The sequence below is a fragment of the Alteromonas aquimaris genome (assembly GCF_026183695.1).
Classification (GTDB): Bacteria; Pseudomonadota; Gammaproteobacteria; order Enterobacterales; family Alteromonadaceae; genus Alteromonas; species Alteromonas aquimaris.
In genome coordinates this window covers 438,074-495,744 of sequence record NZ_JAPFRD010000002.1, presented here as the reverse complement: position 1 = coordinate 495,744, position 57,671 = coordinate 438,074, and the positions used below count along the sequence as shown (strand labels likewise).

55 protein-coding genes and 5 tRNA genes (2 of these 60 running past the window's edge) are annotated in these 57,671 nt (G+C 45.0%); 19 read left to right on the top strand and 41 right to left on the bottom strand.

Annotated elements, in window-relative coordinates:
- The 3 genes from clpX to tig all read right to left on the bottom strand — a co-directional run.
- Positions 1-270, bottom strand: partial view of an ATP-dependent protease ATP-binding subunit ClpX gene (gene clpX / locus OPS25_RS02375; protein ID WP_265616042.1) — the start only. It extends 1,005 nt beyond the left edge of the window; only the first 270 of its 1,275 coding nucleotides appear in the window; the start codon lies at positions 268-270; its stop codon lies off the left edge, out of view.
- A 74-nt stretch (positions 271-344) separates the two neighbouring features.
- Positions 345-971, bottom strand: coding sequence for an ATP-dependent Clp endopeptidase proteolytic subunit ClpP (clpP, locus tag OPS25_RS02370; RefSeq protein ID WP_265616041.1), 627 nt, complete (start codon positions 969-971; stop codon positions 345-347).
- Positions 972-1,069: 98 nt separating this feature from the next.
- On the bottom strand, positions 1,070-2,374 hold the full coding sequence (gene tig, locus OPS25_RS02365) for a trigger factor (RefSeq protein WP_265616040.1): 1,305 nt from the start codon (positions 2,372-2,374) through the stop codon (positions 1,070-1,072).
- Between the two features lie 285 nt (positions 2,375-2,659).
- Between tig and OPS25_RS02360 the strand changes: the two genes are divergently transcribed.
- Positions 2,660-2,860, top strand: a complete 201-nt coding sequence (locus OPS25_RS02360; RefSeq protein WP_265616039.1) for a hypothetical protein — start codon at positions 2,660-2,662, stop codon at positions 2,858-2,860.
- Between the two features lie 256 nt (positions 2,861-3,116).
- Here the strand turns inward: OPS25_RS02360 and OPS25_RS02355 are convergent.
- The 5 genes from OPS25_RS02355 to OPS25_RS02335 form a co-directional block, all read right to left on the bottom strand.
- A tRNA-Pro gene (locus tag OPS25_RS02355) sits at positions 3,117-3,193 on the bottom strand.
- A 22-nt stretch (positions 3,194-3,215) separates the two neighbouring features.
- Positions 3,216-3,300 (bottom strand) — tRNA-Leu (locus OPS25_RS02350).
- Positions 3,301-3,306: 6 nt separating this feature from the next.
- Positions 3,307-3,382: transfer RNA gene (locus tag OPS25_RS02345), tRNA-His, on the bottom strand.
- A gap of 87 nt (positions 3,383-3,469) precedes the next feature.
- Positions 3,470-3,546: transfer RNA gene (locus OPS25_RS02340), tRNA-Arg, on the bottom strand.
- 29 nt (positions 3,547-3,575) lie between these two features.
- A tRNA-Pro gene (locus OPS25_RS02335) sits at positions 3,576-3,652 on the bottom strand.
- Positions 3,653-3,895: 243 nt separating this feature from the next.
- On the opposite strand from OPS25_RS02335, the gene folD reads away from it, so the two are divergent.
- Positions 3,896-4,750, top strand: a complete 855-nt coding sequence (gene folD / locus OPS25_RS02330) for a bifunctional methylenetetrahydrofolate dehydrogenase/methenyltetrahydrofolate cyclohydrolase FolD (protein ID WP_265616038.1) — start codon at positions 3,896-3,898, stop codon at positions 4,748-4,750.
- 11 nt (positions 4,751-4,761) lie between these two features.
- Positions 4,762-5,280, top strand: coding sequence for a DUF1415 domain-containing protein (locus OPS25_RS02325; protein WP_265616037.1), 519 nt, complete (start codon positions 4,762-4,764; stop codon positions 5,278-5,280).
- Positions 5,281-5,288: 8 nt separating this feature from the next.
- Here OPS25_RS02325 and OPS25_RS02320 read toward each other — a convergent pair whose 3' ends face one another.
- Genes OPS25_RS02320 through OPS25_RS02305 form a run of 4 tightly spaced genes read right to left on the bottom strand, consistent with a single transcriptional unit; the run spans position 5,289 to position 9,789 of the window.
- Entirely contained in the window at positions 5,289-6,290 is a 1,002-nt protein-coding gene (locus OPS25_RS02320) for a DUF4340 domain-containing protein (RefSeq protein ID WP_265616036.1), read from the bottom strand.
- Positions 6,287-8,131, bottom strand: a complete 1,845-nt coding sequence (locus tag OPS25_RS02315; RefSeq protein ID WP_265616035.1) for a GldG family protein — start codon at positions 8,129-8,131, stop codon at positions 6,287-6,289. The genes OPS25_RS02320 and OPS25_RS02315 overlap by 4 nt, the downstream gene beginning before the upstream one ends.
- A gap of 3 nt (positions 8,132-8,134) precedes the next feature.
- The gene (locus OPS25_RS02310; RefSeq protein ID WP_265616034.1) at positions 8,135-8,869 is read right to left on the bottom strand and encodes an ABC transporter permease subunit; all 735 of its coding nucleotides are present in this window, start codon (positions 8,867-8,869) and stop codon (positions 8,135-8,137) included.
- Positions 8,866-9,789 (bottom strand): ABC transporter ATP-binding protein, encoded by a 924-nt coding sequence (locus OPS25_RS02305; RefSeq protein ID WP_265616033.1) that lies wholly within the window; start codon positions 9,787-9,789, stop codon positions 8,866-8,868. The genes OPS25_RS02310 and OPS25_RS02305 overlap by 4 nt, the downstream gene beginning before the upstream one ends.
- Before the next feature lie 312 nt (positions 9,790-10,101).
- On the opposite strand from OPS25_RS02305, the gene tsaA reads away from it, so the two are divergent.
- The 5 genes from tsaA (at position 10,102) to OPS25_RS02280 (ending at position 14,981) form a co-directional block, all read left to right on the top strand.
- Positions 10,102-10,821 (top strand): tRNA (N6-threonylcarbamoyladenosine(37)-N6)-methyltransferase TrmO, encoded by a 720-nt coding sequence (tsaA, locus tag OPS25_RS02300; protein ID WP_265616032.1) that lies wholly within the window; start codon positions 10,102-10,104, stop codon positions 10,819-10,821.
- Positions 10,822-10,893: 72 nt separating this feature from the next.
- Positions 10,894-12,603 carry a proline--tRNA ligase gene (locus tag OPS25_RS02295; protein ID WP_265616031.1) on the top strand — a complete coding sequence of 570 codons (1,710 nt, stop codon included), beginning with the start codon at positions 10,894-10,896 and terminating at the stop codon, positions 12,601-12,603.
- Positions 12,604-12,650: 47 nt separating this feature from the next.
- Positions 12,651-13,490 (top strand): MBL fold metallo-hydrolase, encoded by an 840-nt coding sequence (locus OPS25_RS02290; protein ID WP_265616030.1) that lies wholly within the window; start codon positions 12,651-12,653, stop codon positions 13,488-13,490.
- 142 nt (positions 13,491-13,632) lie between these two features.
- Positions 13,633-14,535 (top strand): hypothetical protein, encoded by a 903-nt coding sequence (locus OPS25_RS02285; RefSeq protein WP_265616029.1) that lies wholly within the window; start codon positions 13,633-13,635, stop codon positions 14,533-14,535.
- 125 nt (positions 14,536-14,660) lie between these two features.
- Positions 14,661-14,981, top strand: coding sequence for a hypothetical protein (locus OPS25_RS02280; RefSeq protein ID WP_265616028.1), 321 nt, complete (start codon positions 14,661-14,663; stop codon positions 14,979-14,981).
- Positions 14,982-15,028: 47 nt separating this feature from the next.
- Here the strand turns inward: OPS25_RS02280 and guaA are convergent, their stop codons facing one another.
- Together guaA and guaB are read right to left on the bottom strand one after the other, a co-directional pair.
- Positions 15,029-16,606 (bottom strand): glutamine-hydrolyzing GMP synthase, encoded by a 1,578-nt coding sequence (gene guaA, locus OPS25_RS02275; protein WP_265616027.1) that lies wholly within the window; start codon positions 16,604-16,606, stop codon positions 15,029-15,031.
- A gap of 76 nt (positions 16,607-16,682) precedes the next feature.
- Positions 16,683-18,152, bottom strand: a complete 1,470-nt coding sequence (gene guaB / locus OPS25_RS02270; RefSeq protein WP_265616026.1) for an IMP dehydrogenase — start codon at positions 18,150-18,152, stop codon at positions 16,683-16,685.
- Positions 18,153-18,252: 100 nt separating this feature from the next.
- On the opposite strand from guaB, the gene xseA reads away from it, so the two are divergent.
- Entirely contained in the window at positions 18,253-19,620 is a 1,368-nt protein-coding gene (gene xseA / locus OPS25_RS02265; RefSeq protein WP_265616025.1) for an exodeoxyribonuclease VII large subunit, read from the top strand.
- A gap of 45 nt (positions 19,621-19,665) precedes the next feature.
- Positions 19,666-20,832 (top strand): hypothetical protein, encoded by a 1,167-nt coding sequence (locus tag OPS25_RS02260; protein ID WP_265616024.1) that lies wholly within the window; start codon positions 19,666-19,668, stop codon positions 20,830-20,832.
- A gap of 510 nt (positions 20,833-21,342) precedes the next feature.
- Here OPS25_RS02260 and der read toward each other — a convergent pair.
- From der to iscR, 18 genes are all read right to left on the bottom strand, one after another.
- Positions 21,343-22,788: a ribosome biogenesis GTPase Der gene (gene der, locus OPS25_RS02255; RefSeq protein ID WP_265616023.1), complete on the bottom strand. Its 1,446-nt coding sequence runs from the start codon at positions 22,786-22,788 to the stop codon at positions 21,343-21,345.
- A gap of 118 nt (positions 22,789-22,906) precedes the next feature.
- Positions 22,907-24,154 carry an outer membrane protein assembly factor BamB gene (gene bamB / locus OPS25_RS02250; RefSeq protein ID WP_265616022.1) on the bottom strand — a complete coding sequence of 416 codons (1,248 nt, stop codon included), beginning with the start codon at positions 24,152-24,154 and terminating at the stop codon, positions 22,907-22,909.
- A gap of 14 nt (positions 24,155-24,168) precedes the next feature.
- A complete protein-coding gene (locus OPS25_RS02245; protein ID WP_265616021.1) occupies positions 24,169-24,792 on the bottom strand; it encodes a YfgM family protein in 624 nt (207 codons plus the stop codon).
- Positions 24,793-24,868: 76 nt separating this feature from the next.
- The gene (hisS, locus tag OPS25_RS02240; RefSeq protein ID WP_265616020.1) at positions 24,869-26,152 is read right to left on the bottom strand and encodes a histidine--tRNA ligase; all 1,284 of its coding nucleotides are present in this window, start codon (positions 26,150-26,152) and stop codon (positions 24,869-24,871) included.
- 83 nt (positions 26,153-26,235) lie between these two features.
- Positions 26,236-27,354, bottom strand: a complete 1,119-nt coding sequence (gene ispG / locus OPS25_RS02235) for a flavodoxin-dependent (E)-4-hydroxy-3-methylbut-2-enyl-diphosphate synthase (RefSeq protein WP_265616019.1) — start codon at positions 27,352-27,354, stop codon at positions 26,236-26,238.
- An 8-nt stretch (positions 27,355-27,362) separates the two neighbouring features.
- The gene (locus OPS25_RS02230; RefSeq protein ID WP_265616018.1) at positions 27,363-28,346 is read right to left on the bottom strand and encodes a RodZ domain-containing protein; all 984 of its coding nucleotides are present in this window, start codon (positions 28,344-28,346) and stop codon (positions 27,363-27,365) included.
- A gap of 13 nt (positions 28,347-28,359) precedes the next feature.
- Entirely contained in the window at positions 28,360-29,529 is a 1,170-nt protein-coding gene (gene pilW, locus OPS25_RS02225; RefSeq protein ID WP_265616017.1) for a type IV pilus biogenesis/stability protein PilW, read from the bottom strand.
- Positions 29,530-29,551: 22 nt separating this feature from the next.
- On the bottom strand, positions 29,552-30,670 hold the full coding sequence (locus tag OPS25_RS02220; RefSeq protein ID WP_265616016.1) for a bifunctional tRNA (adenosine(37)-C2)-methyltransferase TrmG/ribosomal RNA large subunit methyltransferase RlmN: 1,119 nt from the start codon (positions 30,668-30,670) through the stop codon (positions 29,552-29,554).
- A gap of 150 nt (positions 30,671-30,820) precedes the next feature.
- Positions 30,821-31,252: a nucleoside-diphosphate kinase gene (gene ndk, locus OPS25_RS02215; RefSeq protein WP_265616015.1), complete on the bottom strand. Its 432-nt coding sequence runs from the start codon at positions 31,250-31,252 to the stop codon at positions 30,821-30,823.
- 82 nt (positions 31,253-31,334) lie between these two features.
- The gene (locus OPS25_RS02210; RefSeq protein ID WP_265616014.1) at positions 31,335-31,748 is read right to left on the bottom strand and encodes a SufE family protein; all 414 of its coding nucleotides are present in this window, start codon (positions 31,746-31,748) and stop codon (positions 31,335-31,337) included.
- Between the two features lie 18 nt (positions 31,749-31,766).
- Complete coding sequence (sufT, locus tag OPS25_RS02205; protein ID WP_265616013.1) at positions 31,767-32,297, bottom strand: putative Fe-S cluster assembly protein SufT; 531 nt, start codon at positions 32,295-32,297, stop codon at positions 31,767-31,769.
- Between the two features lie 8 nt (positions 32,298-32,305).
- The gene (locus OPS25_RS02200; protein ID WP_265616012.1) at positions 32,306-32,662 is read right to left on the bottom strand and encodes a HesB/IscA family protein; all 357 of its coding nucleotides are present in this window, start codon (positions 32,660-32,662) and stop codon (positions 32,306-32,308) included.
- Positions 32,663-32,672: 10 nt separating this feature from the next.
- Entirely contained in the window at positions 32,673-33,890 is a 1,218-nt protein-coding gene (locus OPS25_RS02195; protein WP_265616011.1) for an aminotransferase class V-fold PLP-dependent enzyme, read from the bottom strand.
- Entirely contained in the window at positions 33,887-35,146 is a 1,260-nt protein-coding gene (gene sufD / locus OPS25_RS02190) for a Fe-S cluster assembly protein SufD (RefSeq protein WP_265616010.1), read from the bottom strand. The genes OPS25_RS02195 and sufD overlap by 4 nt, the downstream gene beginning before the upstream one ends.
- On the bottom strand, positions 35,143-35,904 hold the full coding sequence (gene sufC / locus OPS25_RS02185; protein WP_265616009.1) for a Fe-S cluster assembly ATPase SufC: 762 nt from the start codon (positions 35,902-35,904) through the stop codon (positions 35,143-35,145). Before sufC ends, sufD begins: the two co-directional genes overlap by 4 nt.
- 3 nt (positions 35,905-35,907) lie before the next feature.
- Complete coding sequence (gene sufB / locus OPS25_RS02180) at positions 35,908-37,344, bottom strand: Fe-S cluster assembly protein SufB (RefSeq protein ID WP_265616008.1); 1,437 nt, start codon at positions 37,342-37,344, stop codon at positions 35,908-35,910.
- Between the two features lie 278 nt (positions 37,345-37,622).
- Complete coding sequence (locus OPS25_RS02175; protein ID WP_265616007.1) at positions 37,623-38,789, bottom strand: IscS subfamily cysteine desulfurase; 1,167 nt, start codon at positions 38,787-38,789, stop codon at positions 37,623-37,625.
- Entirely contained in the window at positions 38,790-39,272 is a 483-nt protein-coding gene (gene iscR, locus OPS25_RS02170) for a Fe-S cluster assembly transcriptional regulator IscR (protein ID WP_265616006.1), read from the bottom strand. It abuts the gene before it with no gap.
- 329 nt (positions 39,273-39,601) lie between these two features.
- Between iscR and cspE the strand changes: the two genes are divergently transcribed.
- Positions 39,602-39,814: a transcription antiterminator/RNA stability regulator CspE gene (cspE, locus tag OPS25_RS02165; protein ID WP_265616005.1), complete on the top strand. Its 213-nt coding sequence runs from the start codon at positions 39,602-39,604 to the stop codon at positions 39,812-39,814.
- A 632-nt stretch (positions 39,815-40,446) separates the two neighbouring features.
- Positions 40,447-41,070, top strand: coding sequence for a TVP38/TMEM64 family protein (locus OPS25_RS02160; RefSeq protein ID WP_265616004.1), 624 nt, complete (start codon positions 40,447-40,449; stop codon positions 41,068-41,070).
- Positions 41,071-41,157: 87 nt separating this feature from the next.
- Here the strand turns inward: OPS25_RS02160 and OPS25_RS02155 are convergent, their stop codons facing one another.
- Positions 41,158-43,374 (bottom strand): ATP-binding protein, encoded by a 2,217-nt coding sequence (locus OPS25_RS02155; RefSeq protein ID WP_265616003.1) that lies wholly within the window; start codon positions 43,372-43,374, stop codon positions 41,158-41,160.
- Positions 43,375-43,777: 403 nt separating this feature from the next.
- Here OPS25_RS02155 and OPS25_RS02150 point away from each other — a divergent pair, with 403 nt between their 5' ends.
- The 3 genes from OPS25_RS02150 (at position 43,778) to OPS25_RS02140 (ending at position 47,098) form a co-directional block, all read left to right on the top strand.
- Positions 43,778-45,709: an aminotransferase class V-fold PLP-dependent enzyme gene (locus OPS25_RS02150; protein ID WP_265616002.1), complete on the top strand. Its 1,932-nt coding sequence runs from the start codon at positions 43,778-43,780 to the stop codon at positions 45,707-45,709.
- A 408-nt stretch (positions 45,710-46,117) separates the two neighbouring features.
- On the top strand, positions 46,118-46,528 hold the full coding sequence (locus OPS25_RS02145; RefSeq protein ID WP_265616001.1) for a hypothetical protein: 411 nt from the start codon (positions 46,118-46,120) through the stop codon (positions 46,526-46,528).
- Between the two features lie 18 nt (positions 46,529-46,546).
- A complete protein-coding gene (locus tag OPS25_RS02140) occupies positions 46,547-47,098 on the top strand; it encodes a hypothetical protein (protein WP_265616000.1) in 552 nt (183 codons plus the stop codon).
- A 202-nt stretch (positions 47,099-47,300) separates the two neighbouring features.
- Here the strand turns inward: OPS25_RS02140 and cysE are convergent, their stop codons facing one another.
- Positions 47,301-48,128: a serine O-acetyltransferase gene (cysE, locus tag OPS25_RS02135; RefSeq protein WP_265615999.1), complete on the bottom strand. Its 828-nt coding sequence runs from the start codon at positions 48,126-48,128 to the stop codon at positions 47,301-47,303.
- A gap of 5 nt (positions 48,129-48,133) precedes the next feature.
- Positions 48,134-48,850: a tRNA (cytosine(32)/uridine(32)-2'-O)-methyltransferase TrmJ gene (gene trmJ / locus OPS25_RS02130; RefSeq protein ID WP_265615998.1), complete on the bottom strand. Its 717-nt coding sequence runs from the start codon at positions 48,848-48,850 to the stop codon at positions 48,134-48,136.
- Between the two features lie 395 nt (positions 48,851-49,245).
- Between trmJ and suhB the strand changes: the two genes are divergently transcribed.
- Positions 49,246-50,022, top strand: a complete 777-nt coding sequence (gene suhB, locus OPS25_RS02125) for an inositol-1-monophosphatase (RefSeq protein WP_265615997.1) — start codon at positions 49,246-49,248, stop codon at positions 50,020-50,022.
- 107 nt (positions 50,023-50,129) lie between these two features.
- On the opposite strand, the gene secF is transcribed toward suhB, so the two are convergent.
- The 6 genes from secF to OPS25_RS02095 all read right to left on the bottom strand — a co-directional run bounded on the left by secF (position 50,130) and on the right by OPS25_RS02095 (position 55,910).
- Positions 50,130-51,071: a protein translocase subunit SecF gene (gene secF / locus OPS25_RS02120; RefSeq protein WP_265615996.1), complete on the bottom strand. Its 942-nt coding sequence runs from the start codon at positions 51,069-51,071 to the stop codon at positions 50,130-50,132.
- 11 nt (positions 51,072-51,082) lie between these two features.
- On the bottom strand, positions 51,083-52,927 hold the full coding sequence (gene secD / locus OPS25_RS02115) for a protein translocase subunit SecD (RefSeq protein ID WP_265615995.1): 1,845 nt from the start codon (positions 52,925-52,927) through the stop codon (positions 51,083-51,085).
- A gap of 51 nt (positions 52,928-52,978) precedes the next feature.
- The gene (gene yajC, locus OPS25_RS02110; RefSeq protein ID WP_265608511.1) at positions 52,979-53,317 is read right to left on the bottom strand and encodes a preprotein translocase subunit YajC; all 339 of its coding nucleotides are present in this window, start codon (positions 53,315-53,317) and stop codon (positions 52,979-52,981) included.
- A 27-nt stretch (positions 53,318-53,344) separates the two neighbouring features.
- Positions 53,345-54,457 carry a tRNA guanosine(34) transglycosylase Tgt gene (gene tgt, locus OPS25_RS02105; protein WP_265615994.1) on the bottom strand — a complete coding sequence of 371 codons (1,113 nt, stop codon included), beginning with the start codon at positions 54,455-54,457 and terminating at the stop codon, positions 53,345-53,347.
- An 84-nt stretch (positions 54,458-54,541) separates the two neighbouring features.
- Positions 54,542-55,588 carry a tRNA preQ1(34) S-adenosylmethionine ribosyltransferase-isomerase QueA gene (gene queA, locus OPS25_RS02100; protein WP_265615993.1) on the bottom strand — a complete coding sequence of 349 codons (1,047 nt, stop codon included), beginning with the start codon at positions 55,586-55,588 and terminating at the stop codon, positions 54,542-54,544.
- Positions 55,589-55,637: 49 nt separating this feature from the next.
- Positions 55,638-55,910 (bottom strand): DUF6471 domain-containing protein, encoded by a 273-nt coding sequence (locus OPS25_RS02095; protein WP_265615992.1) that lies wholly within the window; start codon positions 55,908-55,910, stop codon positions 55,638-55,640.
- Between the two features lie 184 nt (positions 55,911-56,094).
- Here OPS25_RS02095 and OPS25_RS02090 point away from each other — a divergent pair, with 184 nt between their 5' ends.
- The 3 genes from OPS25_RS02090 to OPS25_RS02080 form a co-directional block, all read left to right on the top strand.
- Complete coding sequence (locus OPS25_RS02090) at positions 56,095-56,484, top strand: DUF2170 family protein (RefSeq protein ID WP_169209604.1); 390 nt, start codon at positions 56,095-56,097, stop codon at positions 56,482-56,484.
- 19 nt (positions 56,485-56,503) lie between these two features.
- A complete protein-coding gene (locus OPS25_RS02085; protein WP_265615991.1) occupies positions 56,504-57,184 on the top strand; it encodes a PspA/IM30 family protein in 681 nt (226 codons plus the stop codon).
- A 110-nt stretch (positions 57,185-57,294) separates the two neighbouring features.
- Positions 57,295-57,671 carry the 5' portion of a potassium channel protein gene (locus tag OPS25_RS02080; RefSeq protein WP_265615990.1) on the top strand. The gene runs 676 nt beyond the window's last position, so the window shows 377 of its 1,053 coding nt (coding positions 1-377); the start codon lies at positions 57,295-57,297; its stop codon lies off the right edge, out of view.

The window sequence follows — 57,671 nt, the reverse complement described above, 5'->3', positions numbered from 1 at the left end:
AGAAAGTACTTTTTTTGCATGTTCCTGACCAATAACGTAATCGTTCAAATGGTCATGAATTTCCTGCGGCTTTGGTAACGCATCTTGCTTTTGTTTCGGGGCGATTTCTTTGATTTCTTCGCGAATGATGTCGTTGCACAACTCAACACACTCATCGCAAATGAAAACCGAAGGGCCAGCGATTAGTTTCTTAACTTCGTGTTGGCTTTTGCCGCAAAACGAACAGTATAAGAGTTTACTATCACCGTCACCGTTCTTTTTGTCACTCATTACTCTCTGCCTCTAGCTTTCCCGAACGCTAAAACGAAAAAAGACTGCACGCGTTCGGAACTCATATAAATATACTACTTAGTTGTCGCGGCGTCAGTTCGATTTGTTAAAACCTGATCGATAATACCGTACTCTTTTGCTTCTGTTGCGCTCAAAAAGTTATCTCTGTCTGTGTCGCGCGCAATTGTCTCATATTCTTGGCCTGTATGTTGAGCCAATAAGCGGTTGAGCTTTTCTTTCGTCGACAATATTTCTTTCGCATGAATTTCAAAATCTGAAGCCTGACCCTGGAATCCGCCTAAAGGCTGATGAATCATCACACGCGCATTGGGTAAACAGTAACGTTTACCTTTCGCACCGCCTGAAAGCAAAAATGCCCCCATACTGGCTGCCTGACCCACACACACTGTGCTCACATCCGGCTTAATAAAGTTCATCGTATCATAAATGGCCATACCGGCAGTGACCGAACCACCAGGCGAGTTGATATAAAGAAAAATATCCTTTTCAGGATTCTCAGCTTCTAGAAACAACATTTGCGCGACGATCAGGTTCGCCATGTGATCCTCAACCTGCCCTACCATAAAGATGACATTTTCTTTAAGTAGACGGGAGTAAATATCGTAGGAGCGCTCGCCTTTTGAGGTCTGCTCTACCACCATTGGAACTAACGCGTTTTGTATATCGAAATTATTTGTCATAGCGACTCTGGATTCTTCTCGTTTAAAACAAAAATGCTCGGAAGTATCCGAGCATTTAAGCAGTTGCCGACAGGCAAAGTCAATGAGAGGTTACAAATTTACCCTTGTTTGTTCATAACCTCATCAAAATCTTTCTTAACTTCGGTGGTTTTGGCATGCTCCATTACCCACTCGATAGCCTGTTCTTCAAGAGCGACGTTACGCATCTGTTGCATAAGCTCCTGATTATTTTTGTAGTAATCGATAACTTCCTGCGGATCTTCATATGCTGAAGCAGAAGACTCAATTAACGATTCTACTTTACTGTCATCGACTTTAAGTTCATTTTTCTTAATGATCTCGCCTAACAGTAAACCAATCGTTACACGGCGTTTTGCGTTATCTTTGAAAAGATCTGACGGTAATTCAGGCATGTTCTGCCCGCCGCCCTGCTGGCTGAAACGCTGTTTTGCCTGATCCCGTAACACGTTAATTTCTTGATCGATTAACGCTTGAGGAAGATCTAACTCGTTTTTCTCTACCAGTTTGGCAATAACATCTTCTTTCACTTTCGCGCGAAGCGTATGATCCAGTTCGCGTTGCATGTTCTTACGTACTTCCGCTTTCAGTGCTTCCACACCGCCATCTTCAACACCGAACAATTTCGCGAATTCATCATCCACTTTAGGAAGTTTTTGACCTTCTACTTTTTTAACGGTAACCGCAAATACGGCATCTTTACCTTTCAGCGCTTCTGCATGGTAGTCTTCAGGGAAAGTCACTTCAACTTTCACCTCATCACCCGCTTTTGCACCGACTAACGGCTCTTCAAAACCTGGGATCATGCGACCTTTGCCAAGCTCAAGAGTAAAGTCTTCAGCTTTACCACCATCGAACTCTTCACCGTCGATAGTGCCCACGAAATCAATCACAACGCGGTCATCTTTCTTTGCTTTACGCTTAACTTCTTTCCACTCAGCATGTTGCTTTTGCAACGTTTCCATCATGTTGTCTAAATCAGCATCAGTGATGTCCACCACTGGCTTTTCAACTTCAATCTCGTCAACGCCTTTCACTTCCACTTCCGGATAAACTTCGAAAGCGGCGACAAATTCAAGATCTTCACCTTGCGTGTCTTTGGTCAACTCGAACTTTGGCATGCCAGCAGGATTGATTTTTTCCTGTACAATTGCCTGGTAGAAGTTTTGCTGCATTACGTCACCAGCCACTTCCTGACGAACAGCCTGACCATAACGCTTCTGAATAACACTTACTGGCACTTTGCCAGGACGGAAACCGTTTATACGCTGTGTTTTTGCTAATTGCTGTAGGCGTGCCTTAACTGCAGAATCCACTGTATCTGCCGGAACAGTAATAGTAAGACGACGTTCTAAACCCTGGGGCGTCTCGACTGTAACTTGCATTATTTTACCTCAACTGTACGCCTATGATGACGTTTACTTGCCACCCTCTTTCCCGTTTGCCAGCCTTAAACAACAGGCATTTGAGCCGGGTTGGAGGTCTCGATTAAGCGGCCATTGAATAACCACTCATACTCATTGGTTAAAAAAAGACGCGGTAGTATACAGCCAGGTGCTGTCAGAGTCGAGAGATAAAGCGTAATTAAACCAAATCGGATAAGGAATAAGGAGGCTCATTGGTAATTTAACGTCTAATGGCAACACCTATTGCCCTCTGCGGACATTACTGTGAAGGAAACGTATGCAGAAGAACGCAGTCTCCCTGAGCGCGAAACACCAAAAGGACATATCTCAAGAGAAGGCGATTGCAGGCAAGATAGCCAAGCGTTAAAGCCAGAGGGTGATGGCGTGAGAATGTTGGTTTTGCGCTTTAATTTTATCTTAAAGCATGCTGTCGATCTTGCACCTAAGCTAGGGACAAATAAGTGATCGTGGAAAACATCTTCACGTTGGCCTAAGGTAGATGCCCCAGTAGGCATGACTTATACCGTTTTAATAACGCGAAATAGTCAATGAGGCAGGGTTTTGGTTCCAGACATCCTATCCTTCGCCCCTCGCGTCATGCTTGCGTTGCGAGCATGACCCAGTGCATCGGGAACAAACCGGTGAACCTGTGACCCACGGCTTAGCCGACAAGGTATCTAGGCCAGGCTCTGACAACTGATTTTATTAAATCGAAGATAAATGGTCGGTGAGACAGGATTTGAACCTGCGACCCCTTGTACCCAAAACAAGTGCGCTACCAAGCTGCGCCACTCACCGACAGGAATATTCTGAAAAATAATGGTGCGGAAGGAGAGACTTGAACTCTCACGCCGTGAAGCACTGGAACCTAAATCCAGCGTGTCTACCAATTCCACCACTTCCGCATAAAGTGGGGTGGACGATGGGACTTGAACCCACGACAACCGGAATCACAATCCGGGGCTCTACCAACTGAGCTACGCCCACCATTGAGGTGTGTGAAGTATACATTAAAGCAATACTTTCACAATTACTATCTCGCTTTCACTTCCGGTACCTTTTTGCCATTAAAAATGGCGCGTCCGGCAGGATTCGAACCTGCGACCCACGGCTTAGAAGGCCGTTGCTCTATCCAGCTGAGCTACGGACGCCCGGCGAATCTTCGCGTGCGAAATAATAGTGGTCGGTGAGACAGGATTTGAACCTGCGACCCCTTGTACCCAAAACAAGTGCGCTACCAAGCTGCGCCACTCACCGACTGTAGCGGCATGAACTTCACTACCGTTACGGGGGGCGCATATTACCGGCTTGACCCACCTCCGTCAAACACTTTTTTACGCAAAAAATTCATCCGCTCATTTCGTCAACAAATTGCTGCTTTTTTGGTAAATTTCGATATTATAAATTTGATTAATCTAAAAGGAGTTTTGGCATACTTGAGCAAGATATGTGAAAATATACGCTGTACTTTCATATCACTCAAACTCATAAGCTTCTAATATGACTGCTCATTTAATTGACGGCAAGTTAATTGCCAAACAAGTTCGCCAACATGTTGCCTCTTATGTTGAGTCCCTAAAGAAAGCCAATAAGCGCCAGCCCGGCCTGGCAGTTGTGCTGGTAGGCAAAGATGCAGCCTCTCAGGTGTATGTTGCTAACAAGCGAAAAGCATGTGAAGAAGTGGGTTTCATTTCCCGATCGTTCGATTTACCCTCAGATACCACCCAACATGATTTGTTGAAGCTTATAGATGACTTAAATAATGATAAGGAAATCGATGGCATACTGGTTCAGCTTCCGCTACCGGCCGGTTTAAACGCAGAGCAAATATTAGAACGAATTCAACCTCACAAAGATGTGGATGGTTTTCATCCATATAATATTGGCCGCTTAGCGCAACGCATTCCCGCCCTGCGCCCGTGTACGCCTAAAGGCATTATGACGATGATTGAGGCTACCAAAAGGCCAATAAAAGGGCTCGATGCAGTCATTGTCGGGGCGTCTAATATTGTGGGCCGTCCAATGGGGTTGGAACTGCTCCTGGCGGGGTGCACCGTGACGACATGCCATAAATTTACTCAGGAATTACGTAGTCATGTTCTGCGTGCAGACTTGTTAGTCGTAGCAGTTGGCAAACCGAATTTTATTCCGGGTGACTGGATAAAGCCTGGGGCTATTGTGATAGACGTGGGTATTAACAGAATGTCTGACGGGTCTCTGGTAGGGGATGTGGAATTTGAAAAAGCCAAGGACAGAGCTGGCTGGATCACACCAGTCCCCGGCGGTGTGGGTCCTATGACGGTTGCCAGTTTGATTGAAAACACCTTAGAAGCGTACGTCAAATATCACTCATGATTCTGGATTCCGTGAAGCAGTGGCTTGACGAGATTGTGATAGGGCAAAACTTTTGCCCTTTCGCCCGATTCGTGCGAGACAATAAGCAAATACGTTTTGTGGAACATCAGCAACAGACAATTGAAAGCGCGATGTTAGTGTTACAGGAAGAAATTCAACGACTGGAAGCCGACAATGAAACAGCGACAACGCTCATTGTCTTTTCTAAAGGATTCGTCGACTTTAACGATTATTTAGACTTACTGGATATCGCCAATGAAATGCTTGAGCAATGGGGTTATTGGGGTAAGTATCAACTGGCCAGTTTTCATCCTGACTATCTTTTTGAAGGTGAAGCCGTCGGTTCAGCGAGTCACTATACTAATCGCGCCCCCTTCCCTATTCTACACTTGCTCAGGGAGCGGGATATTGAAACCGTGCTGACTAACTATCCCCATCCAGAAAAAATTTATGAGAATAACAAGATCCGCAGTCTAGAATTAGGTGTGAATTATTTCAAACAGAAGTTGGCTCAATATCGTCATAAATAGGTTCTAACTTATTGATTGTCCGAAGTTTTAACATTCACCACATCGTTTCTTCCTATCATATAGCTTTTAGCATTAAACTCAGATAAAACAAACACCCAGTCGCTGACCCAGCTAGGGTTATCTGGCATGCTGAACCATACTTTGTGATTGCCTTTTTCGTTGGGTTGCGTCATGTAGGCAAAAACCTGACTGTGATCTGTAAGCGTGAAAGTAATATCGCCAATCAAACGCTCAACTTCCCACTGATTTTCCACGTAGGGGATGGCATTGTCGTAATTCAGGGAAGTAAGGTCCTTGATAGTTTGTGCAATCACTCCCGGGTAAACAAGACTTTCGTTCTGCTTCAAATCCGCTAATTGCCACGCCTGCTCAGCCGGTTCTTGACGGCGTACGAATTGCACCGGCTGGTTGTCACGATACCTCACCACCACCTTAACGACATCTTCAGGGGTGAATGGTAATACCTGCTTCGATAACCAGTCGCTTGGTCCGGTTGGTAAATTAAACAATTGGTCCACCAGTAAACTGGTTGGCTTACCTGCAGTGCGAACGTAAGTACCTAACCCATTAGCGGCAGCGTTTCCAATAATTACTCGCCAGCTGTTGTTGTCGCCATTTAACAATACACGGGTTGACTGCGCATCCTGTTTGGTGATCTCTTCCACCCCTAGGCGATGATAATACTCGGGGTTGGAGGTTTTTGTTTCAATAATTTTTGCTTGGCTCAACGCACTTACCAACGAGGTCAGCTCACGCTTATCGGCTGGAAACCCAAGCCGGGTATCCAAATGCGTAGCGACCCATTTACCGTCTTCTTTTTGGGCTTTAAATACTGTGCCAGACGTATTAGCCACTTCAATCTGATGCACAGACATTCCTTGTGTGCCAAGTTCCTCTAACCAGAGAGATTGCTGAAGAGATTGCGACCTGTCTGTATGAAAAATGAGCCAATAGGCGGTTGCAGACGTGACCACAACCAGGCTTATTAAAATGATTAGTCGGATGTTCATTCTGTTTCCCCCATCCACTGCTTACCTGCACGTCGGCGCAACATCCTGGCAGCAAGATAAAGTAAGCACACCAGCACCACGGGGGCTGCGGCGACATTGATGAATTTTAAAAAGTTACCCAGGGCAGCAATATCACGTTCAAGTTCAAAGCGAACTTCTCTAAGTTTTTTGCGAATTTCCACACGCTGCTGGATAAACTCATCAATGGCGTTTTGCTGTTCAGCTGAAATAACCAATGAGCCTGACTGGTCTTGCTGGGCCTGAAGTTGTGCAAGCTTGTCTTCTGTTTGTTGCAGTTGTAATTGCAAGCGCTCTTCCTGTTCCCGAAACCGCTCTTCCGCCTTTAATTCTAAATCCACCACGGTTGTAAACGGCCTTACAAATGAGCCTCGGCTGCGAATACTGATTAGCGCATTGCTACCCGCCATATTGTCGACCAAATTGGTAATGAAATCGCCGTTATTTGCAAAAGGTGTATAAATGGGTTGACCAAAAAAGCTGCTTTGCTGCACCCAGTAGCGATCAGCCAGTATATCGGCATCGGCAACTACCACCAATTTCAGGCCATTCGTATTGCTGACATGTTTTTGCTCGCTGCCCTGTGGGGGGGTGGCAAAAGCAGAGTTAGCTTTACCGGTAATTTTTCCGCCAAGAATATATGACGCTGAAGCGTCTCCCATTTGCCTTTGGATAGCTTCAGGTGACGACTGTTGCAAATAAGTTGACGCTTCCATTTTTACTGCATTGGCCGAAGTTGTTAGCAGCGGCTGTAAGTTTAGTGCGGACGTTTCATCAAGAGTTAGTGCGCCAAATGAAGCTCCATTAATCACTTCCAGATTGGCAGTGGTAACGTCTTTACGATCGAGGTTCTTAGCGGTTAGCCCCAAAATGCCTGGGTGCCTCACCACTCCACCAGACTGCGAACGAACATCCAACCCTAACTTCGCATCTAAGATGATGCTGCTCGAAATATCGATTCCCCATTTATTAAGTAATTCAAAAGATGAATGATTTGGCTCTAAAGCGCCCATCATGGCCATTGGGTCTGACTCATAGTGCGGATCGACAAATGCGATAATTCTGCCATTGTTCATCGTGAACTGGTCAATGGCATAAGAAAGCGTGGCAGATAACGATTTTGTATGCGCTAACATAACTACATCGGTATTGTCAGGAAGTGCTGTTGCGCTTCCCGAAACCACTTCCACATCATACAATTGGGAAAGTTGTTCGAAAAACACCATAGGATCGGTATATTCACCGGTCATTGGATTTTGGCCACCGCTAACGGGGAGATCGGTGATGAGCGCAACTTTGACCGGATCAGGGTCGCTAAGCTGATAAATCAGCTTAGCAATATCGTATTCTAGAAATTGCTCCTTCTGAGGATCGAAAAAACCAATGGTAAACTGATCGTCATATGCATTGGTGCCTGCCAAACCAAAATAAACAGGATCACCAACCGCCCCTAAATTGGCAGCGGTGAGACCGAATCTACTTGCCTGGTCTTCCGCTTCCGAAAAAGGTTTCGGATCGATGACCTTAAGCACAACTTTACCTTCTGAGCTTTGCGAAAACTCTTTGAGCAAACTCTTCACTCTATCAGCATAATTGCGCAAGCCCGTCATGCCCTTACTGGTGGTATCAGAAAAGAAAAAGTACAGGGTCACGGGTTCGTTTATTTCTTTAAGAACAGCTTTACTTCCCGTTGAAAGGGAATACACCTTATTCTCGGTTAGATCGACTCTGAACTGGTCTAACAGTTGATTATTTACAATAACCAAACTAACAAAGAGAAAGGTCAACAGGGTCAAACTTGCAATCGCGGAAATTTTATTCATGGGTTAATCCGCCTTCTTCTGCTCAATAATAATAAGACAGCCGTACAACCACAGCGCGGTCAGAATAATAAAATAACCTACATCATTGAGGGCCAGAACACCTTTTGCCATGGCCTCGAAATGGGTCAACAAGCTAAATGATGCGATAGTATCAATCACAAGGTTTCCAGCCCAAGGCTGAAATGCATCAAGCACAATGCCAGAGCCGCTCACGACAAACAAAAAACAAACCACAATGGCGAGTATAAATGCCACCACCTGATTTTTAGTAATCGCTGACATACACATGCTAATGGCTAAGAAAGCTCCCGACATCAGCCAACTTCCAATATAAGCGGCAATAATGATGCCGTTATCTGGTGATCCTAAATAGTTCACCGATATCCATAATGGAAACGTGAGGGCGAGTGAAAGGGCTAACACTCCCCAGGCTGCGATAAACTTCCCAATCACCGCTTCTGTTACAGTAATCGGTAGCGTCATTAGCAATTCAATAGTGCCGGACCTGCGTTCTTCTGCCCAACTTCTCATGCCGATGGCAGGCACTAAGAATAAGTACAGCCACGGATGAAAATTAAAAAAGGGCAGTAAATCCGCCTGTCCTCGATCGTAGAAGTTGCCGACAAAAAAAGTAAATATACCGCTCAACATTAGAAAAATGGCAATAAATACATAGGCAACGGGGGACGCAAAAAAACTACTGAATTCGCGTTTCGCCACCAACCACGCGTTTCTCATGCTGCTTCCTCACTGGTAATTCTTCTAAAAACTTCATCTACACGCCCTTGCTCGACAAACAAAGCATCGACAGGTAATTTGCGGTGATTTATGTAGTTGGTTATTGGCCCCAGTATGTACGTGTCCGGCTCAGGAAATAGCGTTACTTGTCCGGTAATCCGGTTTATTTCCATATCCGCCACCCCTTCTATTTCGGCCAAGCCAGAGATATCTGCCGCATAGCTGAGGGTCAGGCTAACCGCATGGTAATAACGCGACTTTTGCTGCAATGCTGTTGGTGTGCCGTCGAAACGAAGTTGTCCTTTAGCAATGATCATTACCCTGTTACACACGGATGTGACTTCTTCAAGAATGTGAGTTGAAATAATCACCAGCTTGTCTTGAGAAAGTTTTCTGATTAATTCTCTGACATGATGTTTCTGATTTGGATCGAGTCCATCGGTTGGTTCATCCAAAATTAAAATTTGCGGATCATGAATAATCGCCTGCGCAAGCCCCACTCTACGTTTAAACCCTTTTGATAAATTATCCACTGTGCGATTAAGCACCGATTGCAACTCAAGTTGTGTAATCACTTCACCTATGCGCGCTTTTTTACTCTTCCCTTTTAACTCTCTGACATCAGCAATAAAGTGCAAAAATTGGAATACTGTCATGTCACCGTAAACTGGAGATCCCTCAGGCAGATAACCTATCTTTTTCTGCAGCATTTTGGCATTCTGCTGCATGGATAAATTATCTATTTTCACTTCCCCACTTGAAGGGGATAAAAAGCCCGTGAGCATTTTCATCGTGGTAGATTTTCCCGCACCATTTGGCCCTAGAAAACCCACAACATCACCCGGTGCAATTTCAAAAGATAGATCATCCACTGCAGTAAAGTCATCAAAGGTGCGAGTCAGATGTTTAACCGAAATCATACGCAAAGTTTTCCATTGTTTCTGTCGCAAAGGTAAAGCTGTGCGCTAAATGCGAACAACTCAAAAATTTATAACAAAGTCGCATATTGTGGCATAGTCGAAAATTTCAATCATCTGAAATTCGTAGTCTGTTTTTTTGCTTGAGCCGACACAGCTAATACTTAAGACAATAAACACTTACCCTGTTGGGGGAGAATGTTTATCAGTAAGTCATTTTTATAGGTACTATCCGGGCGCTAGCTACATATAATTAGGTCAATTTGTGATAAAAAGTATATTCAACAGCACCAACCATACTCATTACTTTTAACAATGCATCACCATAACATAACGCCCATTGGCGAAATACAGACCCCGTTCAAACAGAAATTTGCCATTCCCCGCCAGCCAAATTTGGCCAACGCGTTGGGTGTGATTACGTTTGCTGACGAGTTTTTTCATCCCGATATGTTAAGGGGAATTGAACAGTTTTCTCATTTATGGTTAGTGTTTATCTTTCATCAAACTCTGCAAAGAGGATTTAAGCCATTAGTAAAAGCACCCCGCTTAGGCGGTAACGCGAAGACTGGTGTTTTGGCCAGCCGAAGCTCCCATCGCCCAAATGGGTTGGGACTGTCGGTGGTGAAAAATGATGGAATTAACGATATAAATGGAAAAACAGTACTTCAGGTTCGCGGTGTGGATCTTTTACACCTCACCCCTATCGTCGACATCAAACCTTATTTGCCCTACGCAGATCGGGTGGAAGACACCAACGACAACCTGATACGCTCTGACCATATCCCCATGCGAGAGGTGCATCTCTCTAAGAACGCCGACAAGGTGTTACGAATGGTTTCGCCACAATATCCAGATCTGCATTGCTTAATCATTGATGTATTAAGACAGGATCCTCGCCCAGCGTATAAACATGTCGAGGATAATGATGAGAAACTATATAAGGTTCAGCTATACGAATTTGACGTATGCTGGAAAGTGGCAAATGGCAACATTGTTGTTACCGATATTATTGCCTTAACGCTTCAGCCATAAATGTATTTTTATGCTTATCTGATACTGCTAGAATAAATAAAACTTCTGTTACCAATAGGATGAAACGCGGGAATGCGCACTAGCCAATATTTGTTGTCAACGCAAAAAGAAACACCAGCCGATGCTGAAGTCATTAGTCACCAACTTATGCTTCGCGCGGGAATGGTTAGAAAACTGGCTTCTGGTTTATACACCTGGTTACCTACCGGATTGAGAGTATTAAATAAAGTTGCAGAAATCGTTCGCGAAGAAATGAATAAAGCCGGTGCCTTGGAGGTCCTAATGCCGGTGGTGCAGCCTGCAGACCTATGGCAGGAATCCGGCCGTTGGGACGAATATGGCCCTGAATTGCTGCGAATTCAGGACAGGCAACAACGGGATTTTGTACTCGGCCCTACGCATGAAGAGGTAATTACCGCACTGGTTCGCAACGAGGTCAGCAGTTACAAACAGCTGCCGCTAAACCTGTATCAGATTCAAACCAAGTTTCGAGATGAAATCCGTCCCCGCTTTGGCATTATGCGTGGACGTGAATTTACCATGAAAGACGCCTACAGCTTCCACTTGCAAGAAGAGTGTCTGAATAATACTTATCAGGATATGTACCAGGCATACACCAATATTTTCACCCGTATGGGACTGGATTTTAGAGCGGTTATCGCAGATTCTGGCGCTATTGGTGGTAGTGTCTCACATGAATTCCATGTATTAGCGAAATCTGGTGAAGATGCCATTGCCTTTTCAAATGAATCCGATTACGCAGCTAACGTGGAGATGGCACAAGCGGTAAAACCAGAACGGCCCGCCGTAACGTCCCCTCAATCAAGCGAAAAAGCGAAAAAATCTAACCAACAATCACTTGAAGAATTTTATGCAGCGCAAGGTAAATCTGCAGCAGAAGCGCTCAAGGTTGTGATTGTGAAAGCCGCAGCTAAAGCTGATGAAGAGCATGATAATTGGATCATGCTGGTGTTACGTTCCGATCACGAATTAAATGAAATTAAATTAGAAAAAACGGGTAAGGTAGCCATTCCTATTGTCTATGCAGGTGAAGAAAAAGCCACTTCTCTAGTAGGTTGCAGCCCTACTTCGGCAAATCCCTTGCAGGCTAGCTTACCGCTCATAGTAGATCACAGTGCGGCGTCACTCTGCAACTTTATTTGTGGCGCCAACGAACCAGATATGTTCTTTACAAGTGCAAACTGGGAAGTGCCGCCGGAGTCGTTCGATATTCGTAATGTGATAAGTGGGGATATGTCTCCTGACGGTAAAGGTACGTTGGAGATTAAACGTGGGATTGAAGTGGGTCATATTTTTCAGTTAGGGACCAAGTATTCTGAAGCGATGAATTGTGGCGTATTAAGCGAATCAGGTAAGCACCAGACGTTAATGATGGGTTGCTATGGCATTGGCGTCTCGCGTATCGTGGCTGCTGCGATAGAACAAAATCATGATAAGTACGGCATCATGTGGCCTGACGCAATTGCGCCATTCAAGCTGGCGATTATTCCAATGAATATGCATAAGTCGCACCGCATAATGGAAGTGGCCGAGTCACTTTACGCGACACTAAAAGAAAAGGGTATCGACGTTTTATTTGACGATCGCAAGGAGCGACCAGGTGTTATGTTTAATGACATGGAATTAATTGGCATACCTCACACTATTGTTATTGGTGAGAGAAATCTGGACAATCAACAGGTGGAATATAAAAATCGTCGTACAGGCGAGAAGTCTTTGATAGATCTGGATGCGATAGAATCCTTTATCGGGACGTTATAAAACATAAAAGACAATTCAGCGCTTGTGATAAGCGACTGGGAGGACACATGCAGTTAACCTTTTATGGCGTTAGAGGCTCCATCCCCACTCCGGGTTCTGAGTATGTACGCTATGGAGGTAATACCGCGTGTGTCCATGTCGGTCTTGAGGACGGCACTGATATTATTGTGGATGCGGGAACGGGTATTCGCAATCTGGGCGACAAGCTGATAAAAAAGCAGACACCAATCCACTTGCTACTCACCCACAATCATTGGGACCATATCCAAGGCTTTCCTTTTTTCAAACCCATTTACCAAAAAGACCGCGAAATACATATCACCCCTGGACAAACGTCCCCTTACGAACCTGATCAAATCTTAAATCAAATGCAGGGCTCTGTTTTTCCCGTTCCTGCTAGTGCGCTAGTGTCTAACATTACCCTGAAGGAAATACCCAAGGGCACCGATAGTTGGATGCTGGGCACGGCAACCATTTCACGTTTGGCCATTAATCATCCGGGGATAGGAAACGCATTTAGCATAACGGAGAATGGTAAAAAGATTGTTTATATGACGGACAATGAACTTTACCCTCCTTACAAAAAGGTAAATGATTTTGGTACCTTCGTGAAATTTTGTCAGGATGCCGATCTGCTTATTCACGATGCCCAATATATGGTAGCGGACATGCCTGCCAAATCAGGCTGGGGCCACTCCGTAGCTGAGGAAGCTGTTAAACTTGCCATGGCCGCAAATGTAAATCAGCTGGCGTTGTATAGCCATGATCCTGATAGAACGGATGAAAAAATTGATGCCCTGGTGGCACATTGCAATCAATATATTCATGCAGCAGAATCGCCGCTGAAGCTATTTGCTGCTGCCGAAGGACAGACGCTTAACTTTTAACGTAGCTTTTCCTTTTTAGGGAAATAGTAAAAGTATATTATTAGTTTCCTAGACGCTTACCTTTAATAATCTCTTGGAAAAGGCACATTATTTCGGTAAGTTGAAAACTAGAACAGTGTAATTCCCCCAGCCAAGGAAGCTAATGTCACATAAAAAACAGTTAATTACCGCTTTTTTCTTAACCGTCTCCACCTTCTCCACCACCGCTACTGAATCCAGTGAAATTGTGAACAGCTATCCTGCATGCGACTATCAGATAATTGATACTATTCAGGTCAATACCACGTTTCAGGCAGTGACAAATGATGAGTTTGTAGAGAAATATAACCATGCGATTGAACATCTGCTACCAAAGTTAGTCGATGCAGGAACGAAAATAAAAGCGCCTTATCTGGCCATAACTGAAAAAAAACTCAGGACCACCTCTGGAAGGCAAATCGTTTATTTATATGCTGACGCGATAGCCAAATGCGAATTATCCTCAGAAAAAAAAGTTAAGTTTGCCCCCTATAATAAATTTGCCCAGCGACAAGTTGCCTCTTCTATCGCTACAACGACAATCGAGAGCTCGTTCACTTTTGACACTTCACCAAAAACTCAGTTAAAGCCAAAATTAACTGATAACGTATCAGTAGGACTCTCAACCGGACTATACGGCATACCCTTAGGTTCAACTGAAAAGGATGTTATCTCTCATTTTGGTACGCCCTCTTTCGAAAAAATGCTCGCGGATGATAGACGCTTGATTAGCTATGGAAGGGAACATTGGCTAACATTTCATGCAGGTAAATTGCACAAAGTTGAATTTGATAATCCAGAAATTACTTGGACACTCAAAAACTTCATACCAGTGGATGACCGCTTTAAAAACAGGGATTGGTATATTTCGGAGACGGTATATAAAGGTGCCGAAATAATGGCAAGTGATTTGCCGGAGTTGGTTTACGGAGCGCAAATAGTGACACTGAATTACGTATCAAAACGACGGATTATCGACAAAACGAGCAGCAGCATTCTGTTATCAAAATTACCGGCTTCGAGTTAGTTTCAAAACGCGCCGAAAACGCTTTCAACCTTAATAATATAACCAACATCGAGAATGGCGTACTTAGTCATTTATATAATTTAACTACCAACATCGATGTAGACACCGATATTAGTATACAAGGGTTGGGCTATGAACCTTCCGCGATTATTCATGCCGAAAACGGTGAAAAACACCTATTTTTATCTTCTAATGTAATGCTCCAGGCGATTGGCAATCGAGTACACAAAATTAGGATCGATCCTTATCTTTCTGGCGACTTAAGGTTAAGTTATTGGGAGTTTGGTCCTTTCAAATATAACCAAAGTATGGATGAAGCCATTAATGTAGCGAGTGACGATTCGTTTTTCTTTGACAACGTTCTGGAGCTGGATAAAGGAAAGTACGTGATGAAAGTGTTTTTCGAAGAGGAAAAAGTGAAAAGTTTAGAAGTTAGCTTATATTAACAAAGCATGCCTAAGAATGGGCAGTGACAAACACTGCCCTATCAAGACTATTCCCACTCAATAGTCGCGGGTGGTTTGCCCGATATATCGTAAACTACTCTTGAAATCCCTTCTATTTCATTGATGATCCGATTGGAAACGGTGCCCAGAAAGTCATAGGGTAAGTGCGCCCAATGGGCGGTCATAAAGTCTATCGTTTCCACCGCCCTTAATGACACCACCCAGTCATACTTACGCGCATCGCCCATCACACCGACTGAGCGCACGGGTAAAAATACAGTAAAAGCCTGGGAGACCTTGTGATAAAGGTCAGCTTTATGCAATTCTTCAATAAAAATAGCATCCGCACGACGTAACAGGTCACAGTATTCTTTTTTGATGGCGCCTAATACGCGAACACCTAAACCTGGCCCAGGAAATGGATGGCGATAGAGCATGTCATAAGGCAACCCTAACTCCAGGCCAATTTTACGTACTTCGTCTTTAAACAGTTCGCGTAGAGGCTCCACCAGCCCCATTTTCATCTCTTCCGGTAAGCCGCCAACATTGTGGTGAGACTTTATCACATGGGCTTTGCCCGTTGCCGAACCAGCCGACTCAATAACATCCGGGTAAATCGTGCCCTGCGCTAACCACTTTGCATTCGTTAGTTTGGATGCTTCTTCATCAAATACTTTGACAAATTCTCGCCCGATAATTTTACGTTTGGCTTCTGGTTCGGCTTCATCGGCCAGCGCCTCCAGAAAACGCTCTTCCGCATCCACTTTAATAATATTCAAGCCAAAGTGATCGCCAAACATATCCATCACCTGCGCGCCTTCATTCAATCGTAGCAATCCATTGTCTACGAAAACGCACGTGAGCTTGTCGCCTATAGCCTGATGAATAAGCATGGCGGTGACCGATGAATCTACGCCACCGGATAACCCCAGGATGACTTCATCCTCTCCTACCTGCTCTTTTATTCGTGCCACTGCATCTTCAATGATAGCCCCTGGTGTCCATAGCTTCTCACATCCACAAATATCCATGACAAAATGAGACAGAATACGCATTCCCTGACGTGTATGCGTGACTTCGGGGTGGAACTGCACACCAAAAAATTGTTTATCGAGGTTTTGCATTACTGCATGCGGACAAGAAGGTGTTTGCGCGACAGTTTCAAACCCTTCAGGGATCGTAGCAACTTTATCACCATGACTCATCCACACATCCAGTGTCGCGTTGCCGTTAGAGCCAATATGATCTTCGATATTGGTCAAAAGAGGCGAAGGTTTGATAACTTCAACCTGGGCATAACCAAATTCCCGAATATTTGAACCCAGTACGCTCCCGCCCAACTGTTCGGACATAGTTTGCATACCGTAACAGACGCCTAAAACAGGCACCCCTGCATTAAAAACATATTCTGGGGCGCGCGGTGAGTTTAAGACAGTTACTGATTCTGGTCCGCCAGAAAGAATAATGCCCTGCGGATTAAATTCTCTTATTTGTTCTTCGCTGACATCCCAAGCCCACATTTCGCAATACACTCCAATTTCCCGTACCCGACGAGCAATAAGCTGGCTGTACTGAGAGCCGAAATCGAGAATTAAGATTCGCTGGTCATGAATATTTGCGGTCATGTTTTCTACCTGAAGTATGTAAAAGAGACAGGCTGGTTATAAGCCAGCCTGTTAATAAGTTGAGTATCGTTGATTATTAACCTAAACGGTAGTTGGGTGCTTCTTTAGTGATGCTCACGTCGTGCACATGCGATTCACCCATCCCCGCCGAGGTTACCTTTACAAAGGTGGCTTTGGTACGTAAATCATCAATGGTGGGGCAACCGGTTAATCCCATGGCTGAGCGCAGCCCACCCATTTGCTGATGAATAATATTAGCAATAGGGCCTTTATACGCTACCCTACCTTCAATCCCTTCTGGAACCAGTTTTTCGGCGCTGTTGGGATCTTGGAAATAACGATCTGATGAACCGTGACTTTGGTTCATCGCACCGAGCGACCCCATGCCCCGATAAGATTTGTAGTAACGTCCTTGATAAAGCTCGACTTCGCCAGGCGCTTCTTCAGTTCCTGCCAGCATACTGCCAACCATTACCGAGCTGGCCCCTGCCGCTAATGCTTTTGCTATGTCGCCTGAAAAGCGAATACCGCCATCTGCTATAACCGGAATGCCGGTGTCTTTCAGGGCTTCTACCGCATCAGCTACAGCACTTATTTGCGGCACACCGCACCCCGTTACAATACGGGTAGTACAAATAGAGCCTGGACCTATCCCTACTTTTACCGCATCCACACCTGCTTCAGCTAGCGCTTTTGCACCGGCTGCGGTAGCAACATTTCCAGCAATAAGCTGTAAGTCGGGATAGGTCTGCCTTACCTTTTTGACCCGATTAATAACGCCTTGCGAATGACCGTGTGAAGTATCGATAAGCAGCACATCCACGCCTGCTTCCACTAATAGTTTAATGCGTTCATCTGTACCCGGGCCCACGCCTACAGCGGCACCTACGCGTAATCGACCAAGCGAATCCTTACAGGCGTTGGGTTTATTTTCCGCTTTCTGGAAATCTTTAACAGTAATCAACCCTTTTAGCTTGAAGTTATCGTCAACCACCAGAATTTTTTCGATCCGATTAGCGTGCATCAGCTCCAGCACTTGTTCAGAATCCGCGCCTTCTTTCACTGTCACCAGTTTTTCTTTGGGCGTCATAACATCACTGATGGGCGCGTCCTGACGGGTTTCAAAACGCAAGTCGCGGCCCGTTACAATACCGATCAGATTATTTTTGTTATCGGTCACGGGAAAACCCGAGTAACCTAATCGCTTACTGAGTACATTAACTTCACCTACCGTGGCATTTTGTTTAACCGTAACAGGGTCTGACACCACACCGCTTTCGTATTTTTTTACATCACGAACGTGCTTGGCTTGTTGTTCGGGTGTCATGTTTTTATGCACGAAACCCAGGCCGCCTTCCTGTGCCAACGCTATTGCCAGATTGGCTTCGGTAACAGTATCCATAGCCGCGGAGACCAGGGGAATATTTAAATCAACACCACGCGTGAGTCGCGTTTTCAGATTCGCAGTATGAGGGAGAACGGAAGAGTGTCCTGGAACCAGTAACACATCATCAAAAGTAAGGGCTTCTTGAACAATTCTGAGCATGCAACAACACCTATGCGGTAAAGGGTTAATTGCGGCGCAATTGTAGTGTTTTTTAATTATCAGGTAAACTGTATTTGTCTTTAATTATTGGTTTTTTTCTATGCAGCAAGCTAACACGTCAACTTCACAGGAAATTTTGTCTGTATCACGCTTAAACAGAATGGCAAAACGCTTGTTGGAAAATGAAATTGGCACCATTTGGTTGTCTGCAGAAATATCGAATTTTGTCTGTGCGGCGTCAGGTCACTGGTATTTCACTCTGAAGGATGAGCGAGCTCAAATTAAAGCCGCTATGTTTAAAAATGCAAATCGCTTTTTACGTCAACGTCCAAAGGAAGGTGACAAGATATTAGTAAGAGCCTCGGTGGGTTTATACGAACCGCGGGGAGATTACCAGTTAATCGTTGAACATATGGAAGGCGATGGTGAAGGTCAGTTAAAGCGCGCGTTTGAAGCACTAAAAGAAAAGCTGTTCCAACAAGGAATGTTTGAAGACGATGTTAAGCGTCCGTTACCAGCCAGTATTAGGCGCGTTGGCATCGTCACTTCATCTTCAGGAGCTGCTCTTCATGATGCATTAACGGTATTTAAACGAAGAAGTCCGGCAACCGAAATTATTATCTATCCCACCATGGTGCAAGGCGCAGACGCTCCTAGGCAAATAATCAGAGCGCTTAATACCGCGAACCAGCGCAATGAGGTTGATGTGATTTTACTCACCCGTGGGGGTGGCTCACTCGAAGATTTGTGGTGTTTCAATGACGAGCAACTAGCCTATTGTATTCGCGCTTCGTTAATCCCCATTGTCAGCGCAGTGGGTCACGAAATAGATTTTACAATCGCCGATTTTGTTGCTGATTTGCGCGCCCCCACCCCCTCAGCTGGGGCAGAATTACTCAGCCAAGATGTGAACGCCATGTTGGAGGCGTTGCGCAATCGAGAATCACGGATGCAGCAATCGATGGCTAGCTTGCATCATCGCCTAGTTAATCGCCTGCGACTACTGCAACATCGTTTGGCTGCGCAGCATCCGAAAGTTCGGATCCAAACCCAGCAACAATCATTAGATCGATTACAAATTCGTCTTGTCCACTCCATCCAACAACGTCTTAACCAGCTTAGCAGTCGCCATGCCCGCGTAGATCAGCGATTGTGGCGAAATGATCCCAGCAACAGGATTGAACGTTCGCAACTTACCTTAAGCCAGTTAACCAAGGCGCTTAGAAAAAATATCTACCGCATGCTGGACAACAGAAAGCAAAAATTAGCTTATCTGGGACAGTCACTGCATGCTGTCAGCCCCTTAGCTACGCTTGGTCGAGGCTATAGCATCACCTTCGATGAGCACCAAAACCCTCTTACTTCAGTCAGGCAGGCACAAATAGGCAGTACCATTGTTACCCGTCTTAAAGACGGCGAAGTAACCAGTAAAGTAGACCTGCTTTCACCCGCCGATATGAGAAAATAATGATTGAACAGCCTTAGCAGATCAGTCAGACTGAATGACTGATTGATGGTTGGTTTGGTTATGGGCTTACGCTGGTTTTTACTCGCTGGAGTTGTATGTGCAGGTGGTTGTCAGGTTAATGATAACGTCCCTAGCACTTCATTGTCTGAAGGCCAGCTGCAAAGTGAAATAAGCCGTGACATTGAGATTAACGCTCCAGTGGGGGTGTTTTCCACTTACTTAAGTCAACCCGCGCAAGCCAAATGCGACACGCTCGTTGCGGCTCAACTCAAATGCATAGACGATGCGATTGACGTAAAGTATTTTTTTAATGCACTAAAAGGGAGTGGTCTTCTTCCCCATGCTTCACCCGGGTCCGAAGAAGCAGATTACCAGATTTTAATTGCCAACCAAGCCGCAACGATTGCCAGTCCAAACTGGTGGGACTACACACTTCACTATTTAACCGACGCTGACACTCCTCTGGCAGACGAGGTACAACATTTTACCGAGTTCACAGTACAGTGGCGTGGCGTGGAGATTGACTCTCAGTTAATTCAAACGTATTTAGCAATGAACGATGACCATAACTTAGAAAGTGTGGCAGATGCAGTGGTGGCTAAGTGGTGGTCGGATGCTGCGCAAAGAGGCCTTTTCACGGCACAGTATTTATTTAAGGCAATAAAAGCCAGTGACTATCTAAATGATATGCGGGTACCCGAAGTCATTGCATCTTTTACTCGCTTTGATACCCAATTATTTCACGACCCCTTCCAAGGCGCTATCACACGTTATACTCACAATGAATTTGATGATGCGCTACTGGATATCACCGTTTTCCCCCTTACCACCAGTCTGGACGCATCAATAGAATCTACTTTAATAAATATTCTGCAGAAAGAGGAGTCTAACGCCCGTTTCGTCGCTCAGGCCCGTAACCTAATGTTTGAGGTCGATCAACCTGTGACTGAATTTCTTGCAAATAAACGGGTAACAGCTGATACAGTATATATGCTCGCAGTGCATGCTGAAGGTGAGGAATCAGAACCCATTTATGCCACCACTTATGTATTTCGTCAGCAAGATAAAATTATTAAGCTGAGTACGACATTTCCGCCGCGGATAGCTAATCCACTTATTGAACAAGCTATAGCTTCCATTAAAGTACCGGCTGAATCGCCGTTAATGGCGGCGCTAAGAGAAATAGCGAAAGCGCGCAGCGAAGTAAACTGAAGAAAGGTGGCCGAAGAATCGGTCATCACTGTAGTTCTCTCAACTTCATTCCCGCTACGATTCTGTTGTCATATCCGTAACAACGCTGTCGTCATTACCGCGCAGGCGGGAATTTTTTTAACCTATGTGATGAATACCAAAACGTTAATACCTACAACGCTGTGAGTCTAAGGAGATCGCCTCCTGCGAGGCGATGACGGGGATTTGTGGCGATGAGACGGGGATTTGTGGCGACGAGGGGGTATCTTGGGCGATGACGGTGGTGTGTTTAGTATTCCCGCCATTTGTAAGTCATTCACGCGCAGGCGGGAATCTGTTTAACCTAAGTAATGAATACCAAAACGTTGATACCTACATCGCTGTGAGTCTAAGGAGATCGCCTCCTGCGAGGCGATGACGGGGATTTGTGGCGATGAGACGGGGATTTGAGGCGACGAGGGGGTATCTTGGGCGATGACGGAAGATTTGAGGCGATGACGGAAGATTTGAGGCGATGACATCAATTGTGGGCTATTTTTTCTTATTATGAAAAGCCATCATGCGCTTGCGCTTGCGCTGTTGCGCCAATGTGAGCTGGTTTTTCTTACCTTCAAATGGGTTGCTGCCTTCACGAAACTCTATGCGGATAGGCGTCCCCATCACGTTTAACGATTTACGGAAATAGTTCATCAGGTACCGTTTGTAAGCGTTAGATAAGTCATCGACCTGGTTGCCGTGAATCACGATCACTGGTGGATTATACCCCCCTGCGTGGGCATATTTCATCTTAACACGCCGTCCTCGCACCAGAGGCGGTTGGTGATCCTGTTGGGCCATCTCCATGATCTGCGTAAGCATTGCTGTATTAATACGTTTAGTCGCACTGGCATAGGCTTCGTTTACCGACTCAAACAAGTTACCCACCCCGGTTCCATGCAACGCAGAGATAAAATGTAAGCGAGCGAAGTCGATAAAGCCGAGGCGACGATCTAACTCTCGCTTCAGATCATCTTTGACATCCGTTTTCAGACCATCCCATTTATTTACCGCTAAGACTAATGAACGTCCTGAATTTAAAACAAAACCTAATAAGCTTAAGTCCTGATCAGTAATACCTTCTCTGGCGTCAATCACCAGTAACACCACATTCGCCTCTTCAATGGCTTGCAGCGTCTTGACGATAGAGAACTTTTCAATCGCTTCGGTCACCCTACCGCGCTTTCTCACACCCGCTGTATCGATTAAAATATATTCGCGTTCATCTCGCGTTAATGGAATATACACACTGTCGCGAGTGGTTCCAGGCATGTCATAAACCACTACCCTGTCCTCTCCCAATATTCGATTGGTTAAGGTAGATTTGCCTACATTGGGTTTACCTACTATCGCCAGCTTTATAGGCAGGTTCTGCAGACGTTGTAATTGTGCTTCAGCGTCTTCTTCTTCCTGATGAACTTTGGGTTGCACATGCATATCCGGAAACTGGTCTTTTAATGGTTCCAGAGCCAAATCCATTAACTGACTAACGCCACGACCGTGCGCAGCCGCTATCTGGTTAACTTCCCCTATACCCAAGCGATAGAAATCAGCACTCTCGCTATGTCCATCAATACCATCAACTTTATTTGCAACGACGAACACTTTTTTACCTGTTTTTCGCAAATGATCTGCGATGCCTTGATCGGCTGGTAATAAGCCGGCCCGGGCATCAAGCAGAAACAGAACTACATCAGCCTCTTCGATTGCTAACAGCGATTGATGCGCCATTTTTGCATCAATACCTTCTTCATCGCCAGTAATGCCGCCAGTATCCACTACAATGAATTGCTTTTGCTCAAACATTGCCTGACCGTATTTTCGATCACGAGTAAGACCCGGAAAATCGGCAACCAGTGCATCTCGGGTATTGGTTAAGCGATTAAACAAAGTCGATTTACCGACATTTGGCCTTCCTACAAGTGCGACAACAGGCAACATGAAAGCATTCCTAATTACATTTATTTAAAAAAACACAGGCCGCAGATTATGCGGCCGGTACAATACATATATAAGTATAAGCAGTGGGCGTAAACTTTGTTAAAAATTTACCTGCGATTTACTTTGAAGTGATCGCTGCCACCGTGCCATCACGGGTAACTGCAATTATATAATCTTCAACTTTGAGCGGAGATACGAAAACAGACTCATCTTCATCATCGCCGCCCAACGAGTAGCGCGCAACGATTTTACCTGACTCTTGTTCCAACCAGTGTAAGAAGCCCCATTTATCGCCCACAACAATATAATCACCAATGGGCTCAGCCTCAGTAACAGAGCGACGCTTTAAGCCACTTTGTGACCATAACTCCACACCGTTACGACGATCTAAAGCATATATATGCGAGTTATTATCCACTACAAATAGCTGGTTTCCGCTCATCGTCAAATTACGGTAAGAGGCATACTCACGCTTCCAGATTATCCGGCCACTACGCAGTTCTACTGCGGCAAGAGTGCCGTTATAAGCAATGGAGTACACAATGCCGCCGTATAATAGAGGCGACGCATCGATATCCACTATCCGCTCTAACTCGGTGGCCCCTGCGGGTGTGGTAATGGCCGTTTCCCATGCCACCACGCCTGAATCCAGAATATTTACCTGCAGTTTGCCAGTTGGCGTACCAATAATAGCACCACCGTTGCCAGCAGTCGGGGCAGAGATTCCACGCAAAGTCAGTGGTGGTACATCGGATTCACTGCGCCATAGCTGCTCACCAGTTTGGGCATCGAGCCCAAATAACACCCCAGCGCCTGTATTGACCACGAGTATCCCTTCGCCAATCGCTGGAGCGGCGAGTACTTCACCAGCAACCGTGGCTTGCCACACTACCACCCCGTCGTCCTGGTTAAGTGCGATCACTGCCCCATCTTCCGTTCCGATGAATAGCATCTTATCTGCGGCCGTTAGTCCGGCAATTTTGGCCGATTCGCCACTCGACCATAGTCGACTAAGTGAATCCAGCATGCCTTCATCTTTAAATTTCGCGAAGTTATTTTTCCAAATGACTTTGCCTGACTGGGGGTTCAAAGCAGCAACTTCACCTTGTCGCTCTGCGACAAACACCATTTTGTTGTCGTAAGCTGGGCGTAAACGAGAGAAGTATTCTTCAACACCGTCGCCAATTTCCTGCTCCCACACTAAGTTAGGGTTAAACTTAGCCTCAATGGGATTAAGTTTTCTAATTTCCAGTTCTTCATCATCAGCAAACCAGTCAGAAATGGTAGAGCAGCCTGAAAGCAATAAGGAAAACGATAGCAGCCCGGCTACTCTGACTTCCTTATTCCACTTAGCAGTTAAAAACATAAATGCCGCCTCTTTTATTCTGCTTGATCAACAGCTGCTAAATTATCCAGCTTTACTTTGATTAGAGGGCTGTTTTCACTCGCTGCAAGTGCACGGGTGTAAGCCTCTCTCGCCTTCTTCACATCACCCTGACGGGCAAATATGTCGCCTTTAATTTCGTCCACCTGAGACGCGAAACTGGCTAAGGTAACTTTTTCTAAGGACGCCAGCGCGTCTTCCGTTTTGCCTAGTTCCAGTTGTACACGGGCTAACCGCGTAGAAGCGACAGCGGCGAGTTGTTTGTCTTCTGCTTCATTTGCCACCTGCTGAAGATGCTTTTCAGCCTCGGAGAAGTTATCTAAATCCACGGCTTTTTGCGCCGCAACTAAACCGGCGATAATGGCGTAACCAGTGTCGGTATTGTTTTCAATGAAGGTCTTTAGTTGGTCAGTACTTTGCATATCGGCCTGCGCTTCAACCACTTTTTGATAGGCAGCCGATGCTTCTTCTTTAGCAGCGAGTTGACTATCGCTGTAATAGCGCCAACCCCATAGCCCGCCTAACCCAATTACTGCACCGACAACGATAGCTATGCCATTGTCTTTCCAGAATTTCTTAATCGCCTCTACTTGTTGTTCTTCGGTGGCGTACTGTTCCATTTCGTTACCTCTAATACATTAATTCGTGTTTTTACTATACGGTGCCTATAGTTGGGGGCACCAGCACAGTATAAAGTTATTCAGCTTTAATAAGGGAGGCCAACGTGGCAGCCAAACTATCAAAGGCTATTGTTTGTTGTGACTGTTCGATTCTTAATGGCTTAAGCGTTACTGTACGGTTAGCGACTTCGTCACTACCTAGAATGAGCGCTACCGTGGCTCCAGATTTATCTGCCCGTTTAAGCTGCTTCTTCATATTCCCGCCGCCACAATGCAGCATGAATTTGCAGTGTGGCAATTCGTCGCGCAATGATTCTGCCAAATTTAACGCTGCTGATTCGGCTTCCTCTCCCAGGGCGCATATGTATACCTCGGCAGCGGCGAGTTCCAGGGCCCCTTCTTCCAACGTTTCCAGAAGTAGCACTAAGCGCTCAAGTCCCAACGCGAAGCCCACCGCTGGTGAAGGTTTACCGCCCAGCTGTTCAACTAAGCCATCATAGCGACCACCTGCGCAAACCGTTCCCTGAGCACCCAGGCTATCGGTTACCCATTCGAACACAGTGCGATTGTAATAATCTAAACCGCGAACCAAACGTGGATTAACCTCGTATTGGATACCCGCTTGGCTTAATCGTTCACATAGCTTGGAAAAATGTTCTTTTGATTCAGCGTCAAGGCAATCAAGCAAAGACGGCGCATCTTCCAAAACAGCTTGAACTTGCGGATTCTTACTATCCAAAACCCTTAGTGGATTTGTCGTCATACGTCGGCGACTATCCTCATCAAGCTTTTCTTCATGCAATGTTAAAAACTGAACTAGAGCATCGCGGTAGGCTTGTCTGGCTTCATTTGAACCCAGCGAATTGATTTGAAGCTTTACGTGCTGAGTCATTCCAAATGCTTTCCACAACCGGGCACTGAGTAAAATCACTTCTACATCAATATCGGGACCCTCTAAACCATAAGCTTCGACCCCAAACTGGTGAAACTGACGATAACGCCCCTTTTGAGGTCGTTCATGCCTGAACATAGGTCCCATATACCACAAGCGCTGTTGCTGATTGTAAAACAGGCCATGTTCATTACCCGCGCGCACGCAACTTGCGGTACCTTCCGGACGCAAGGTCAGGCTATCACCATTGCGATCTTCAAAAGTATACATTTCCTTTTCAACGATATCGGTAACTTCGCCGATAGAACGCTTGAATAATTCGGTACTTTCTACGATAGGCGTGCGTATTTCCTGATAACCGTAACTGGCGACAACCTGACGGATTGTCCCTTCGACACGCTGCCACGCAGCTGACACTTGCGGCAAGCAATCGTTCATGCCGCGAATCGCTTGAATGGTTTTAGCCAACTTGGATTCTCATACTGACAAATAAAAGCCCCGTATTATAGGGGCTTTACGTTTAAACAACAATCACTGCATTTAGCCGGTGATTACCCTTTCACTTCAACAGGTATTTTATTTTTTTCGTTCAATTGCGCTGCTTTAGCACGAATTCGTCTTTCCAGCTGTTCAACTAAATCATCATTTGCCAAACGCTCTTTCTGACGCTTCCCATCTAGATAAAAACCGCTCATATTGCGCGCACCAGTCAAACCGACATCTGCCACCTCTGCTTCACCAGGACCATTCACTACGCAGCCAATAATTGATACGTCCATTGGCGTAAGAATATCTTCTAACCGCTGCTCTAATGCGTTAACAGTAGCGATCACGTCAAATTCCTGCCTAGAACAGCTCGGGCATGCAATAAAATTGATGCCACGGGAGCGAATACGCAACGACTTTAAAATATCGAAACCTACTTTAATCTCTTCCACTGGATCGGCCGCCAAAGAAATACGTAGTGTATCGCCTATTCCCTCAGCAAGTAGCATACCCAGTCCAACCGAGCTTTTTACTGCCCCAGCACGCAATCCGCCTGCTTCGGTGATGCCTAAGTGCAAAGGTTGATTAATTTCTTTCGCCAATTGGCGGTATGCGCCCACCGCTAAAAATACATCCGATGCTTTAACGCTGACTTTAAACTGGTCGAAATTCAGTTTGTCCAAAATATCGACATGACGCATCGCTGATTCGACCAACGCTGCTGGCGTTGGTTCACCATATTTTTCCTGTAAATCGCGCTCTAATGACCCCCCATTTACGCCAATCCGGATGGGAATGTTTTTATCTTTGGCGCAATCGACAACGGCTTTCACGCGTTCCAGGTTGCCGATATTCCCTGGATTAATTCGTAAACAATCAGCACCATATTCAGCCACTTTAAGCGCGATGCGGTAATCAAAGTGAATATCTGCGATAACCGGAATGGAAACCTGCTGGCGAATAAGTTTAAAGGCTTCTGCCGCATCCATGGTAGGAACCGACACTCTGACCAAATCTCCGCCTACAGCCTGAATGCGTTTAATTTGACTGACGGTGGCTTCTACATCTGTAGTTTGCGTATTGGTCATCGATTGGACGGCAATAGGCGCGCCATCACCAATTGGTACATCACCAACATAAATTCGGGTCGATTGACGACGTTTAATGGGACTTTCTGCGAACATGAAAATTCCTAATAAGGTAACGTGATACGTGCGGTGCGGCCATTCTGATAAAAAGAGATGTCGACCGGTTCACCATTATACCTGATATTCACCTGATCTGGCGCACCTAATGTAATATCGAAGGGAGGTATGCCTTGAATGGTCATGACACGACCCGCTTTTTTAACGCCATAGGCAATGGCTTCGCCAGTAGCATCTTTAATATTAACCCAGCAATCCTCGCCAAATGAAAATTCCAGTGAGGCTGTCTCACCTGACACATTTTGATCAAGAGATTGATTGGTTTCCACGGTCGCGTTACTTGGCCCCTCTTCTTCTAAACTGGCTGCTTCCTCTGGTGTGGGAGCGATGTCATCCTGCTCCGTTTCTTCAGAAAGGGGAAATCTGTCCTGCACTTCAAAATTCGGGTCTTGCTGCGCAGGCTCCTCTTCTTTTTGATTCGCTGCTGAAAATGTATCAGTGTTGCGTTTTAACGATTCAGAACGAACAGGCGTTTGTTGAAACGTTTCTTCACTATCAGTAGGTGGAACCGCTAAGGTTTCACTTGTTTCATTGGTATCTTCAATTAATCCGTCGTCATTGGTTTGTTGATACCACCACCCTACTACGCCCGCGATGATTAAAAATAAAATGACGTATGTCACCATCATCCAACGATCATCGTGGGCCTGTTTATTTACTTTTTTAGAAAAGCTCTGAAAATTAGCTTGCTGAGGAGGACCAGCATGCAGTTTTTCAAACTCTGCAATCACCGTTTTATCATCAAGCCCGACATATTTGGCGTACATTTTTACATAACCTTTCGTGAAGGTTATCGATATTCGCGGATCGACTTTGTCGTTTTCAATGTCATCAACGCTCTTAGGCTTGATAAACAATTTGTCCGCAATATCCTGTTGACTCATGCCTTGCTTTTCCCGGGCAGCTTTTAGCATCGTACCCGGGCTGGGACGAGATGGATTATCTTGTTTTTGTTGTTCTTCAACTTCCATAAGCCCTACTGTTTTAGTCGCGTTGTTCTGGTGGGATAAGCCACAAGCGCATGCCTTGTCGGATGGCGCCCGCTTCATCTAGCTGGTTCCACTCTTGTAGTGTAGACATTTTTAAATTATACATCAGCGAGATACGGTACAGATTTTCCTTAGCCTGAACAATATGAAAACGTGGATTTTCTTGAGAAATTTCATTTAGCGGCTGTTCATCAAGTGGAACTGTTTGATTTTGAACCGATTCAATTGGTGTATCTTGAGTATTAATAGCTACATCGGAACTAGTGTCTGTGGTTTCTGGAGCAGCTTCACCAGGTTCCTTTACTACTTCAGGCGAGCCCACAGCTTGCTCGACAGGTAACGCCTCAGTCTTGGATTGTGGTTCAACGGGGCGTTTTTTGCGGGTAACCTCTATTTGCGGCATCACCCATGAATCTTTCTGGTTTTTATATGCCTTAGCTTGTGGACTCTGCGGAAACATGGCTAACAACATGTCGCCAAACCCTTTCGCTGTAGCCAAGTCATTTTGACCTTGAGCAATCTGAACCTGCAACCACAATGATTCAGCCGATACTCGCGCCACACGCTCATATTTTCTCAAACTATTTTTCGCTTTATCCCATTCTCCATTTTCAATATAGAGTTCGCTAAGTAGAAACAGGCTTTTCGCCCGTGATGGCTGATGATTCAATGCACTTTGCAAATGGCTTACAGCAGCCTCATTGAGGCCCTGTTCCTGGGCACATAGCGCCATATTTTCATAAGTCTCCGCCGCATTTGCATACTGACGATTGTTTAAGGCACTTTCGAAAAATTCGGTGGCGTCCTCGTAGCGTTGCTGTTGGCATAAAAATGCACCGTAGCTATTGGCGATATCTGCATTACGAGGAGCTAATTTTAACGCATTTGAATATGATTCATCAGCGCGTTGGGTTTCGCCCACCAGTTGATAGTAGTAGGCAAGTGAATAATGGGTGTCGGCTAGTCTGGGGGCGTATTGAAGTGCTTGGTCAAGATTAGCTTTAGCTTGCGAATAATTACCGTTTTTTAAATAGGTCAAACCCAGTGATATGCGCGTTTTTGCCGCTTTTTCCTGGTCAAACTCGTCGCCTATGTAGCCATTTGGCTGGGTTTGGCTTACACATCCTGTCAATATAAAAACTAAAGCTAAAACAATGTTACGCATGCACTTTTCACTTTTTAATTCGTTATTGACTCATTTTTACTGAAATTGCTTCGCCCTTCATCTGTTTTTTTAACATTCTTTTCGTTCGATCTACAACATCACCGACTAACTGACCACATGCAGCGTCAATATCATCACCACGCGTTTTACGTACGACCACCGTGTAACCATACTCCATCAACACTTTGGCAAAACGGTCTATGCGGGAGTTGCTCGAGCAAGTATAGGGTGATCCCGGGTAAGGATTAAATGGGATTAGATTGATCTTACAGGGGGTCTCTTTAAGTACCTTGGCAAGCTCATGAGCTTGCTCGGTACTGTCATTTATATGTGACAACATCACATATTCGACAGTTACTTTGCCTTGGTTCGCTTTCGATTTTGCCAGATAGCGGCGAACGCCAGCCAAGAATTCCTCGATATTGTACTTTTTATTAACTGGCACAATTTCATCACGAAGTGTGTCATTAGGCGCATGTAAGGAAATCGCTAAGGCTACGTCAATTTGATCACCTAGTTTATCCAGTGCTGGCACAACCCCAGATGTACTTAATGTTACCCGACGTTTTGACAAGCCAAAACCAAAGTCATCCAACATCAAATCCATCGCTGGCACTACATTTTTAAGGTTAAGCAACGGTTCACCCATCCCCATCATAACAACATTCGTAATAGGACGCTTGCTGGTGTCTTTTGAAAGACCTAAGTGGGTGGCAACACGCCAGACCTGACCTATAATTTCGCTAACACTGAGGTTACGATTAAATCCCTGTTGGGCCGTCGAGCAGAAGGTACATTCTAATGCACAGCCCACTTGTGACGAGACACATAACGTGGCGCGATCACTCTCTGGGATCCAAACCGACTCTACTTCCTGTCCTCCGGCTAAAGCTAATGCGAACTTGATGGTGCCATCGCTGGCTTCCTGAAAATAGGCAATTTCAGGCGCCACAATCTCACAATGTAGCTCCAGTTTTTCCCGCAACCCTTTATTAAGGTTACTCATCTGGGCAAAATCACTGACACCCTGCTGATAAATCCACTTCATCACCTGGTCCGCGCGAAACGGTTTCTCGCCAATCTCATTAAAGAACTCACGCATCATCGTACGACTGAGATTTAGCAGGTTTGTTTTTGCCATGATTAGACCTTTAAAAATAACACTTAATAAAATAGCCTGTTCCCAGGTCTATACCTATCTACCTTTATACGTGCTAACACACTAATTAGTAGTTGGTATCATATAAAAAGGGAGCCGCAGCTCCCTTCCTTGTTAACTGTCAGTAGACGATTAACGAGTGCGTGGGCAAATTTCTTCGTCTGAGAAGAAGTAAGCAATTTCACGCGCAGCAGACTCAGGTGCATCAGAACCGTGAACTGCGTTTTCGTCTATAGACACGGCGTAATCTGCACGTAATGTACCCGCGGCAGCTTCTGCCGGGTTAGTCGCGCCCATAATTTCACGGTTTTTTATCACCGCATTTTCGCCTTCGAGCACTTGAACCATCACTGGACCAGATGTCATGAAATCAACTAACGCACCAAAGAAAGGACGCTCTTTGTGTTCTGCGTAGAAGCCTTCTGCCTGCTCTTTGCTCATGTGAAGCATCTTCGACGCAACAATGCGCAGACCAGCAGATTCAAAACGGTTGTAAATTGCACCGATAACGTTTTTTGCAACCGCATCAGGCTTAATAATAGAAAATGTACGCTCAAGAGCCATCTTTTCCGTCTCCATAAACTAATCGAATAAATTTGGGGGCGAATTATAGGCAATTCTTGCCCACTTGACCAGAGGGGAATGATTAATGAACGGCGTTTCTGGCTAATCCATTAATTTTTGCCACGATTGCGCGTAAGCCGTTACCGCGCGTTGGCGTAATATGTCGCTCTAAATCGAGTTCCTGGAAGTACTGGTCTATGTCAAAATCGAGAATTTGTTTAGGGGTCTTATCATTATACGCGGCCATGACTAATGCCAGCAAACCTTGCACAATCACCGCATCACTGTCCACGTCAAACTGTAATCTGCCATCGTGGTTGCGCGCTACCAACCACACCTGACTTTGACATCCTTTGACTAAGCAATCAGGGGTGCGCGCTTCTTCTGGTAAGCCAGGCAACGCTTTACCTAAATCAATAATGTACTGATAACGCTGCTCCCAGTCATCAAAGAAAGCTAAATCATCAATTATTTCCTGACTACTTGGTAACTGCATCAAACACACCTTAACCTGTTAAAAAAATAATCCCGCTTCAAGCTGGGCTTCTTCACTCATCATATCTCTCGACCAGGGAGGATCGAATACTAACTCGACCTTAACGTTTTCTACATTCGGTACCATACCTACCCGATATTCAACATCACCTACCAATACGGGCCCCATTCCACATCCGGGAGCAGTAAGAGTCATGTCGATATTGACAGTATGTGTCGATTGCTCAATTGCCACGTTGTAAATCAACCCCAATGAAACCAGGTTGATGGGAATTTCTGGATCAAAAATCGTTTCCAGCGCTTCCCAGACCTGCTGTTCGTCGATGGTATTGTCATCTTTTGCAGTGAAATTCAATACCTGAGGTCTCCGACCAATCGCATCGGCGTCAGTACCATCAATGCGGTACATGTTACCCCGCCAGGTGACGGTATAATTCCCACCCAAATCCTGAGTGATATTCACAAACTCACCTGCTGGGATTTTGACGATGTTGCCTGCCGGAACTAAGCGCGCTGTGCATTCACGCTCGGTGGTAACCATTTTCTGCATTAGAACACTCAGCTTATATTAAAACTTTCACCACAACCGCACTCATCAGCCACGTTCGGGTTGTTATACTTGATTACCCCGTTTACGCCTTCCATGACATAATCAATCTCAGTATTCTTCACCAACGGAACTGCATCTTTTGAAATGGCTACCGTTAGGTTGGGATTAATAGTTAACACTTCATCATCTGGTTTCGCTGAGTCAGCAAAATCCAAAACATAAGCATAACCAGTACAGCCACTTACCTTCGTAGATAAGCGAACAATCTTATCTTGACGCGCGTTAAGCTTTTTCTCAAAATGCTTAACTGCCGCATCAGTTAGCGTAATAACCGACGTTGACGGCACGAACGTTTCTACAGACATACTACCTCCATTAAGCCAGCATGGTTTGCGCTTTTTTAAGCGCATTGAAGAAGGCTTCAACCTCTTCAATTGTGTTATAAATTGAGAAGGATGCTCTAGCCGTACCAGGAATTTTTAGTCTTTTCATTAAAGGCTGAGCACAATTGTCACCGGTGCGGATAGCAATACCCTGACGGTCCAGAATAAATCCGATATCAGCAGGATGAGTTCCATCTAAAAGAAAACTCATGATACCCACCTTATGTTTCGCTGTACCAATTAAGCGCATACCTGGCATATCAGCAGCCAGCTCATTGGCACGAGCGAGTAACGCCTTTTCATGCGTCTGAATTGCGTGCTGATCTAAGGCAGCAAACCAGTCAATAGCCGCGGCCATGCCAATCGCACCAGCGATGTTGGGCGTTCCGGCTTCCAAACGGTTTGGTAAAGCCCCAAAGGTAGTATTCTGATACTCCACATCCGCAATCATTTCGCCACCGGTTTGCCATACAGGCCAGTCTTCTAATACCTGTTGGCGTCCCCATAAACACCCAATACCGGTAGGGCCGAACAGTTTATGTCCCGAAAAGGAGTAGAAATCGCAACCTATCGCTTGCACATCGACGCCACCGTGCGCAATTCCCTGTGCACCATCAATAGAAACCAACGCCCCCACCTTTTTCGCCATAGCGGTCAATTCATTGATTGGATTAATTGTACCCAGTGCATTCGATACGTGAGGAAAGGCAACGAGCCTGGTTTGCGTATTCAGGGCCGCTTCGAATCGGGCAACTTCAAGTTCACCCGCTTCGTTGATAGGAATTACCACCAGCTTTGCGCCCGTTTTAATACAGGCCTGTTGCCAGGTCACTAAGTTAGCATGGTGCTCCATTTCAGTAATGAGCACCTCATCTCCCGGTTGTAGCTGCTGGGCTAACCCATGGGCGATGATATTCAGCGATTCAGTTGTACCACTGGTCCAAATCACTTCTTCTTTTGCATTGGCGTGAATAAAGCTCGCTACTGTAGTTCTGGCTTTTTCATAACGACGGGTGGCTTCGTCAGACAAATAGTGAGAACCACGATGCACGTTCGCGTTACAGGTAGTGTAAAATTCTACCAGTGCATCAATGACCGCCTGCGGTTTTTGAGTAGTCGCAGCATTATCCAGATAAACTAATGGCTTACCATCTATTTGGGTTTTTAAGATAGGAAACTGCTGTCGCAGCGCGGTGACATCGAGGCTCATTTCACTTCCATTTGCGCGAAGCGCTCAGTCAATTTAGGCTGCAACCATGATGCAACGGCCTTACTGGGAATATCGTTCACCAGCTCCTGAATAAAACCAAAATTCAACATGACCATGGCTCGTTGCCGAGAAATACCGCGACTTAACAGGTAAAACAATTCATTACCTTCTATCTCAGCAACGGTAGCGCCGTGAGCACATTTCACATCATCAGCGTAGATTTCCAGTTCAGGCTTGGTGTTCACTAGTGCGCGCCGAGAAAGCAACAAGTTTCGGTTGTTCATCTCTGCCAGTGTCTTCTGCGCATCACGATGAATATGAATACGACCATTAAATACTGCGCGGGCGCCATCACCAATAATACCGCGGGCGTTTTCTTCAGAGGTACCATGGGGTTTAGCGTGTTCAATACAGGTATGCAGGTCAAACAGTTCGCCTTCCGCCAACAGATATATAGCATTCAGTTTAGCGAACGCATTCTCAGCCGCATGCCAGATGTCTATATCAAGACGGGACAGCTGACTTCCGTAACCTACCACGGTGCTATTCAGTTTAGCCGCTTCACCCAGTTTAAAGTGACTTCCCCCAACAGCTTTAGCGTTAGCGGTATAAAACGCAAATCGGTAGTGCTCCAGACTCGCATTATCGCCGATCGCGTATTCAGCTACAGCGGTATTCATGCTGTCGTGTTCGCCCTGACCGAGTTCCATCACTTTGGCTTTGGCATTGTGCCCTAGTTTTACCAGCGTTCTGGTGTGATTGTCAGAGTCCGCTGATGTTAAATTAATTAACCTGACCACAGGTGATATATTGGCGTTGTCTGCAACATCAATCATCACACCGTGCTGGCTAAGCGCATCGTTAACCTGTCCGAACACGTGGGCTTCAGGTTTTACACGGCCAAACATCGTTTTTATGTCAGCTTGCTGCTGGGCATTCGCTTGAGCAAACGAGACAATTCGTAAACCTTCTGGCAGCGCTAGGTCGGCTAAAGAGGTGGTCAATACGCCGTTGGTAAAAATGATATCAATCGAGTCTAACCCAGCAATTTCAGGGACACTCACATTTTCATCAGTTTGCGTTTGATTAAAAGTGCGATCTTTTACTGGGGCAAGCGGCGTGAAACGCCATTGCTCAGCGCGCTGGCTAGGCCAGCCTGCCTGCTGTAATTTACTAATGGCCTGCTGACGCACAGGAGCGAGAAAGTCCTGATTCTCCTGGGCAACATCAATGACCTTTGCTAGCCATTGACTCATGCAGTTTCTCCTTCGTACTTTTTACCTAAAAACGCATATCCGCTTTTTTCTACCTCAAGCGCTAAGGATGCATCCCCGCTCTTCACGATTTGCCCTTCGGCAAGAATATGCACAAAATCAGGCTTAATGTAATCAAGTAAGCGTTGATAGTGCGTGACCACGATAAAGCTACGTTTGCCATCACGTTGAGAATTCACACCATCTGCAACGACCTGCAGGGCATCCACATCCAAACCTGAATCGGATTCATCGAGAATGCAGAGAGACGGTTCAAGTAAAATCATTTGCATGATTTCGTTACGCTTTTTCTCACCGCCAGAAAAACCTTCATTCACACCACGCTTTAAGAAGTCCAGCGGTAGCTGCACCTGCTTACACGCCTCTTTCGCTTTTTTCAAAAACTCAGCAGCCGTTAAAGTCTCTTCGCCACGCTGTTCACGTATGGCATTCACTGACTCTTTCATGAATTCCATGTTGCTCACGCCAGGAATTTCAACTGGATATTGAAATGCTAAGAACATACCTTCGCGCGCACGTTCTTCAACTTCCATTTCCATTAAATCTTTGCCGTTAAATCTGGCTTCGCCTTGAGACACTTCATAGCCTTCACGACCAGATAACACGTAGCCTAAAGTTGACTTACCAGCTCCGTTTGGTCCCATGATGGCGTGCACTTCACCGGGTTTCACTTCCAGGTTCAGCCCGCGAATAATGTCTTTTTCATCAACGCTGGCGTGTAAATTTTTAATTGATAACATCGTTTACCCCACTGAACCTTCAAGGCTGATTTCCAATAACTTACCGGCTTCCACCGCAAATTCCATTGGTAATTCTTTAAATACTTCTTTACAGAAACCGTTCACAATCATCGACACCGCTTTTTCTGGATCTAAACCGCGTTGCTGACATAAAAACATTTGATCGTCGCTGACCTTCGATGTTGTCGCCTCATGCTCGACAATAGCCGAGGGATTGCGACTTTCGATATAAGGGAAGGTATGCGCGCCGCACTTATCGCCTATTAATAACGAATCACATTGAGTAAAATTACGCGCCCCATCTGCCTTCGGCCCCATTTTCACCAAGCCGCGATAAGCGTTGTTACTTTTTCCCGCAGAGATACCTTTGGAAATAATCGTAGAACGGGTGTTTTTACCCATGTGGATCATCTTGGTCCCGGTATCGGCCTGTTGCATGCCGCGGGTGAGCGCTACTGAATAAAATTCACCCACACTGTTATCGCCCTTGAGCACGCAACTAGGGTACTTCCAGGTTACCGCTGATCCGGTTTCCACCTGGGTCCATGAAATTTTGGCATTGGTATGACAAATACCCCGTTTAGTAACAAAGTTGTAAATACCACCCTTGCCCTCTTCATCGCCCGGATACCAGTTCTGTACGGTTGAATATTTAATCGTGGCGTTATCCATCGCAACAAGTTCTACCACTGCCGCATGTAATTGATTTTCATCACGCTGAGGCGCTGTGCAGCCTTCCAGATAAGAGACGTGGCTGCCCTCATCGGCGACAATTAAGGTACGTTCAAATTGACCGGTATTTTGCTCGTTTATTCTGAAGTAGGTAGACAGCTCCATCGGACAGCGTACCCCCTTGGGAATATACACAAACGAACCGTCGGTAAATACTGCGCAGTTTAGTGCTGCGTAATAGTTGTCTGTGCGCGGCACAACTGAACCAATGTATTTTTTCACCAGCTCTGGAAATCTGTGTAACGCTTCGGATATAGGACAAAAAATGACACCCGCTTCTTCCAGTTTTTCACGGTAAGTGGTCACCACCGAAACAGAATCAAAAACCGCATCAACCGCTACTCCAGCCAACATTTCCTGTTCATGCAACGGGATACCCAGCTTCTCGTAGGTACGCAATAATTCGGGATCGACCTCGTCGAGTGACTTGGGCTTATCCTTCATACTTTTAGGCGCGGAATAATAGGAAATCGCCTGAAAGTCGATTTTCGGATAATTGACGTGAGCCCATTCAGGCTCTTCCATTTCAAGCCACGCACGATACGCTTTCAGACGCCATTCCAGCATCCACTCTGGCTCGTTTTTCATTTCCGAAAGACGACGGATGACGGATTCGTCCAGGCCGTTTTCGAAAGTTTCGGCTTCGATTTCAGAATAGAAACCGGCTTCGTACTTCCGTGATAGTGCCTGTTCGATCTGTTCACTCATGTTAGGATCTCACTTACTTTAATTTGCCTGTTAAACCGATGTTTCAGCCTAACGGTGTGGCCGCACGCGCCATGATAAAACTTAACGCGTATTACATCGTGGAAATATACTTCAATTGTATAATACCTGACTAATTCACTCAAGTATTGCCGCATATGCTGTATTTCGAACGAATACTCGTCGCATAAAGGATGAGGTCGCTAGCGGCGCGGATTTTGCCGTACTTGGCGCCATTTTTCAATGATTGATATGGTTCAATTCTATTTGCATTAGGTGCTTTATGCTGGTGTATGCCGCAGCCTGGCAACCACATCAGCTACCCTGGAGATAGTGTGCTCAACCTCTTGTTCAGAAGTAAAACGGCCCACCGTAAACCGAATTCCACTAAGCGCCAAAGCTTCGTCACGCCCTATCGCTGATAACACATAAGATGGAGCCAAATTAGCTGAATTGCAGGCAGAGCCGGATGAAACCGCAATATCGTTACCCAACGCCCGTGTCAGCATTTCCCCTTCAACATCTGCGAAACAAACATTCAAGTTGTTATAGATTCGCTTCTCAGGGTGGCCATTTAAGATTACGCCGCCAATGTGGGACAAGCCTTCCGCTAGTTTTTCCCGCAGTGCATACAAACGTTTCGTTTCTGACTTCATGATCAGCCCTGCGATATGGCATGCTTCGCCCAAACCAACGATTTGATGGGTAGCCAGGGTACCAGAACGCATCCCCCGTTCGTGTCCGCCGCCGTGAATCTGTGCTACCAGTTCTACTTTGGGGCGACGGCGCACGTAAAGTGCACCTATGCCTTTGGGGCCATAAATTTTGTGACCCGAAAAAGACATCAGGTCGACGGGTAACAAAGATAGATCAATGGAGAGCTTACCTAAGCTTTGCGCCGCATCAACGTGAAACAATACGTTATTATCACGACATAACTGGCCAATAGCTGCAATATCCTGAATAACGCCGATTTCGTTGTTAACATGCATGATGGAAACTAAAATCGTATCCTCACGCAGGGACTGTTTAACCTGCTGGACACTTACCAGCCCCTCTTCATCAACCGGCAGATAGCTTACCTCGAAGCCCTGCTCCTCCAAATATGCGCAGGTATCCAGTACGGCCTTGTGCTCTGTATTTACGGTGACAATGTGCTTGCCTTTATCCGCATAGCGAAGTGCCACACCTTTTATCGCAAGATTATCTGACTCTGTAGCGCCGGAGGTGAATACGATCTCTCTGGGATCGCAATTTATTAATTCAGCGACTTGCCCACGCGCAATATCCACCGCTTCTTCGGCCATCCAGCCATAGCGATAGGTCCTTGACGCCGGATTAGCGAAGTTACCTTCAAGAGTGAGACACTCTGTCATTTTAGCCGCCACTGCCGGATCGACCGGGGTAGTTGCTGCATAATCCAGATAAACAGGGAGTTTTGTAGACATTTATAAAATCACACTTAAAATTTCAGAATTAAGCTTGGCTTTGCTTTTATTTTTATCCTGCCGTCCTGCCACTTCCTGAACTTCACGTTGCGCCATTAATTCACCAAGAGAGATGCCATTTAAAAATAGAGAGATACGATCGCTTAGATCTTGCCACAAGCTATGGGTTAAACAACGTTCCCCGCCCTGACAATCGGCCATTCCCTGACAGCGGGTAGCATCCACACTCTCATCTACTGCGCGAATAACCTGGCCTACCGCTATATCACTGGCATCGCGACCGAGTTTATAACCACCACCTGGGCCACGAACACTGTCTACCAGCTTTTCTTTACGTAAGCGGGCAAATAACTGCTCTAAATAAGATAAGGAAATTCCCTGACGTTCTGAGATATCAGCCAGCGGAACCGGCCCTTTCGCTGAGTGTAACGCTACGTCCAGCATGGCCGTGACCGCGTAACGTCCTTTAGAAGTCAGTTTCATAAGGAATATCCAATTAGTTGCAATGAATAAAAATTTTTTCATACCTGAGTAAATTGGTCAAGTATTTGGCGATATTCCACCACTCAGCTTAAATGTGATATCGATTTAAAATAAAACTGTACATATCAAACAAACTAGCGTACCTTTGTCTGGCTTTAGAAAAACTAAGCTTTATCTACTACTGCATTATGCGTCTCTTTTTCTTCTTTTATTAATTTAAGTCGAACCTGTATATACATTTGCTTTACTGGTTAATGTTTTACTTGTTTGGTCTATCGCATTATTGGTGGCTTCCACCCTATATATTTAATTAATAAAAGGTTTCAATTATGTCTAAATCTGTAACTGGCGTAGTAAAGTGGTTTAATGAAGATAAAGGTTTTGGTTTCTTAACGCCTAACGAAGGTGGTAAGGACGTTTTCGTTCATTTTCGTTCAATTATGTCTGAAGGGTACAAATCTTTAGCTGAAGGCCAACAGGTGCAGTTCGTTATCGAACAAGGCCAAAAAGGTCCACAAGCAGCAAACGTTGTGCCTTGTTAAAAGATAGCATTCCCTATGAGGTTAGTCTCTACTAGCCTCTTTTAAACTGATCACTGTTCCCACCCCGAGCTAGTCCTCAGTCTTCTTAAACTTATCTATCCTAAAAAATTCCAATAAAGTTTAATAATATGAATTATACATCTAATGGTGTGAGCATATATGCCATACCGCCCATATCAGCTGTTTCTGTGAACAAATTTAATGTAGTTTTTGCTGACTGCAAAGAAAATCAAAAGGTTAGTTTTGAAAACTCACTTGAGAAAAATAAGTTTCTTACCTGGTTATTAGCAATTTGTTAAGTACATCCTCTAGTTGCTATCTATAAATATTCTCTTGTAGTCTTAATTTTTGCACTTCTCTATTTCCAGCCTTTTAAAATAAATTACCCGGCATTAATCCCTTTGTCTGTCCTTCACATATATTAGATATGAGATATTAATGCAGTCTATTAAAATGAAGTGTGTGTTTTATTTTAAGCTTAGTTTTGTGAAAGAAGCGTTTCTTTTCTTCTCGTACCTGGTAAAAATGAGTTTCGGCTGGTACACCTTATGAAATCCAATCATCGGTCTCTTTTGAAAATCGCGCTCATCTTCGCTCTTCTAGCAGGTTGTGCAATATTACTCTGGAAACTAATGGTAACGAGAGAAACGGTTGGTGAGGGTGTTCAGTACATTACCTCTTTCGGCTTTTGGAGCTATTTTGTGTTTGGTTTGCTTTACGTGGTGCTTGCTTCGTTAAGTTTTCCCAGCTCCATATTTAATATTGCTGCGGGGGTATTGTTTTCGTTCAAGCTGGGCTTGCTTGTTGCTGTTACCTCAGGGTTAATTGCCTCGTGTATCACATTTTTCATTTCACGCTATATGTTGAAGAATTTTATCACCCATAAGATTGAATCAACGCAAACGGGCAAACAAATTCTTAAAGTAGTCGCGGAACATAGTGCCAAGTTCATTCTGATATTAAGGTTAAACCCGTTTATTCCTGCGGTAGTAAAAAATTACGGGCTCGGAGTGACGCATGTAAAGTTCCGAACCTATGTATGGACTACATTTTTAGGGCAACTTCCGCTTACCGCTATGTATGTTTATTTAGGGTGGATTGGAGGCCTTGCCATGATAAATCAGGAAAACTCGCCTGACACCGTACATTGGGTAGTGCTTGGAGGGGGCTTAATGATAAGCATCGTCACTCTGGGACTGTCGCATTTTTATATGAGAAAACACTTGGCCTCTGACAAGGATCCGCAAATGGCATAAGGATAGAAAAGTATTTTCCCTGAAAGATTATCGTTACGGGTATAACAGTTTATCTCACGGTAGTGGATACTGCCATAGAGACGAACGTTACTTTAGGTTGTCTTTCAACTGCTTTAGTGTGTCATACAACTTTGCCATATCAATCGGCTTGCCAATGTGGGAATGAAAACCGAGACCTAGATAATAGCTGATTTCATCTGGCATCACATTGGCGGTCAAGGCAATGACTGGAACACCACTATTAATGTTATTTATTAATTTAAAGGCCTGAATCCCATCCATTTCAGGCATTTGAATATCCATTAACACAATGTCGAATGGCTTTTCTTCGAAAGCTTCTACCGCGAGCTTACCATTACTCACCAGTTCCACCTGTGCTTGAGTGGGCTGGAGCATCGTTTCTATAATAGTTTTGTTAATTTCGTTATCTTCTGCGACTAAAATTCGAAAGTTATCCATTCGTGGTGCTTCAGGTAAGCTATCGTTTTTTGTCTCGCGATTAACGACCGCCTTGTTGAGTGGGAGGGTGACAGACACAGTCGTACCTTTGCCTTCAATACTTTCCAATGCGATATTACCGTGCATTAATTGGATAAGGCTTATCGAAATAGACATCCCTAATCCGGTTCCGCCAAATTTTCTGGTGGTGGACGTATCCGCCTGTGCGAAGCGTTCAAATATTCTATTTTGTGCTTCTACACTCATGCCGATGCCAGAATCAATTACGTTGAAGCAAATCCCCTCATTGGAGCTTTCATTAATATGCTTTAATTCAATTATTACTTTACCGTGCTGCGTAAACTTCACCGCATTCGAGACCAGGTTTAGCAAAATTTGCCTCACCCTGACCACATCACCAATCCAGCCATCATCGAAATTAGCATTCACCAGAGATTGTAATCTGATGCCTTTTTCATGCGCCTCAATTGACATATCGGACACCACAGACTCAAGCACATCCATCATGGCGAATGGCGCTTGTTCTAAATCCAGCTTATTGGCCTCTATCTTTGAGTAATCCAATATGTCGTTGATAATGGTGAGCAAGCTTTTAGCTGAATACGTGGCTTTTTTAACAAGATCCTTTGACGCTGGGGCAAGCTCCTTACGTTCCATTAATTGCAAAACGCCCAAAATGCCATTCATCGGCGTACGAATTTCGTGACTCATATTGGACAAAAATTCACTTTTTGCTTTATTTGCCGCATCCGCTTTGTCTGCTACCAGCTTCAGATTTCGTGAATGGATTTTCGATTTGTACAACATTGTGGCTATCATCATGATAATAATGGCTGAAAACACCGACCCAATCACCAAAACCGTTTGCAGTGAGATCACGGAATCGGTACGGTTTACAACTTCGGACTGAGGCGGTAAATCGTTTTCACTTAAATTCCAGCGAGATAGTTGCTGTGCGTTAAATTGCATACTTAACACCGGATTCGCTGAGCGTGGCAGCAATTCACCACGAGCTAATCTAACGGCTGCATCGGCTAACTTTTCCGGAACCACTACTGCACCACCAAGATAGCGTTCTACATTGTGCGCAAATATGGTAAAAACCGGATAATCAGTTTGCGTGGTTATCCAGCGGTGGGCCTGTTCCCAATTTCGCTCAAAATATTTGTAATTAATATAAATAATTGGGCTTCCGGGCGGTAAGCTTTGTAATCTTTCGAGACTTTCGCGCTCGCGTCGTCGCGGATTCAGCACGATTAGATCTACGTCTGCCGGAACTGCCTCTACGAATCCATTTACAACCTTTTCATCAAGTTTTTCTTCTTTGGAGCCATATACCAGAGCGATAGCTTTGCTCTGTGGAAACACATCTATGATTTGTCTAACAGAGACTTCTGGATCATAGTCGGAGGGAATCAGCACACCACTTTCGGGTTGCCAATCAATATGCAAGAAAAAACGTTTTGCTCCCGGCAACAATTCGGGATTCGTTTCGAGAAACATACTGGCGTGCCTGCCAAGAGCGATGATCCGGCCGATAGAAATGTTTTGTTCGGGAAATACATTGGTCAGTTGGAACTTAAAACTATCTACAATGGTTTTTTTTTCTTGCGCTGAAACTCTACTAACAGCATCGGCATAAAAAGGAGGGACAGTGAGTATTAACACGTTTTCATCATCTGATAACTCATGCATAAACCTGTACATTAAGCGGGCTTCAAAATCTGATTCATTAAATGAATTAACTAAAATCAAATTGTATTGGTCATGCTCTTCACCTTTTACCCCACACGGTAAATAAGTCAGGGTAATCGCTATCAATATCAGTGTGGTGAACTGCCGCAAGTTTGCTCCTAAATTTAATTTTGCGAAAGATGATAAGCTTAGCTCATTAAAACTAATCTATACCAATCCGCACTGAAGTGCGAGCAAGATACCTATAATAGAGTAAGTATCATTATCGGCACATTGTGGCAAGAAGGCGGCTAGCTTGGAAAAATTGTGTTCGCTAATCATGAAGCCAGGGTATGCTATCTATCCGTTTTCTATCCTGACTACATCACATGGGATTTATCGTCGCAACCGGGTCTTTCAATTGCACTCTTCCCGCAGATTAAGCGTTTGAAAAATATCGGAAATACTCAACAAGTCGGTATACATAAGATTCAGTTCGACATTGAATCGCTGACAACGGTTAATTCCTTATGTAAACTCAACGGCATACATTCCTTAAAACTTCACTTCTTACATGCTGCCTACTGTAAAAATACTGATCATTGAAGATTCCTTAGAGCTACTAGAACAAATTGTCACTGGCATTCAATCAACCATAGACGCGTTTGAGCGCAGTGATATCGCCATCAGTTTAATTGAAGCGGAGACGGTAACCAAAGCGCTGGAGCTAGTGCGCAATGATGGTGAAATTCAGGCGGTGGTTTTTAGTTGGGACACCGAGGTCAAATGGGCAGATATTGGAGAAGATAAACACGGCAAAGTCGACAACAATGCCGTAGTCATCGATGCGATTAAGCATATTCGTCGCGAGTTGCCTGTGTATGTATTGGGTGATGCCATAAAGGGGCTGGATATTGTTAATCTGGCAAACGGAATGGAATCATTTTTCTACCGCAACGATATCATTTCAGACCCTGAATCCATATTAGGCTATATCATTAACGATTTTGATGATCGTAACGAAACGCCGTTTTGGACCGCGTATAGAAAATATGTAGTTGAGGCAAATGACTCCTGGCATACGCCAGGGCACAGTGGTGGCGCAAGTTTTCGTCATTCACCTTATATTGGGGATTTTTATAAATTTTTCGGTCGCAACGTGTTTGTAAGTGATTTATCGGTGAGTGTCGATTCGTTGGGCTCTTTATCTGACGGAACCCACGCTATTGGTCGCGCTCAGGCGAGTGCCGCGAATACGTTCGAAGTGCGTAAGTCATATTTTGTCACCAACGGCTCTTCCACCTCCAATAAGATCATACTACAAACCTTGTTGCGCGAAGGGGATAAAGTGATTATCGACCGAAACTGCCATAAATCGGTCCACCACGGCATCATTCAGGCGCGCGCTATGCCCGTCTACCTCGATAGCATTTTGAACCCCGATTATGGGATCTTCGCGCCACCAGAACTTGATCAGCTTGCGCAAACGATTGAGTCCAATACCGATGCGAAACTTATCGTACTGACAGGCTGCACCTACGACGGCTTACTGACCGATTTAAAGCAAGTAGTCGAACTTGGCCATCGACACAACATGAAGGTGTTCATTGATGAAGCATGGTTCGCCTATTCTTTATTTCACCCGCGTTTTAGGGATTATTCTGCGATACATGCCGGTGCTGACTACGTCACTCACTCTGCGCATAAAGTGGTATCGGCTTTCTCGCAAGCTTCCTTTATCCACGTAAATGATCCTGACTTTGACAGCGACTTTTTTAAAGAAATTTATAGTATCCACACCAGCACATCACCCAAGTACCAGCTAATAGCGTCGTTGGATGTATGCCGGAAGCAATTGGAAATGGAAGGGTATAAAATTCTTAACGAACTGCTTAACAATGTGGATGAACTCAAACAACAGGTGTCCCGCTTTAAGCGATTACGTATTTTGGATGCGGAAGATTTTAGTAAAATATTTCCACATTTTGGCAAAGACAATATGGGACATGACCCGTTAAAAATCTTAATCGATGTGTCTGCTTTAGAATACTCAAATCATGAAATTCATCGTTTTCTGATGGACGAAGTAGGACTGGAGATAGAAAAGTTTACCCACAGCACAATTTTAGTCTTACTGACATTAGGCGGCATGCGCTCGAAGATTGTGCGCCTTTATAATGCGCTTAAAAAGCTCGACCAGGGAACGGTGTCATTGCATCGCAGTAAGAGTAAAAGCGTATTGCCCAGTACGATCCCCCCCATTACACTTGCTGAATTGCCCTCACATGCGTTTTTCGGACAGCGGGAAGCCATTCCATGGCAGGAAAGTGCAGGGAGAATTGCCGCGGGTTTAATCGTCCCCTACCCGCCTGGGATCCCACTCATTGTGCCTGGCCAGCTCATTCAGGAAGAGCATATAAACTACTTACGCTCACTGTCTAATCAGAAGCTTACTATCCAAGGGTTTTATGATGGGGAGCTCTATGTGATGAGGCTTCCCGAATAGCATAAATAAATCTAGAAATAGTATGAAGTGCGTGCAGGCGTGAGTTTCGATCGGCTCTGCTCGCACGCTACCCTCGTAAATGGGAGATAAAAGCGTTCAATGGTCGTACTTGAGCACTATCTCAGAGAAAAGTTATCAATTCACAAAAAGTTGACAGCATTACTACTTTGGTTGATACCAGATTTCTAAGCCAACTAAGGCAGCTTGGCGAAACCCATTTGTAATGAAACAATGGTCTACAATATTCATTTTTTCAATTCTAGCTCAATCTCTCCACGCTCTCTTCCAGGAAACTTGTAAAGGCATTTCCATGTAGTTCAAAAAAATAGACTACTATAAAGCAATCAACCTGTTGCTAATCTTTATCACCCGCAAACTTGGCAGAGGATAAATTAGGAAGAAAGCAAAATGGATAAACGTCTTAAAAGTAGGCTCCTGATTGTGAGAGGTAAATCTGGTTCAGACATAGATAAAATCAAAACTAACCTTTCTGAAAATCTGCAAAGATCTGGTATTAAAGTGTTTCATATAGGAACTTGGGGAGTAGAAGCTTATGCAGTGATTGGCAATGTCGCTAATTCTGCATCCATCGTTTCAGTGACTAAATCTTCTGACGTGGAATTTAAATCGTTACGCTATCTACAAGTTGAAAATGCCTGGCCCTCAGGTGACGAATCAGCATTTATCGCAAACACGTTTTCCGCCCATCCCATCAACTATGGTGTCCAGGTACCAAATAAGACTGGCGATTTGATAGGTATATGCGGATTATGCGGAGGTGTCAGTGCACATATTGGTCCGCCATGCAAAAGCGTTTGATATCTTGTAGGCTAAATAATGGATCAAGAACAATTTCCGACCTCTGCCGATACGGCCTCAGCAAATACAGTAGGGACGGTAGCATCGCCACTTTTAGCAGGCTTTTCGGTTACCCTGATCACATTAATCACGGGCAATGAATCTCCAGAACACCTGTTAAAATATCCGGATATTACTCTAGCTGTACTTTTGATCGCTACTATTAGTTTTGTGTTAGCCGTTCAGTTTACGGTGGCTTCCAGAGTTTACAATTTAAGTAAGCAAGAATATCAAAATCGAACACTCAATATGAAAGCAAATGATAGAGCGCAAGCATATGCAGTGGTGATGAGTAAACTTGAAAAGAAAATTGTTCAAGTAAGACTAGCGTTCAATTTTGGTCTAATTACTCTGTTTCTAGGCTTGGCGGGCATTCTGCTGCCACCTTATCCAAGTAGCATCAGAACATATATCGTCTGCGGTCTGTTCATATTTCTCGTATGTGAAGTGGCATGGTTAGTCTATGCAGGCTTAGAGTCTTATATTTTCCGTAGAAGTCTGGGTAAAAAGCAAAAAGCCAAGTCGCAATAAAAAACTTATTAAACCACCACCCATTAACTAATTCATAAATATCGGTTATGGCTCATTACCCCCCTATTGTGCTACTACTTACATTTATAGAGACAGTGGCTGGTGCCCTCACACTTTTTAACTGTGCAAATTTATCAGGTCGCGTACTTGCTACACCTTTTTGGCCTTTACGGAGATATTAAATGATTACACATGAGGATAATTAAATCTTTGGATCAAACGCATTCTCTTTGGGTTTCTCGCCGTCTGGCACCACCGGTGAGATCCCTGTCGCGGCAAAATCTTCAGCACTTAATGATTGCAAGTCAGCAGAGCACACATTTCCCCCCATTGACTGAATTACTGCGCACATTTCTTCCACTTTGGTATCCATCAAATGCATATGTTCAAGCATAATGCCCATGGCGTTAGCGACGGGATCAGGGTTGTCTGGCGCCACCGCGTAGGCATCAAAACCGTATTTACGTGCTATCTGGTTGCGCTTGTCCGCTTGTTCTTTTACCTCACTGGCATTTTGCGCTGACATAACAATGCGGCCGGGGATGCCCACTACCGTAGCGCCCGCTGGCGTATCTTTCACCACCACAGAATTGGAGCCGATTTTGGCGTTTTCCCCTATGTAAATGGGGCCAAGGATTTTCGCTCCAGCGCCTACAACCACATTATTACCTAAGGTAGGGTGGCGCTTACCAGCCTTCCAACTGGTGCCGCCTAATGTCACCCCATGATATAAGGTAACGTCATCACCTACTTCAGCCGTCTCACCAATCACTACGCCCATACCATGGTCAATGAAAAACCGCCGACCGAGTTTTGCTCCGGGGTGGATTTCGATCCCGGTTAACCAGCGACTGAACGTTGAAAAGCTGCGCGCCAGCCATTTGAATCCTGCATTCCACAAGCGATGACTGAAGCGATGCAACCAGATGGCGTGTAAGCCCGGATAATTTGTCAGCACTTCAAAAAAGTTTCTGGCTGCGGGATCGCGGCGAAATACCCCTTCCACATCTTCTTTGATTCGTTCAAACACAATTTTTACTCTTTGGTGGATTTATCAATGGATGCCAGAATGCCGCGCAGAATATTCAGTTCCTGCGCTTCTGGTCGCGCCCGGTTAAATAACCTGCGTAATTTCGTCATCACCATGCCTGGATGGTTTTTAACGATAAAGTTTGTGCGTTGAAGGGTCTCTTCCAAATGCACGTAAAAACGCTCTAAATCTTCGTTCAGCGGATACTCCACTTCCACTTCTGGATGTGAATTTGCATCAAGCCATGCCACTCGGACTTCATAGCATAATGTCTGTACAGCCGCTGCCAGATTAAGAGAGCTATAATCTGGGTTAGCAGGAATGCATACGTGAAAGTGACACTGCTGCAACTCCTCGTTTGACAACCCGCTGTTTTCACGTCCAAATACCAGAGCAACTGGATATTTCTCCGCTTCGGTTACCAGTTTGACGCCACTTTCTCTGGGCTCAAGCATTGGCCAGGAATGCGTTCTCGAGCGGGCGGAGGTGCCGATAACTAAGCCGCAGTCGGCAACAGCTTCACCTAGGGTCGGGACCGTTACCGCATTTGCTAACACATCCCCAGCCCCCGCCGCCATGGCGCTGGCTTTGCCATCTGGTGCATGGATTGGATCGACTAAGTACAAGTGCTTGAGCCCCATCGTTTTCATGGCCCGAGCGGCTGAACCTATGTTTCCGGTATGGGATGTATTAACAAGTACAATTCGGATATTTTCAAGCATGTAGACGCAGTTAAATATAGTTCGTAATAGGCCAGATACTAGCATACTTACAGTCGCTTAGACATATTGTTGCAAGAGAGTGAGCTGCTTTGTTCTAGCAACTCCCGTCCCAAACCAACTACGTGCACGAGGGTTCAGCAAATCAGTTACGAGATATTTTATAGCGCGTATTTCTTCTGTAACCTAACCAGTGCACACACGATTTGCTATTTTCTGGTAGAGATACGCAGTATCAGCAACTATCCGTTATTTTTAAGTTACCGCCTTGTCATTGCATACCAATTCAGATTGCAAAATAAGCTTGCTCTGCTACACTTCGCGCCATTATGTAATACTGTTCATTTATTGAATCGTTATTACTGCTTTTTTCGATCTTTTACAATTGGTGGTTAACTATGCATCCTATGCTAAATATAGCTGTGCGCGCGGCGCGTGCTGCTGGCTCAGTAATCCTTCGTGGCTTTGAAAATCGTGATGATTTAGATACTCAATCTAAAGGCGCAAATGATTATGTGACAAAAATTGATAAAGACGCTGAAAAAGCCATTATCAGTAAGATCCAACAATCTTATCCGAATCACTCCTTTTTGGGTGAAGAGAGTGGAGAAACTGAAGGTAGCGAAAGCGAGTATCAATGGATTATCGACCCGCTGGATGGCACCACCAATTTCATTAGAGGCATCCCACATTTTTGCGTATCTATCGCATTATTACACAAGGGTCGCCTTGATCAAGCCGTTATCTTTGATCCTATCCGTGGTGAATTGTTTTCCGCCAGTCGTGGCCAGGGTGCCCAGTTAAACGGTTATCGTATCCGTGCCAGTAAGGCAAAAGATTTGAATGAAACTGTGCTGGCCACTGCCTTTCCATTCAAAGACAAAAAACAGTTTGGCGAATATGCCCTCAGCTTAAATAAAATTTTTCATCAATGTGGTGATATTCGTCGCAGCGGTAGTGCGGCATTAGATATGGCTTATGTGGCTGCGGGCCGGCATGATGGTTATTGGGAGCGTGGCATTAAGGCATGGGATATCGCTGCCGGAGAACTATTGGTGCGCGAAGCAGGTGGTTTAGTGACCGACTTTAAAGGTGGCAATGATCCATTATATAAAGGAGAAGTGGTAGCTGGCAGTGTCAAAGTGGTTCAAGCGCTGGTTAAGCACTTAAAATAAGCACCCGAAACAATAAAAAAAGCCGGATTCTAATCCGGCTTTTTTGTGGTATTTAAAACATTCATACCAACTCAGTGCGAGGTGCAAAGACACCTCACTATCCATCGTTACATCAGTGGTTCTTGATCCGCACCTTCCTTTTCTATTTCTGGTGGCATCAAATCTTCTTTGCTTACACCCAGCGCTAACGCTACAGAGCTGGCAATATAGATTGAAGAGTAAGTACCGATGACAACCCCGAACAGCAGGGCTGTCGCAAATCCGTGTATCAACGCACCACCCTTAAAGAACAAGGCTAACAATACCAATATGGTGGTGAGTGAGGTGACAATGGTACGATTAAGTGTTTGAGTTAGTGACTCGTTAACAACCTCTTCAGGCGTGGCTTTACGTATCTTCCTGAAGTTTTCACGAATACGATCTGAAACCACGATGGTATCGTTAAGCGAGTAACCGATAACAGCTAGTACTGCTGCTAATACGGTTAGATCGACTTCCAGTTGTAAAACTGAGAACAACCCCAAAGTGATAATGACATCATGGATCAGCGCGGCTACCGAGCCTAACGCGAAGCGCCACTCGAATCGCATTGCTACATAGATCAAGATACAAATGAGAGCGACCAGCATGGCCAAACCGCCTTGCTCGGAAAGCTCATCCCCCACGTTAGGACCCACAAATTCGATACGTTGTTTTTCAACGGGTGTGCCATCCGCTCGTAACGTAGCTACAACCTGATCACCAATGTCAGCGGCTTTCACACCTTCACGAGGTGCGATACGAATTAACACTTCCTGACTACTGCCAAAGTTTTGTACTACGGCGTCGCCAAAATCAGAATTTGCTAACTGTTTACGGATTGCCGCCAAGTCAGCAGGTTGTTCGTAACCCACTTGAATAAGCGTACCGCCAGTAAAGTCCAGCCCCCAGTTTAACGAATTTACAGCCAGTGAGCCAAGTGACCCTAGCATCAGTAACCCGGACAACACCAGCGCAGGAATGCGCAGGCGCATGAAGTTGACGGTATTGGTTAAATTTAATAACTGCATTGAATCTCTCCCTATATCGCCAATGACTTCACACGTTTACCACCCCACACTAAATTCACAATGACGCGGGTGAATATAATGGCAGTAAACATCGATGTCGCAATACCGATCATCAGTGTAATTGAGAAACCTTTAATCGGACCAGTACCGACTGCAAAAAGAATCAACCCGGCAATAAAGGTAGTAATGTTGGCATCGATGATAGTAGAAAACGCATTATCGTAACCGTGGTGAATGGCTTGTTGTGGGCTGCGCCCGTCTTTTAATTCCTCACGGATACGCTCAAATATCAGCACATTGGCATCAACGGCCATACCTACTGTCAGTACGATCCCCGCCATTCCTGGTAAAGTAAGGGTGGCCCCTGGAATCATGGACATGATGCCAGCGATCATCACTACGTTGGCCATCAAAGCAATATTGGCCACTACGCCAAATGCTTTGTAATAAATAAGCATGAAAACCAGTACCAGTGCCATCCCCCAGACGATAGCCTGCATACCCAGCTCAATATTCTCTTTACCCAGACTGGGGCCAATGGTACGTTCTTCGACTATTTGGATAGGCGCAATTAATGCTCCCGCTCTTAGTAAGAGCGCTAAATCACGGGCTTCTTTAGGCGAGTCAATACCGGTAATTTGAAACTTACTTCCCAATTGAGCGCGGATGGTAGCCTGATTGATAACTTCTTCATGCTTTTCGAAAATAAGTTTACCGTTAGCATCACGTTCACCACTCGCTTTATACTCAATAAACACTGTAGCCATCGGTTTACCGATGTTGTTACGCGTATTTCGCGACATTTTATTGCCGCCTTCAGAGTCCAGCGAAATATTCACGTTGGGCAAGCCATATTCATCAACACCACTGCCAGCGTCGATAATGTGATTACCGGTTAACATCACGCGCTTCTCAAGCAATACTGGATTGCCTTGTTGATCATTGATAAGCACTGAACCCGGAGGTACGCGCCCTTCCACCGCGTCACGGACATCATTTTTTAAATCAACCATATGAAATTCAAGCGTTGCGGTAGCATTAAGAATTTCTTTAGCGCGGGCGGTGTCTTGAACGCCGGGAAGCTGCACAACGATGCGCTCAGCCCCCTGTTTCTGGATTACCGGCTCAGCCACTCCTAGCTGATTAACCCGGTTACGCAGGATGGTGATATTCTGCTTTACTGCATAGTCGCGAATTTCCTGAAGCTTGGTGTCAGAAAATGTCGCTCGCAACACATTTTCACCCGGCGTAGTATAGGTTAAGTCACGGTTCCGGTTACGTAAGAAAAATTCCGCTTTATCAAGGGTGTCTTCGTCGCGAAACTGAATATCAATGTGGTTACCCTGCATGCTTACACGGCGATACCGCAATTTTTCTTCACGAAGCGCGGTCCGAAAATCGCTTTGTGCGTCTTCTAGTGACTTTTCCATCACTTCAGACATATCCACTTCCATCAAAAAGTGGACCCCTCCACGTAGGTCCAAACCTAGTTTCATGGGTGTACCACCTAGGCTCTCCAACCACTCGGGCGTATCTGGAGCTAAGTTCATTGCAACGAAGTAGTCGGCCCCCAGGGCACGGTCGAGATTTTCGCGCGCTTTTAATTGTGCATCCGAATCATCGACGCGAACTAAAATTTGCTCATTTTCAAATTCGATTCGTTTAATATTGATGTTGTTTTCTTTGAGTGTGGCTTCAACACGAGGGATCATCGCCTCAGTAACCGTTGCATCACGCCCTGCAGAGATTTGAATGGCGTGATCTTCGCCGTATAGATTAGGTAGTGCATACAGTCCACATAGCGCCAACACGACGATGACCAGCAGCACCTTAAAGGTTGAATTTTTATTTAACACAAAAAATTCCTTTTTGTGAGGGTATCAATGAATACCCCCAGACTGAAAAGATTAAAGTGACTTCATGGTACCCTTCGGTAGCACAGCGGTAACGGCAGATTTTTGTACAACGATGTTATTACCTTCGTTTAATGACACTTCGATAAAGTCTTTATCATCCGATACTTTAGTAATACGCCCCACTAATCCGCCCTGGGTAAGCACTTCGTCACCTTTGCTGAGTGAAGAAACCAGGTTTTTATGCTCTTTTACGCGTTTAGCCTGGGGGCGATAAAGTAGAAAATAAAAAATCAAACCAAACACGGCAAGCATAATCAGCATTTCCATGCCGCCGCCTTGTTGTGCGCCACCAGCAGTTTGTGCATGTGCAGAAGAGATGAATAAACTCATAATATTCCTCAATAATTGTTGTTGTAATTAGAGTGCCGGCACCGGCATATCTTTGTGTGCATAAAATTCGTTAACAAACTCATCGAGTTTGTCGGCTTCAATCGCGTCCCGTAATCCCTGCATGACACGTTGATAATACCTTAGGTTGTGAATGGTATTTAAACGCGCCCCGAGGATCTCATTGCACTTGTCCAAGTGATGTAAATATGAACGTGAATAATTTTTACAAGTGTAACAATCACAATTTTCGTCAAGCGGCGACGTATCGTTGCGATGTTTGGCATTTCGGATCTTTACAACGCCTTCGGTAACAAACAAGTGACCATTGCGGGCATTACGCGTTGGCATAACACAATCAAACATATCAATGCCGCGACGCACTGCCTCCACAATATCCTCTGGCTTACCCACCCCCATCAGATAGCGTGGCTTGTCTTCCGGAATTTTTGGTGCTGTGTGATCAATAATGCGGATCATGTCTTCTTTCGGTTCCCCCACCGATAATCCGCCGATAGCATACCCGTCGAAGCCAATCTCTTCGAGCCCTTCTAACGAGACATCACGCAAATCTTCATACATTCCACCCTGAATAATCCCAAATAATGCGGAAGGATTGTCACCATGGGCGTCTTTGCTACGCTTTGCCCAGCGCAGGGACATTTCCATAGATAAACGCGCTTCCTGTTCTGTGGCGGGGTATGGCGTGCATTCATCAAAAATCATGACAATGTCTGATCCTAAATCTCGCTGCACTTCCATCGACTTTTCAGGTGTAAGCAAGATTTTTTCACCGTTGATCGGTGAACGGAACGTGACCCCTTCCTCGGTAATTTTGCGTAAATCACCTAAACTGAAAACCTGAAAGCCACCGGAATCGGTAAGAATAGGCTTTTCCCAATGCATGAAATCGTGTAAATCCCCATGCTGGCGAATAATACTGGTGCCGGGACGTAACATTAAGTGAAAGGTGTTGCCCAAACAAATATGTGCTCCGCTGGCATCCAGCTCTTCAGGGGTCATCCCCTTGACTGTGCCGTACGTTCCTACCGGCATGAACGCTGGCGTTTCTACTACGCCACGGTCAAACACCAAACGTCCACGCCTGGCTTTACCGCTTTTCTTGACCAATTCAAATTGCATGCAATCGGTTACCTTGAAATGAAGAAATAAAAAGTTGGCGGCGATTATACCAGTTCTGGGCAAGAGATCATGCCCAGAAATACGTTAGATTTTAGGTGGGTAAATAAACATGCTATCGCCATAGCTGAAAAAGCGATAATTTTCGCGAATAGCTTCTTCGTAAGCAGCCATTACATTATCGCGACCAGCGAAGGCGCTTATTAACATCATCAAGGTAGACTCTGGCAGATGAAAGTTAGTGAACATCGCATCCACTACTTTGAACTGGTAGCCAGGGTAAATAAAAATATCAGTATCGGCGAAAAAGGGCATGATGACATCCTGGCTATTTTCTGCCGCGACAGCAGCCGATTCTAACGAACGCACCGACGTCGTCCCTACGGCAATAACCCGTTTCCCTGACGCTTTTGTTTGGATGACTAAATCTACCACTGGCTGGCTTACTTCCGCATATTCAGCGTGCATTTTGTGTTCAAGAATATTGTCTACCCGAACCGGTTGAAACGTCCCTGCGCCCACATGCAATGTAACAAACGCAATGTTTACCCCCTTGCGCTTTAAGGCCGCAAGTATTTCATCATCAAAATGTAAACCAGCAGTAGGCGCGGCCACTGCGCCAGGCTTTTGGTTGTAAACCGTTTGGTAGCGTTCTTGATCACTGGTTTCATCTGGCCTGTCAATGTAAGGTGGTAGCGGCATATGGCCATGCTGTTCTAGTGCTTCAAGCACCGAGCTAACGTTTTTAAACTGCAAATGAAACAGTGCTTCCTGACGCCCCAATACAGTTACGTCAATGGCATCTTCCAAACGCAGATGGGTACCTGCTTTCGGCGCTTTACTGGCTCTGACATGGGCGAGAACAGTGTCATCGGGAAGAATACGTTCAACCAGTACTTCTACCTGCCCACCCGTTGCCTTCTGCCCTTTTAAACGTGCCGGGATAACGCGAGTATCGTTAAATACCAGTAAATCTCCTTCCTCGACCAGATCGAGCATGTCTTTGAACATGCTGTGTGTTACCTCGCCAGTTTGTCCGTTTAGTTGCAGCAGCCGGCTGGCGGCACGTTCCTGGGTTGGATATTTGGCGATAAGGTGCTCTGGAAGCGTAAAGTGAAAATCACTTAGTTTCATGTTAGTCGTCTTTCAGTTCGTTTTAATAAGATAAAATTTCGGCGTGGTATCACTCATCTTCCTGCGCAGGACGCGACAAGTCGCCGATTATTTCCTGCATATCTGCAACATTTAACGGGCGAGCATTGAGCACCACCAATATTTGCAAAAATAAATCGGCGCCCATTATACCTTTATTCACTTTGTTGCGCAGGTTATCTGCAGATTGAATAATGCCTTTCTCCTCAAGCCGCTGACTCAATGCTTGATATTTCACTCCCCGAAATGACATTTCAGTTTTGATTACCCGCTGTACTAATTCGCGCCAGTTTTGCTTTTCCATTTAGCACCATTTGTGAATTATATTTTACAAAAACACACTTTATTACACATTTAGAGAGATTTTATTATTGACAGGTTTTGCGGTTGGTGTCTAGTATAGTTTCGCAAGTATTGGCGAATCCACTAAACATCGGTACATTGGCATGCTATTTACGGCATTCGCTTAAAAGTAAAGGAGAAATACTATGGCTTGGGATCTTCAATCAATTGAATCCCTGTTTGATAAACGTGACGACTTAGTGGTAACACGTGAAGAAAATTGTTTGTTGATTGCTAATCAGGATGGCATTGACGCCTGGCTGGCAATAAGCGGTGAGCAAATTTTAGTTGAAAGCTTGTTATTTGCGGCCTCACAGGTAAAAGATAAAGCCGCATTAGATCATGAGATTCTTTCCACACATATGGTATTTCCCCTTACCACGGTGGGCATTTCAACAATTAATGGCGAAGAATATTACACCGCATTTGGGGCATTAAGTGCCCAGTCAAAGCAAGAGACCATTGAAATAGAAGTGGATACGTTATTTCAAAATGTTGCGTCATTTCTTGATGCATATGAAACCCATCTTCACTAAATAAAGACAGGAGAAGCGAATGTCTGTTTGGAGAAAATTAGTTACCGCGGTTAAAGGTGGTGCAACAGAAACTGCACAAGCGGTTGTCGATAGTCAGGCGATCCGTATTTTAGAGCAGGAAATACGCGAAGCAAAAGAAGAGCTGCGAAAATCTGATCATGCGCGCACGCAAATATTGGCGAAATGTAAACTGTCACAACAGAAAATAGACAGTTTCAATGCCTCTATTGCTGAATTTGAAACTCACGCGCGTAAAGCAGTAGATTCAGACCGTCAGTTAGCCTTGGATTGCGCCCAAAAAGTAGCCGAATTAAAAGCTGAGCGGGAACAGGAACAATCTTATTTGGACCAGTTCAAACAATCTGAAAAGCAACTGGCTGGAAACATACAACAAGCCAAAGCGAACCTACGTCGCCTCGAACAACAGGTTGATATGGTAAAGGCGACTGAGAGCGTCCAGAAAGCGCAGGTGGCGGTGTCTTCTCGTCATATGGGTGCAAACAGTAAGATGAAAACGGCTACTGAGTCGCTTTCGCGTATTCAAGAGAGACAGAAACTTCGCAATGCAGAATTGCAAGCCGCAGAAGAATTAGCCAGCGACGAGTCAAACGATGATCTGGAAAAACGTTTAGCCGCGGCCGGTATTAAAGGCGGGACTACCTCAGCAGACGATGAGTTAAGCCGTATTCTGGGCAATTAAGACTGGGAGCGGTTCGCTCCCTTTTTACTTTACTGGTTGATTCTTAGGGTAATCCCTCTGCATACTAGGGTGAGTGGTTCAATTAATTTCAAGTAATGGGTTAAATTGTTTTGACGCATTGGACGCTGTTTCGCAAATTATTTCTAAAATACTTTGGCAATACTCGCTGGTACACCATCGCGCTGATAACACTGTTGTATGCATCATCGAGCTGGTTACTGTTGAATCTCGCCTCAGAAAACGAATTAACTGGCAATGTAAACTTCCTGTATTGGCTGGCTGTCACAGGGTCAACAGTGGGATACGGAGACTTATCTCCCACCTCCACTGCAGGCAAGTTAGTTGTCGCATTGTATGTTATCCCTTTTGGGTTAAGTATTTTTGCAATGGTGGTAGGACGAATTGCCGCCTGGGTCAGTAATTTTTGGCAAAAGGGTTTGTTAGGAATGAAACCACTACACGTACATAATCATATTTTAATCATTGG

Coding starts and splice junctions, on each gene's coding strand:
- OPS25_RS02290 (WP_265616030.1), top strand. CDS start 12,651: ATGCAGTTAACCTTTTATGGCGTTAGAGGCTCCATCCCCACTCCGGGT.
- sufC (WP_265616009.1), bottom strand. CDS start 35,904: ATGTTATCAATTAAAAATTTACACGCCAGCGTTGATGAAAAAGACATT.
- OPS25_RS02145 (WP_265616001.1), top strand. CDS start 46,118: ATGGATAAACGTCTTAAAAGTAGGCTCCTGATTGTGAGAGGTAAATCT.
- OPS25_RS02295 (WP_265616031.1), top strand. CDS start 10,894: ATGCGCACTAGCCAATATTTGTTGTCAACGCAAAAAGAAACACCAGCC.
- pilW (WP_265616017.1), bottom strand. CDS start 29,529: ATGCGTAACATTGTTTTAGCTTTAGTTTTTATATTGACAGGATGTGTA.
- OPS25_RS02150 (WP_265616002.1), top strand. CDS start 43,778: ATGCTGCCTACTGTAAAAATACTGATCATTGAAGATTCCTTAGAGCTA.
- sufD (WP_265616010.1), bottom strand. CDS start 35,146: ATGAGTCAATGGCTAGCAAAGGTCATTGATGTTGCCCAGGAGAATCAG.
- OPS25_RS02320 (WP_265616036.1), bottom strand. CDS start 6,290: ATGAACATCCGACTAATCATTTTAATAAGCCTGGTTGTGGTCACGTCT.
- tig (WP_265616040.1), bottom strand. CDS start 2,374: ATGCAAGTTACAGTCGAGACGCCCCAGGGTTTAGAACGTCGTCTTACT.
- tsaA (WP_265616032.1), top strand. CDS start 10,102: ATGCATCACCATAACATAACGCCCATTGGCGAAATACAGACCCCGTTC.
- trmJ (WP_265615998.1), bottom strand. CDS start 48,850: ATGCTTGAAAATATCCGAATTGTACTTGTTAATACATCCCATACCGGA.
- OPS25_RS02090 (WP_169209604.1), top strand. CDS start 56,095: ATGGCTTGGGATCTTCAATCAATTGAATCCCTGTTTGATAAACGTGAC.
- sufB (WP_265616008.1), bottom strand. CDS start 37,344: ATGAGTGAACAGATCGAACAGGCACTATCACGGAAGTACGAAGCCGGT.
- OPS25_RS02310 (WP_265616034.1), bottom strand. CDS start 8,869: ATGAGAAACGCGTGGTTGGTGGCGAAACGCGAATTCAGTAGTTTTTTT.
- clpP (WP_265616041.1), bottom strand. CDS start 971: ATGACAAATAATTTCGATATACAAAACGCGTTAGTTCCAATGGTGGTA.
- OPS25_RS02305 (WP_265616033.1), bottom strand. CDS start 9,789: ATGATTTCGGTTAAACATCTGACTCGCACCTTTGATGACTTTACTGCA.
- OPS25_RS02315 (WP_265616035.1), bottom strand. CDS start 8,131: ATGAATAAAATTTCCGCGATTGCAAGTTTGACCCTGTTGACCTTTCTC.
- OPS25_RS02220 (WP_265616016.1), bottom strand. CDS start 30,670: ATGGCAAAAACAAACCTGCTAAATCTCAGTCGTACGATGATGCGTGAG.
- ispG (WP_265616019.1), bottom strand. CDS start 27,354: ATGTTCGCAGAAAGTCCCATTAAACGTCGTCAATCGACCCGAATTTAT.
- OPS25_RS02210 (WP_265616014.1), bottom strand. CDS start 31,748: ATGCAGTTACCAAGTAGTCAGGAAATAATTGATGATTTAGCTTTCTTT.
- secF (WP_265615996.1), bottom strand. CDS start 51,071: ATGCAGTTATTAAATTTAACCAATACCGTCAACTTCATGCGCCTGCGC.
- guaA (WP_265616027.1), bottom strand. CDS start 16,606: ATGACCGCAAATATTCATGACCAGCGAATCTTAATTCTCGATTTCGGC.
- OPS25_RS02095 (WP_265615992.1), bottom strand. CDS start 55,910: ATGGAAAAGCAAAACTGGCGCGAATTAGTACAGCGGGTAATCAAAACT.
- cspE (WP_265616005.1), top strand. CDS start 39,602: ATGTCTAAATCTGTAACTGGCGTAGTAAAGTGGTTTAATGAAGATAAA.
- bamB (WP_265616022.1), bottom strand. CDS start 24,154: ATGTTTTTAACTGCTAAGTGGAATAAGGAAGTCAGAGTAGCCGGGCTG.
- OPS25_RS02085 (WP_265615991.1), top strand. CDS start 56,504: ATGTCTGTTTGGAGAAAATTAGTTACCGCGGTTAAAGGTGGTGCAACA.
- der (WP_265616023.1), bottom strand. CDS start 22,788: ATGTTGCCTGTTGTCGCACTTGTAGGAAGGCCAAATGTCGGTAAATCG.
- OPS25_RS02140 (WP_265616000.1), top strand. CDS start 46,547: ATGGATCAAGAACAATTTCCGACCTCTGCCGATACGGCCTCAGCAAAT.
- folD (WP_265616038.1), top strand. CDS start 3,896: ATGACTGCTCATTTAATTGACGGCAAGTTAATTGCCAAACAAGTTCGC.
- OPS25_RS02285 (WP_265616029.1), top strand. CDS start 13,633: ATGTCACATAAAAAACAGTTAATTACCGCTTTTTTCTTAACCGTCTCC.
- OPS25_RS02230 (WP_265616018.1), bottom strand. CDS start 28,346: ATGGAAGTTGAAGAACAACAAAAACAAGATAATCCATCTCGTCCCAGC.
- iscR (WP_265616006.1), bottom strand. CDS start 39,272: ATGAAACTGACTTCTAAAGGACGTTACGCGGTCACGGCCATGCTGGAC.
- xseA (WP_265616025.1), top strand. CDS start 18,253: ATGCAGCAAGCTAACACGTCAACTTCACAGGAAATTTTGTCTGTATCA.
- OPS25_RS02160 (WP_265616004.1), top strand. CDS start 40,447: ATGGTAACGAGAGAAACGGTTGGTGAGGGTGTTCAGTACATTACCTCT.
- queA (WP_265615993.1), bottom strand. CDS start 55,588: ATGAAACTAAGTGATTTTCACTTTACGCTTCCAGAGCACCTTATCGCC.
- ndk (WP_265616015.1), bottom strand. CDS start 31,252: ATGGCTCTTGAGCGTACATTTTCTATTATTAAGCCTGATGCGGTTGCA.
- OPS25_RS02195 (WP_265616011.1), bottom strand. CDS start 33,890: ATGAGCCTCGATGTCACCGCGCTGCGACAGCAGTTTCCTATCTTAAAA.
- OPS25_RS02175 (WP_265616007.1), bottom strand. CDS start 38,789: ATGTCTACAAAACTCCCTGTTTATCTGGATTATGCAGCAACTACCCCG.
- yajC (WP_265608511.1), bottom strand. CDS start 53,317: ATGAGTTTATTCATCTCTTCTGCACATGCACAAACTGCTGGTGGCGCA.
- OPS25_RS02200 (WP_265616012.1), bottom strand. CDS start 32,662: ATGTCTGTAGAAACGTTCGTGCCGTCAACGTCGGTTATTACGCTAACT.
- tgt (WP_265615994.1), bottom strand. CDS start 54,457: ATGCAATTTGAATTGGTCAAGAAAAGCGGTAAAGCCAGGCGTGGACGT.
- guaB (WP_265616026.1), bottom strand. CDS start 18,152: ATGCTCAGAATTGTTCAAGAAGCCCTTACTTTTGATGATGTGTTACTG.
- OPS25_RS02245 (WP_265616021.1), bottom strand. CDS start 24,792: ATGGAACAGTACGCCACCGAAGAACAACAAGTAGAGGCGATTAAGAAA.
- suhB (WP_265615997.1), top strand. CDS start 49,246: ATGCATCCTATGCTAAATATAGCTGTGCGCGCGGCGCGTGCTGCTGGC.
- OPS25_RS02260 (WP_265616024.1), top strand. CDS start 19,666: ATGGTTGGTTTGGTTATGGGCTTACGCTGGTTTTTACTCGCTGGAGTT.
- sufT (WP_265616013.1), bottom strand. CDS start 32,297: ATGCAGAAAATGGTTACCACCGAGCGTGAATGCACAGCGCGCTTAGTT.